This window comes from Streptomyces sp. CWNU-52B, assembly GCF_047444975.1.
In the GTDB taxonomy this organism is placed as follows: Bacteria; Actinomycetota; Actinomycetes; order Streptomycetales; family Streptomycetaceae; genus Streptomyces.
Genome location: NZ_JBLFJV010000002.1, coordinates 1 through 57671, shown reverse-complemented (window position 1 = coordinate 57671; position 57671 = coordinate 1). Strand labels below are relative to the sequence as shown.

42 protein-coding genes and 1 pseudogene (1 of these 43 running past the window's edge) are annotated in these 57671 nt (G+C 70.2%); 18 read left to right on the top strand and 25 right to left on the bottom strand.

Going from position 1 to position 57671, the window contains the following annotated elements; translation table 11 throughout:
• Positions 1–735 carry the 5' end (the start) of a protoporphyrinogen oxidase gene (hemG, locus tag ACLVWQ_RS01480; RefSeq protein WP_414106223.1) on the bottom strand. It extends 822 nt beyond the left edge of the window, so the window shows 735 of its 1557 coding nt (coding positions 1–735); it begins with the start codon at positions 733–735; its stop codon lies beyond the left edge, outside the window.
• A gap of 160 nt (positions 736–895) precedes the next feature.
• Here hemG and ACLVWQ_RS01475 point away from each other — a divergent pair, with 160 nt between their 5' ends.
• Together ACLVWQ_RS01475 and ACLVWQ_RS01470 are read left to right on the top strand one after the other, a co-directional pair.
• A complete protein-coding gene (locus ACLVWQ_RS01475; RefSeq protein WP_414106221.1) occupies positions 896–1837 on the top strand; it encodes a DUF4349 domain-containing protein in 942 nt (313 codons plus the stop codon).
• A 48-nt stretch (positions 1838–1885) separates the two neighbouring features.
• A complete protein-coding gene (locus ACLVWQ_RS01470) occupies positions 1886–3292 on the top strand; it encodes an FAD-dependent oxidoreductase (protein WP_414106220.1) in 1407 nt (468 codons plus the stop codon).
• 64 nt (positions 3293–3356) lie between these two features.
• Here the strand turns inward: ACLVWQ_RS01470 and ACLVWQ_RS01465 are convergent, their stop codons facing one another.
• Positions 3357–3770 (bottom strand): hypothetical protein, encoded by a 414-nt coding sequence (locus ACLVWQ_RS01465; protein WP_414106219.1) that lies wholly within the window; start codon positions 3768–3770, stop codon positions 3357–3359.
• Positions 3771–3871: 101 nt separating this feature from the next.
• On the opposite strand from ACLVWQ_RS01465, the gene ACLVWQ_RS01460 reads away from it, so the two are divergent.
• Complete coding sequence (locus tag ACLVWQ_RS01460; protein ID WP_414106218.1) at positions 3872–4690, top strand: rhomboid family intramembrane serine protease; 819 nt, start codon at positions 3872–3874, stop codon at positions 4688–4690.
• Between the two features lie 34 nt (positions 4691–4724).
• Here the strand turns inward: ACLVWQ_RS01460 and hemE are convergent, their stop codons facing one another.
• Positions 4725–5792: a uroporphyrinogen decarboxylase gene (gene hemE / locus ACLVWQ_RS01455; RefSeq protein ID WP_414106217.1), complete on the bottom strand. Its 1068-nt coding sequence runs from the start codon at positions 5790–5792 to the stop codon at positions 4725–4727.
• 194 nt (positions 5793–5986) lie between these two features.
• Here hemE and ACLVWQ_RS01450 point away from each other — a divergent pair, with 194 nt between their 5' ends.
• The 3 genes from ACLVWQ_RS01450 (at position 5987) to ACLVWQ_RS01440 (ending at position 9102) form a co-directional block, all read left to right on the top strand.
• On the top strand, positions 5987–6655 hold the full coding sequence (locus tag ACLVWQ_RS01450) for a DUF3000 domain-containing protein (RefSeq protein ID WP_414106216.1): 669 nt from the start codon (positions 5987–5989) through the stop codon (positions 6653–6655).
• A gap of 375 nt (positions 6656–7030) precedes the next feature.
• Positions 7031–7693 carry a LuxR C-terminal-related transcriptional regulator gene (locus ACLVWQ_RS01445; RefSeq protein WP_414106214.1) on the top strand — a complete coding sequence of 221 codons (663 nt, stop codon included), beginning with the start codon at positions 7031–7033 and terminating at the stop codon, positions 7691–7693.
• Between the two features lie 116 nt (positions 7694–7809).
• Positions 7810–9102, top strand: a complete 1293-nt coding sequence (locus ACLVWQ_RS01440; RefSeq protein ID WP_414106213.1) for an HRDC domain-containing protein — start codon at positions 7810–7812, stop codon at positions 9100–9102.
• Positions 9103–9464: 362 nt separating this feature from the next.
• Here ACLVWQ_RS01440 and ACLVWQ_RS01435 read toward each other — a convergent pair whose 3' ends face one another.
• Both ACLVWQ_RS01435 and ACLVWQ_RS01430 read right to left on the bottom strand, forming a co-directional pair.
• Complete coding sequence (locus ACLVWQ_RS01435) at positions 9465–10259, bottom strand: SDR family oxidoreductase (RefSeq protein ID WP_414106212.1); 795 nt, start codon at positions 10257–10259, stop codon at positions 9465–9467.
• 212 nt (positions 10260–10471) lie between these two features.
• Positions 10472–11368 (bottom strand): helix-turn-helix transcriptional regulator, encoded by an 897-nt coding sequence (locus ACLVWQ_RS01430; protein ID WP_414106211.1) that lies wholly within the window; start codon positions 11366–11368, stop codon positions 10472–10474.
• A gap of 198 nt (positions 11369–11566) precedes the next feature.
• Between ACLVWQ_RS01430 and ACLVWQ_RS01425 the strand changes: the two genes are divergently transcribed.
• Positions 11567–12793 carry a thiolase family protein gene (locus ACLVWQ_RS01425; protein WP_414106210.1) on the top strand — a complete coding sequence of 409 codons (1227 nt, stop codon included), beginning with the start codon at positions 11567–11569 and terminating at the stop codon, positions 12791–12793.
• Positions 12790–14916 carry a 3-hydroxyacyl-CoA dehydrogenase NAD-binding domain-containing protein gene (locus tag ACLVWQ_RS01420; protein WP_414106209.1) on the top strand — a complete coding sequence of 709 codons (2127 nt, stop codon included), beginning with the start codon at positions 12790–12792 and terminating at the stop codon, positions 14914–14916. The genes ACLVWQ_RS01425 and ACLVWQ_RS01420 overlap by 4 nt, the downstream gene beginning before the upstream one ends.
• 180 nt (positions 14917–15096) lie before the next feature.
• On the opposite strand, the gene ACLVWQ_RS01415 is transcribed toward ACLVWQ_RS01420, so the two are convergent.
• A complete protein-coding gene (locus ACLVWQ_RS01415; RefSeq protein ID WP_414106208.1) occupies positions 15097–16128 on the bottom strand; it encodes a hypothetical protein in 1032 nt (343 codons plus the stop codon).
• A gap of 57 nt (positions 16129–16185) precedes the next feature.
• On the opposite strand from ACLVWQ_RS01415, the gene ACLVWQ_RS01410 reads away from it, so the two are divergent.
• Positions 16186–16560, top strand: a complete 375-nt coding sequence (locus ACLVWQ_RS01410; protein ID WP_414106207.1) for an NTP pyrophosphohydrolase — start codon at positions 16186–16188, stop codon at positions 16558–16560.
• 25 nt (positions 16561–16585) lie between these two features.
• Here the strand turns inward: ACLVWQ_RS01410 and ACLVWQ_RS01405 are convergent, their stop codons facing one another.
• The 9 genes from ACLVWQ_RS01405 to ngcE form a co-directional block, all read right to left on the bottom strand.
• Positions 16586–18085, bottom strand: coding sequence for an amino acid permease (locus ACLVWQ_RS01405; protein ID WP_414106206.1), 1500 nt, complete (start codon positions 18083–18085; stop codon positions 16586–16588).
• A 146-nt stretch (positions 18086–18231) separates the two neighbouring features.
• A complete protein-coding gene (gene dxs, locus ACLVWQ_RS01400) occupies positions 18232–20151 on the bottom strand; it encodes a 1-deoxy-D-xylulose-5-phosphate synthase (RefSeq protein ID WP_414106407.1) in 1920 nt (639 codons plus the stop codon).
• A 398-nt stretch (positions 20152–20549) separates the two neighbouring features.
• Complete coding sequence (locus tag ACLVWQ_RS01395) at positions 20550–21845, bottom strand: sugar ABC transporter permease (protein ID WP_414106205.1); 1296 nt, start codon at positions 21843–21845, stop codon at positions 20550–20552.
• Positions 21842–22633, bottom strand: a complete 792-nt coding sequence (locus ACLVWQ_RS01390; RefSeq protein WP_414106204.1) for an ATP-binding cassette domain-containing protein — start codon at positions 22631–22633, stop codon at positions 21842–21844. Before ACLVWQ_RS01390 ends, ACLVWQ_RS01395 begins: the two co-directional genes overlap by 4 nt.
• Positions 22634–22852: 219 nt before the next feature.
• On the bottom strand, positions 22853–23959 hold the full coding sequence (locus ACLVWQ_RS01385) for a substrate-binding domain-containing protein (RefSeq protein ID WP_414106406.1): 1107 nt from the start codon (positions 23957–23959) through the stop codon (positions 22853–22855).
• Between the two features lie 133 nt (positions 23960–24092).
• Positions 24093–25292, bottom strand: coding sequence for an ROK family transcriptional regulator (locus ACLVWQ_RS01380; protein WP_414106203.1), 1200 nt, complete (start codon positions 25290–25292; stop codon positions 24093–24095).
• Positions 25293–25486: 194 nt separating this feature from the next.
• Positions 25487–26404 carry a carbohydrate ABC transporter permease gene (locus tag ACLVWQ_RS01375; protein WP_414106202.1) on the bottom strand — a complete coding sequence of 306 codons (918 nt, stop codon included), beginning with the start codon at positions 26402–26404 and terminating at the stop codon, positions 25487–25489.
• A 94-nt stretch (positions 26405–26498) separates the two neighbouring features.
• Positions 26499–27422, bottom strand: a complete 924-nt coding sequence (locus tag ACLVWQ_RS01370; RefSeq protein WP_414106201.1) for a carbohydrate ABC transporter permease — start codon at positions 27420–27422, stop codon at positions 26499–26501.
• A gap of 91 nt (positions 27423–27513) precedes the next feature.
• Positions 27514–28962, bottom strand: coding sequence for an N-acetylglucosamine/diacetylchitobiose ABC transporter substrate-binding protein (gene ngcE / locus ACLVWQ_RS01365; protein WP_414106200.1), 1449 nt, complete (start codon positions 28960–28962; stop codon positions 27514–27516).
• 718 nt (positions 28963–29680) lie between these two features.
• Here ngcE and ACLVWQ_RS01360 point away from each other — a divergent pair.
• Positions 29681–33421, top strand: coding sequence for a GH92 family glycosyl hydrolase (locus tag ACLVWQ_RS01360; RefSeq protein WP_414106405.1), 3741 nt, complete (start codon positions 29681–29683; stop codon positions 33419–33421).
• A 94-nt stretch (positions 33422–33515) separates the two neighbouring features.
• Here the strand turns inward: ACLVWQ_RS01360 and ACLVWQ_RS01355 are convergent, their stop codons facing one another.
• The 8 genes from ACLVWQ_RS01355 to ACLVWQ_RS01320 all read right to left on the bottom strand — a co-directional run bounded on the left by ACLVWQ_RS01355 (position 33516) and on the right by ACLVWQ_RS01320 (position 46961).
• Positions 33516–34865 (bottom strand): hypothetical protein, encoded by a 1350-nt coding sequence (locus ACLVWQ_RS01355; RefSeq protein ID WP_414106199.1) that lies wholly within the window; start codon positions 34863–34865, stop codon positions 33516–33518.
• Positions 34866–35296: 431 nt separating this feature from the next.
• Positions 35297–36406 (bottom strand): lytic polysaccharide monooxygenase, encoded by a 1110-nt coding sequence (locus ACLVWQ_RS01350; protein WP_414106198.1) that lies wholly within the window; start codon positions 36404–36406, stop codon positions 35297–35299.
• Positions 36407–37207: 801 nt separating this feature from the next.
• Entirely contained in the window at positions 37208–38854 is a 1647-nt protein-coding gene (locus tag ACLVWQ_RS01345; protein WP_414106197.1) for a sensor histidine kinase, read from the bottom strand.
• On the bottom strand, positions 38851–38973 hold the full coding sequence (locus ACLVWQ_RS01340; protein WP_414106196.1) for a hypothetical protein: 123 nt from the start codon (positions 38971–38973) through the stop codon (positions 38851–38853). Before ACLVWQ_RS01340 ends, ACLVWQ_RS01345 begins: the two co-directional genes overlap by 4 nt.
• 202 nt (positions 38974–39175) lie before the next feature.
• Complete coding sequence (gene acnA, locus ACLVWQ_RS01335; RefSeq protein WP_414106195.1) at positions 39176–41890, bottom strand: aconitate hydratase AcnA; 2715 nt, start codon at positions 41888–41890, stop codon at positions 39176–39178.
• Positions 41891–42153: 263 nt separating this feature from the next.
• Positions 42154–42543: a VOC family protein gene (locus tag ACLVWQ_RS01330; RefSeq protein WP_414106194.1), complete on the bottom strand. Its 390-nt coding sequence runs from the start codon at positions 42541–42543 to the stop codon at positions 42154–42156.
• A gap of 162 nt (positions 42544–42705) precedes the next feature.
• Entirely contained in the window at positions 42706–45462 is a 2757-nt protein-coding gene (locus ACLVWQ_RS01325; RefSeq protein ID WP_414106193.1) for a DUF6493 family protein, read from the bottom strand.
• Positions 45459–46961: an SWIM zinc finger family protein gene (locus ACLVWQ_RS01320; protein ID WP_414106404.1), complete on the bottom strand. Its 1503-nt coding sequence runs from the start codon at positions 46959–46961 to the stop codon at positions 45459–45461. Before ACLVWQ_RS01320 ends, ACLVWQ_RS01325 begins: the two co-directional genes overlap by 4 nt.
• Positions 46962–47258: 297 nt before the next feature.
• On the opposite strand from ACLVWQ_RS01320, the gene ACLVWQ_RS01315 reads away from it, so the two are divergent.
• From ACLVWQ_RS01315 to ACLVWQ_RS01290, 6 genes are all read left to right on the top strand, one after another.
• Positions 47259–47465, top strand: a complete 207-nt coding sequence (locus ACLVWQ_RS01315; protein WP_414106192.1) for a DUF4236 domain-containing protein — start codon at positions 47259–47261, stop codon at positions 47463–47465.
• Between the two features lie 63 nt (positions 47466–47528).
• Positions 47529–49058 (top strand): helix-turn-helix domain-containing protein, encoded by a 1530-nt coding sequence (locus ACLVWQ_RS01310; protein ID WP_414106191.1) that lies wholly within the window; start codon positions 47529–47531, stop codon positions 49056–49058.
• Between the two features lie 274 nt (positions 49059–49332).
• Positions 49333–49836 carry a DUF4365 domain-containing protein gene (locus ACLVWQ_RS01305; RefSeq protein ID WP_414106190.1) on the top strand — a complete coding sequence of 168 codons (504 nt, stop codon included), beginning with the start codon at positions 49333–49335 and terminating at the stop codon, positions 49834–49836.
• A gap of 8 nt (positions 49837–49844) precedes the next feature.
• A complete protein-coding gene (locus ACLVWQ_RS01300; RefSeq protein WP_414106189.1) occupies positions 49845–50930 on the top strand; it encodes a hypothetical protein in 1086 nt (361 codons plus the stop codon).
• A gap of 78 nt (positions 50931–51008) precedes the next feature.
• Positions 51009–51572: a hypothetical protein gene (locus ACLVWQ_RS01295; RefSeq protein WP_414106188.1), complete on the top strand. Its 564-nt coding sequence runs from the start codon at positions 51009–51011 to the stop codon at positions 51570–51572.
• Positions 51569–54685, top strand: a complete 3117-nt coding sequence (locus ACLVWQ_RS01290) for a helicase HerA domain-containing protein (RefSeq protein WP_414106187.1) — start codon at positions 51569–51571, stop codon at positions 54683–54685. The genes ACLVWQ_RS01295 and ACLVWQ_RS01290 overlap by 4 nt, the downstream gene beginning before the upstream one ends.
• A 187-nt stretch (positions 54686–54872) precedes the next feature.
• Here ACLVWQ_RS01290 and ACLVWQ_RS01285 read toward each other — a convergent pair whose 3' ends face one another.
• Complete coding sequence (locus ACLVWQ_RS01285; protein ID WP_414106186.1) at positions 54873–55829, bottom strand: M56 family metallopeptidase; 957 nt, start codon at positions 55827–55829, stop codon at positions 54873–54875.
• Positions 55826–56197 carry a BlaI/MecI/CopY family transcriptional regulator gene (locus tag ACLVWQ_RS01280; protein WP_414106185.1) on the bottom strand — a complete coding sequence of 124 codons (372 nt, stop codon included), beginning with the start codon at positions 56195–56197 and terminating at the stop codon, positions 55826–55828. The genes ACLVWQ_RS01285 and ACLVWQ_RS01280 overlap by 4 nt, the downstream gene beginning before the upstream one ends.
• Before the next feature lie 129 nt (positions 56198–56326).
• Here ACLVWQ_RS01280 and ACLVWQ_RS01275 point away from each other — a divergent pair, with 129 nt between their 5' ends.
• Positions 56327–57163, top strand: a complete 837-nt coding sequence (locus tag ACLVWQ_RS01275) for an undecaprenyl-diphosphate phosphatase (RefSeq protein WP_414106184.1) — start codon at positions 56327–56329, stop codon at positions 57161–57163.
• Between the two features lie 292 nt (positions 57164–57455).
• Positions 57456–57671, top strand: a pseudogene (locus ACLVWQ_RS01270) (DNA-directed RNA polymerase subunit alpha); the annotation flags it as partial.

The following is a 57671-nucleotide window of genomic DNA, read 5'->3' as shown; positions in this document are numbered from 1 at the left end:
TTGGCCGACGCCGCCCTCGATGCCCATGAAGACCGGGCCCGTGGGCTGGTCCGGCGGCTGTTCCTGCCGCCGTTCCCGCGGTCGTCCCTGCTGCTGGATCCGGGCAGCCTTCGCCTGGATCTCGCGGACCGCCTCGGTAAGCGAGGTGTGCGTACGGGCCGCCTCGAAGAGCTGGGGGACGGCCGAGCGCATCGAGATGCGGTACGCGTCGCCTGCGTAGACCCCGCCGAGCAGGGGCTCGACGATCCGGTCGACGACCTCGTGGCCGAGCCGCTCCGCGACGTACCCGCCCACCGCCACGTCGTCGCCCACCTCCGTGCGGGGCAGGTCGCGGTCGCGCTCGATCCGGCGCAGGCCCTCCTCGGAGAGGACCCCGGCGAGGGCCGCCGCGTCCCCGGGAACCCCCATGACGTGCCCCTTGGGCATGGGCCTGAGCACCCCGCGCGTCCAGATCGAGGCACCCACCGACGCCGGCGGCCTGAGCCGGTCGGCGAGGCCCGCCTCGTGGGCGAGCGCCACCGCCTCGGGCCGTCGCGCGAGCATCGACTCGGCGCCGAGATCGACCCGGGAACCCGCGATCTCACCGGGCAGCAGCTTGCCGCCGAGCCGGTCCGAGGCCTCCAGTACGGTCACGCGCGCGCCGCCGTTCAGGAGCCGGTGGGCGGCGGCCAGACCGGCGACGCCACCCCCGATGACGACGACGTGACCGGGCCCCGTACGTGTGTCTGCGTGCATGTCCCCACTGTCCCAGACCCCGCGCGGGCCCTGTCGGGCACCCGGTGGCCGCGGCGAGTCCGGACCGTGACCGGTTCGGAACCGGATCCGGCCAACGTCCTGCGCGGCTCCGGCGTCGAAGGAACGTCAGCCGTCACGACACCCTCGGGGGAACACCGCCATGTATCGAACCGCACGACCTGTACAGGTCCTCTCGGCACTGCTGCTCGCCGGCGCCCTCGCCCTCACGGGGTGCACCGCCGCGGACGGCGGCTCCGACTCGGCAGGCGACAAGGCCGCCGCCCCGGGAGCCCAGGAGGGGGGTGCGGGCGCCGCCCGCACCGGCGCGGGCGCCGCCGACGGGAACGCCGACGGGGATCAGGCCGCCGCGCCGACCCGGCCGACCACCCACATCGTCCGCACCGCGTCCCTGACCGTGCGGGTCAAGGACGTGCCGAAGTCCCTCGCCGAGGCCCGCACCGTGGTCGAGAACGCGGGCGGCCTGGTCGGCGACGAGACGACGGACCGTGACTCCGAGGGCCACGAGCGCTCCCGTGTCGTCCTGCGGGTGCCCGCGGACGCGTACGAGGACGTCCTCGACGAGCTGGCGGGCTCGGGCAGGCTCGTCGACCGCAGGGCGAAGGCGGAGGACGTCACCGAGGAGGTCGTCGACGTCGCGAGCCGCGTCACGACCCAGCGCGCCAGCGTGGCCCGGATCCGCGAGCTGATGGACCGTGCCGCCAAGCTGAGCGAAGTGGTCGCCCTGGAGGGTGAGCTGACCACGCGCCAGGCCGACCTGGAGTCGCTGCTGGCCCAGCAGGCCTCCCTCAAGGACCGTACGAGTCTGGCCACGATCACGCTGTCGCTGTCCGAGACGCCGGTGAAGAAGGCCGCGAAGGACGACGACCCCGGGTTCGCGGACGCGCTCGGGGGCGGCTGGGACGCGTTCGTCACCATGTTCCGCTGGATCGCGCTGGCGCTGGGCGCGGTGCTGCCGTTCCTGGTGGGCGCGGCGCTGCTGCTGTTCCTCTGGGTGCGTGTCCTGCGCGGCAGGATGCCGGTCCGCACGCAGCCCGGCAGCCAGGTCGGCGGGGACGGACCGGCCGGGAACGGCCAGAACTGAGCGTGCCCGGACGGGACCGAAACGCGCGGCGCCCGTAGCGTGTTCGTCATGAGCATGAGTGTGAGCGGCGAGAACCGTGCGAAAGAGCGTCTGGTGGTCGTCGGCGGGGACGCGGCAGGCATGTCCGCCGCGTCCCAGGCCCGCCGGCTGAAGGGCCCCGACGAGCTGGAGATCATCGCCTTCGAGCGGGGCCACTTCAGCTCCTTCTCGGCGTGCGGCATCCCGTACTGGGTGGGCGGTGAGGTCGCGGAGCGGGATCAGCTGATCGCGCGGTCGCCCGAGGAGCACCGGGAACGCGGCATCGACCTGCGGATGCGTACGGAGGTCACGGAACTCGACGTCTCCGGCGGCCGGGTGCGCTCACGCGACCTGGAGTCGGGAGCCGAGTCCTGGACGTCGTACGACAAGCTCGTGATCGCGACGGGTGCCCGTCCGGTGCGGCCGCCGCTGGCCGGGATCGACGCGCCCGGGGTGCACGGCGTGCAGACCCTCGACGACGGGCAGGCCCTCATCGACACGCTGAGCCGTACGGAGGGCAGGCGCGCGGTGGTGATCGGCGCGGGTTACATCGGCGTGGAGATGGCCGAGGCGCTGATCAACCGCGGGTACGAGGTGACGGTCGTCAACCGCGGCCGGGAGCCGATGTCGACGCTCGACCCCGACATGGGCCGTCTGGTGCACGAGGCGATGGAGGGGCTCGGCATCACGATGGTGAACGACGCCGAGGTCACCAAGATCCTCACCGGTCAGGACGGGCGGGTCCGCGCGGTCGCCACCCAGGACCGCGAGTACCCGGCGGACGTGGTGGTCCTCGGCATCGGCGTCCGGCCGGAGACCACGCTCGCCGAGGCCGCGGGGCTGCCGCTCGGCGACCACGAGGGGCTGCTGACGGACCTCGCCATGCGGGTGCGCGGCCACGACAACATCTGGGCGGGCGGCGACTGTGTGGAGGTCCTCGACCTGGTCTCGGGCCGCGAACGGCACATCGCGCTGGGCACCCACGCCAACAAGCACGGCCAGGTGATCGGCTCGAACGCCGGCGGCGGCTACGCCACGTTCCCCGGTGTCGTCGGCACGGCGGTGAGCAAGGTCTGCGACCTGGAGATCGCGCGTACCGGGCTGCGGGAGAAGGACGCGCGGCGGGCGGGCCTGCGGTTCGAGGCGGTCACCATCGAGTCGACGAGCCGGGCGGGGTACTACCCGAACGCCGGCCTCATGACGGTGAAGATGCTCGCCGAGCTGCGCACGGGCCGTCTCCTGGGCGTCCAGATCGTCGGCCGGGAGGGTGCCGGCAAGCGCGTGGACATCGCCGCGGTGGCGCTCACCGCGGGCATGACGGTGGAACAGATGACGGCCCTGGACCTCGGCTACGCCCCACCGTTCTCCCCGGTCTGGGACCCCGTCCTGGTGGCGGCCCGCAAGGCGGTGACAGCGATCAGAAAGCCCACCCCGTAGGCGCCCCCGTAAGGGGCGCGGGGAACTGCGCGCCCCCCACCGGCGGTCAGCCGAACACGAGGCCTCAAGCCCCCTGCACAGCCCCGCTCATCCCGTTCGCCCCGCTCACCCCGTTCCCGTTGATCTTCTCTATGGCCTGCCGGGCCTGCTCCCCCGGCGACCGCCCCAACGACGAGACACCGGACACCGAGGACACGGTCGGCGGCCCACCCACCGCGGGCGCGGACGGCGTGGGCGGCACGGCCGCCGGCATGGCCGAGGCGGCAGCCGACGACCGCGCGTGCGACCCGCCCTGCCTCCCCCGCAGCCGATGGCTCACGGCCTCGTCCAGCGTCACGGGGCGCTGCATGCTCGCGGCCAGCCGGCCGGCCTCCTGGCCGAGCGCGGCCACGTCCTCCCAGGACAGCCTGAGTACCACGGCGAGCTCCGCCTCGCCGTCCTGCGTGGCGATCAACGGCTGAGTGACTCGGTCGTTCATGACCTGTTCCTCACGTCTTGCTGGGATCACGGGCGTTGCCGAAACATACGCAGACGGCCGGGTCGCCGTTCAGACTCGCCGAACCGGGGCAGGATTTCCTCGTGGTCATACCCGTCCATGACGTGAACCCGGCCCGCCGTACGCCGTATGTGACGTACGTGCTGATCGCCGTCAACTTCGTGGTGTTCCTGGCCACTCCGGGGGTGGCAAGTTCACTCACCGGCGAGAGCGGTGCGGCGCAGCTGTGCCATCTGCAGGCGTTCCTTGACCACTGGGCGGCGGTGCCGCGGGAGCTGATCCACGGGCAGACCCCGACGGCCGTCCCCACCGGGGCCGTGGGGGTGGGCCCCGGCGGTCCCGGCTGTGTCGTCGGCCCGCCCGGCTACGACAAGTCGCCCCCGCTGTCGGTCCTGACGTCGATGTTCCTGCACGGCGGCTGGGTGCACCTGCTCGGCAACATGCTGTTCCTGATGATCTTCGGCAACAACATCGAGGACCGCCTGGGCCACGTCCGCTACGCGCTGTTCTACGTGGCCTGCGGCTACGCGGCGGCGTACGGCTTCGCCCTCGTCAACGCCGGCTCCGGGGACCCGCTGATCGGCGCGTCGGGCGCGATCGCCGGGGTGCTCGGCGCGTATCTGGTGCTCTATCCGAGGGCCAGGGTCTGGGTCCTGGTGCCGTTCCTGATCTTCCTGCCGCTGCGGCTGCCCGCCTGGATCGTGCTGGGCTTCTGGTTCGGCCTCCAGGCGGTGTACTCGTCCGGCACGGGCGTCTCGGCGGCCGGCACCGTCGCGTACGTCGCCCATGTGGTCGGCTTCCTGACCGGCATGCTGCTGGCCTGGCCGCTGCGCCGGGGCACCCCGCCCCCACCGGAGCCCCGCGGCCTCCTGTGGGGCAGACGCGCACGCCCTCGCTGGTAGGCGCCCGAAGCACCCGCCGGCCCTCAGTGGAGCGTCAGCGCGCCGTACGGGTGTGGACGAAGTCCACCAGCCGGGTCAGCGCGTCCGGGCTCATCGTCGGCAGCACCCCGTGCCCGAGGTTGAACACATGCCCTTCGAGTCCGGAGGCGGCGTCGAGGACTTCCTGCGTCTTCTCCTCCACGACCTCGGTCGGGGCGAAGAGGACAGCGGGGTCCAGGTTCCCCTGGAGCGCCCTTCCTGGCCCGACGCGCCGTGCGGCCTCGTCGAGCGGCACACGCCAGTCGACGCCGACGACATCCGCGCCGGCCTCGCCCATGAGGCCGAGCAGCTCACCGGTGCCGACCCCGAAGTGGATGCGCGGAACCCCGTACTCCTCGACGGCCCGGAAGACCTTCGCGGAGGCGGGCATCACCGAGCGCCGGTAGTCGGCCGGGGCCAGGGCGCCGACCCAGGAGTCGAAGAGCTGGACGGCGGAGGCGCCGGCCTCGATCTGCACCTTCAGGAAGGCGGCCGTGATGTCGGCGAGCCGGTCCAGCAGGTCGGCCCAGAGCTGCGGGTCGCCGTACATCAGGGACTTGGTGTGCTCGTGGTTGCGGGACGGCCCGCCCTCGACGAGGTAGCTCGCGAGGGTGAACGGCGCGCCCGCGAAGCCGATGAGCGGCGTCGGACCGAGCTCACGGGTGAGCAGGCCGATCGCCTCGGTGACGTACGAGACGTCGTCCGGCGTCAGATCACGCAGCTGGTCGAGGTCGGCACGGGTGCGGATCGGCTTCTCGACGACGGGGCCCACACCGGGCTTGATGTCCAGGTCGACACCGATGGCCTTCAGCGGTACGACGATGTCGCTGTAGTAGACCGCCGCGTCCACCTGGTGCCGGCGGACCGGCTGGAGGGTGATCTCGGCGACCAGCTCGGGCCGCGTGCAGGACTCCAGCATGGGGATGCCCTCGCGCACCTTCAGGTACTCGGGCAGCGAGCGCCCCGCCTGCCGCATGAACCACACGGGCGTGTGCGGCACGGGTTCACGCCTGCACGCCTTGAGGAAGGCGGAGTCGTAGGTCGCGGTCGGCTGCTGGCCCTTGGGGCGGTCGATGGCACTCACGGCAAAAGTCTCCCACGGTCCGCGGGCACCCGGAGCCCGGGGCCGAGACGAGGCCGTACCCCCCGGAGCCCGGCCCGTTAACTCCGCGAATCGGCCTTTTCAGGGGTGCTTCTCGGCAACGGGATCCGGACAGTGGTCCGGCGCACGGGTGTCTGTCCCTGCACGAAGGCTCCGTTCCCCTTAACCTTCCCCGCATGGCTGCGGCTCAAGGACGACTGTCGGACGGCGCTGGCGGAATGGACGACTCCAAGGAGGCGGAACGGGATGCGATGGAGGCGGCTCCGCTGCCTTTTCGAGCCGCCGTCGATGCGTTGAGGGCCGCGCGGCTGCGACCGCAGATCGAGATCGATCCGACGAAGGCCCCACGACGGCTCGCTCCGTTCGCGTACGCGCTGGAGGCCGCCGTCGTCGACGGTGACGAGGATCTGGCGGACGGCCGCCTCATCCTGCTGCACGACCCGGCCGGGCACGACGCCTGGCAGGGCTCGTTCCGCATGGTGACGCTGGTCCGCGCGGAGCTGGAGCCGGAGATGGCCGCGGACCCGCTGCTGCCCGAGGTCTGCTGGTCCTGGCTGACGGGCGCGCTCCAGTCCCGCGGCCTCTCGTACGGCGAGCCCAGCGGCACGGTCACCCGGGCCAGTTCGCACTACTTCGGCGGTCTCTCGCAGCGCCCCTCGGCGTCCCAGATCGAGATCCGCGCCTCCTGGACCCCGCGCGAAGGCCTGGGCGGTGTCCCCGACACCGCTTCCCATCTGGCTTCCTGGTGCGATCTCCTCGCCCAGCTCGCGGGCCTCCCTCCGGCGGCCCCCGGCGACGCGTCGGTCGTCACCCTCCCCCAGCGCCGAGGCCCACAGACCCGCTAGGCCCCGCCAGGGCCCCAGGTCCGCTCCGAAGCCGCGCCCCCTCGTGGGGCGCGGCTTTTCGTCGTGCAGAGCCCTTCGGCGCACCCCCGAACCGGTTCCGACCCGGTCCCGGACCGGTCGCGGCCTGCACGAAAACACGTTTGCCCTTTTATCGATACGACCACTTTCGGCCGCGTATCGAAGCGGAGCGAACTCGTTTCGATCTTCGGATGATCGATCGTGCGTCCGAATTTGACGCATTATTACTCACCACATCGTGATCATTCTCTAAAGGCGGACGGGTTTGCTGCCGAAGACCTCTGTGACCTTGAAAGCACGGTTCGTCCCGGCTTCATCCCCACAGCCGGTCCCCCGTCCCGCACCCCAGGAGGCCTGGTGTCCGTTCTCCTCGAGCAGCCCGCAAGCCTGGTCGCCTACCGCCCGAACAAGCCCACCGCGATGGTGGTCGTGGCCGACCCCCGCGTGCGCTCCACCGTCACCCGCCACCTGTGGGCGCTCGGTGTTCGCGACGTGATCGAGGCCTCGTCCGTCGCGGAGGCTCGTCCCCGCATCGGCACCCCCCGCGACATCTGTGTCGCAGACGTCCATCTCCCCGACGGCTCCGGCCTCACGCTCCTGTCCGAAACCCGAGCCGCGGGCTGGCCGAACGGCCTGGCCCTGTCCGCCGCCGACGACATCGGCGCCGTGCGCAACGCCCTCGCGGGCGGCGTCAAGGGCTACGTCGTCACCGGCACCCGTACGAACGTCGGGCTCCCCACCCGCCCGGGTGTCGCCCCCATCGGCTCGGCCGCCGCCCGTATGCACCGCCGTCCCCCGGGTTCCCCGAGCCACCCCGGCGGCTACCGCGAGCTGTCCGGCCGTGAGGTCGAGGTGCTCCGGCTGGTGGCGGAGGGCCAGTCGAACAAGGCCATCGGCGTCTCGATGGGCCTGTCCGCGCTGACCGTCAAGAGCCACCTCGCCCGGATCGCCCGCAAGCTCGGCACGGGCGACCGCGCCGGCATGGTGGCGGTGGCCCTGCGCACGGGAATCATCCACTGATCACCGACCCGCCCACCGACCGCGAACCACCGACCTGACTGGTTTACGCCCCCCGGACGCCCGTCGACGGAACGTTACGTCGACGGGCGTCTGCCATACACAGATACCCTTGACAGGTGACCGACGCCCAAGAGACCGCAGCAGACAGTTCACTGCGAACCACCGGAGGCGCTCCTCCGGCCGACGTCGAACCGGCGCCGATCCCTTTGTTGGAGCCCCGCGACGGAATTCCGCCGGTGATCACCGACGACGACGCGCTCGCCGAGATGATCGCCGCGTTCGCCGCCGGCAGCGGCCCCGTCGCCGTGGACGCCGAGCGGGCGTCCGGCTACCGCTACGGCCAGCGCGCGTATCTGGTGCAGCTGCGCCGCGAGGGCGCGGGCAGCGCGCTCGTCGACCCCGTCGCCTGTCCCGACCTGTCGGGCCTGGGCGAGGCGCTCTCCGGAGTGGAGTGGGTGCTGCACGCGGCCACCCAGGACCTGCCGTGTCTGCGCGAGATAGGTATGGTCCCCACCCGGCTGTTCGACACCGAGCTGGCCGGCCGGCTCGCCGGGTTCCCGCGGGTCGGCCTCGGCGCGATGGTCGAGGGCGTCCTGGGCTTCGTACTGGAGAAGGGGCACTCCGCCGTCGACTGGTCGACCCGTCCGCTGCCCGAGCCGTGGCTGCGCTACGCGGCGCTCGACGTGGAGCTGCTCGTCGACCTGCGGGACGCGCTGGAGAAGGAGCTCGACCGGCAGGGCAAGCTGGACTGGGCCCGCCAGGAGTTCGACGCCATCGCCTCGGCGCCCCCGCCCGAGCCCCGCAAGGACCCGTGGCGCCGTACCTCGGGCATGCACAAGGTGCGCCGCCGCCGGCAGATGGCCGTCGTACGGGAGCTGTGGGAGACCCGGGACCGGGTGGCGCAGCGCAGGGACATCTCGCCGGGCAAGGTCCTCGGTGACGGCGCGATCGTCGAGGCCGCGCTGGCCGTGCCGGCCAATGTGCACGCACTCGCCGCGCTGAACGGCTTCGGGCACCGGATGGGCCGGCGCCAGCTGGACCAGTGGCAGGCGGCCGTCGACCGGGCGAAGGAGCTGCCGGACGCCGAACTGCCGCAGCCGGGCCAGCCGGTGACGGGTCCGCCTCCGCCGCGCGCCTGGGCGGAGAAGGACCCGACGGCCGCGGCCCGGCTGTCCGCGGCGCGGGCCGCCGTCTCCGCGCTGGCGGAGACCCTCAACATGCCGCAGGAGAACCTGATCACTCCGGACACGGTCCGGCGGGTCTGCTGGGAGCCGCCGGGCGCGCGGGACGAGGCGTCCGTCGCGGCCGCGCTCACCGGGTACGGGGCTCGGGCCTGGCAGGTCGAGCAGGTCACGCCCGTGCTCGTCACCGCGCTGACCGCGCAGGCCAAGCCCAGGACCACGGACTGAGCCCCGCCCGCCGGAAATCCGGCGGGCGGGCGGGTCTTCGTCCGGGTCCTGCCGTCGAATTCAGGCCATAGGTCCGCGAGGCCGCAGGTCTACGAGCCCACGCGTCCGAAAGCCCGCGGGTGCTGCGGCCGGTGCGCACGGTGGAGGAGAAGGTCGGGCTCCAGCGGCTGGGCATGCCCGTGGTGGCCGTCGGGCATCCGTCGCTCACCGGCGGGCTCACGTCGGTGCGGACGGACGACGCCAATGCCGTCCGTCACCGAGGCGGTGCGGTATCGGGCCGCGCTCGGGCGCGGGGTCCGGAGCGTCGCCTGGAGACGGTTCGCCGGCGTCGGCGATGTCCTCGCCCAGGCGGCCTGGGCGGCCTACGCGGTGGTGGCGATGCCGCCGTCGACGGGGATCACGGCGCCCGTCAGATACGCGCCTGCCCGGCTGGCGAGGAACACGGCCACGCCCGCCATGTCGTCGTCGCGGCCGATCCGGCGCAGCGGGGCCGCCGCCGCGATCGCCTCGCCCAGCTCGTCGAGGGTCGCGGCCATCATCGCCGACGGGAACGGTCCCGGCGCCACGGCGTTCACGGTGACGTGCTGCGGTCCCAGTTCCCTGGCGAGCACTCTGGTGAGTTGATGCAGTGCGGCCTTGCTGCTGGAGTACGAGTAGTTGGGCCGCTGGGGGATGTGGATGGCGGCGATGCTGCCGATGTTGATGACCCGCGCGGGATCGTCGGCGGTGCCCGCCTTGCGAAGTGCGGGCAGCAACTCCTGGACCAGCCAGAACGGCGACTTCAGGTTGAGGTCGACGACCGTGTCCCAGGCCGCGTCCGGGAACGTCGCCAGCGGCTCGTCCCACATGGCGCCCGCGTTGTTGACGAGGATGTCGAGACGCTCCGAGTCGGCGGTGACGAGGTCGGACAGCCGCCGGCACTCGTCGTGGCGCGACAGGTCGGCGGGAACGGCCCGCACCTCACCGAACACGGACAGCTGTTCCTGCGCCTGAGCGCACGCTTCCGCGTTGCGCGAACTGATGACCACGCTGACGCCCGCCTGGAGAAGGCCGCGCGCGATCATCATTCCGATGCCTCTGGTGCCACCGGTGACGAGCGCGCGCTTTCCCCGTAGATCGAAGAGTTCTGCGTGCGTTGTGAATTGCTTGTCCACCACTTGCCGTCTTTCTCGTTCGCATGAGAGATGCCCCGGGGTACCGGTCGTCCGGTTCTCACTGAATTCGCGTTCGGCCGGGGGCCGGTACCGAGATTAGGCAGCCTTCCGGGACACCCGCGAGACCCTGGTGATACAGGTACTGGGAGAACCCCTCTCAGGCCCTGGCCGGGCGATCACGAATTCCCTCAAAGCGGCGGTGCAGGGGGACCGGGCTATCCGCCCGGTGCTGAAAGCTCGGTCGGCATGGAATTCTCGCCGGCCGCCCATGACGCCAACAGCGCCAGATTGTCGGCGGCCGGCCCCTCCGCGGGTGCGGTGTAGACATTCACATGCAGGCCAGGATCGGTGGGCAGATCCAGGGACTCGAAATCCAGGTCGAGCCGGCCCACCACCGGATGGTTCACTCGCTTGCTCCCGTATCCGTGCAGCCGCACGTCCTGAGACGCCCACTGCTGCCGGAACAGCTCACTGCCCGCCGACAGTTCGCCGACAAGGGCGACGAGTTCCTCGTCGTGCGGATCGCGGCCGATCTCCATGCGCAGCACCGCGGCCACGTTTCGCGTGACCTGGTCGTAGTCGACGAAGAACGCCTTGGCCGCGTCGGGACTCAGATAGACGAACCGCGCGGTGTTGGCGGGGCGTCTCGGGTCCGCCAGCACCGGTGCGTACAGGGCGCGGCCGAGTCGGTTCATGGCGAGCACGTCCTGGCGGCCGTTGCGGATCCACGCCGGCGCGTCGGTGATGGCGTCGAGCACCTGTCGCAGCGCCGGGCGCACCGTCGCAGCGGGCTCGCTGCGGCGTCGGCCGCCGGGCGCCCCGGCCTGGCGCGCGAGGTGGAACAGGTGGTCGCGCTCCGCGTCGTCGAGCTGGAGGACCGAGGCCAGCGCGTCGAGCACGCCCTCGGAGGTACCGCCCAGGTCACCGCGCTCGATCCGCACGTAGTAGTCGACCGACACTCCCGCGAGCAGCGCCACCTCCTCGCGGCGCAGACCCTTGACCCGGCGGTTGCCGCCGTAGGTGGGCAGGCCCGCCTTGTCGGGCGTGATGCGGGAGCGACGTGACCTCAGGAACTCCCGGATCTCGGTGCGCACATCGATCGGGCCGGGCATCGCCTCATCGTAGCCTGGCCCGCACACGGCTACGCCCGGCCTCGGGCGGTCCACGGCGGCGTGGAATGTCGTGTGACCTTCGCCGCTCCAGCCCGTGGGGGTGGGCATGGGGGTTACTCGTAAGTAGCATGGGAGGTGAGCGCGCGCTCAGGGCGTGTGTGTCGCGCAGTGCCATCCCGCATCTGGAGGAGAGCCATCGTGCCTCGTACCGTCAGGGACGTCGTCTTCGTCGACGGCGTCCGCACCCCGTTCGGCAAGGCGGGCCCGAAGGGCATCTACCACGAGACCCGTGCCGACGATCTCGTCGTGAAGGCGATCCGGGAGCTGCTGCGCCGCAACCCCGGTCTCGACCCGAAGAAGATCGACGAGGTCGCCATCGCCGCGACCACGCAGATCGGCGACCAGGGCCTGACGCTGGGCCGCACGGCCGGCATCCTCGCCGGGCTGCCGCAGTCCGTGCCGGGCTACTCGATCGACCGCATGTGCGCCGGCGCGCTGACCGCCGTGACGACCGCCGCCGGTTCCGTGGCCTTCGGCGCGTACGACGCCGTCATCGCGGGTGGTGTCGAGCACATGGGCCGCCACCCCATGGGCGAGGGCGTCGACCCGAACCCCCGCTTCGTGAGCGACAAGCTCGTCGACGAGTCGGCCCTGTTCATGGGCATGACCGCGGAGAACCTGCACGACCGCTACCCGACGATCACCAAGCAGCGCGCCGACGAGTACGCGGTGCGCTCGCAGGAGAAGGCCGCCAAGGCGTACGCCAACGGCAAGATCCAGCAGGACCTGGTGCCGATCTCGGTGCGCAACACCAACCCGGAGGTCGGCGAGACCGGCTGGGGCCTGGTCACCGCCGACGAGCCGATGCGCCCGGGAACCACCCTGGAGAACCTGGCCGGGCTCAAGACCCCGTTCCGTGTGCACGGCCGGGTCACCGCCGGCAACGCGGCCGGTCTGAACGACGGCGCCACCGCCTCGATCATCGCGTCCGAGGAGTTCGCCCGCGAGCACGACCTGCCGGTCCGGATGCGGCTCGTGTCGTACGCCTTCGCCGGCGTCGAGCCGGAGGTCATGGGCTACGGCCCGATCCCGGCCACCGAGAAGGCCCTCGCCAAGGCGGGCCTGTCGATCGAGGACATCAACCTCTTCGAGATCAACGAGGCCTTCGCCGTCCAGGTCCTCGCGTTCCTGGAGCACTACGGCATCGCCGACGACGACACGCGCGTCAACCAGTACGGCGGCGCCATCGCGTACGGCCACCCGCTGGCCTCCTCCGGGGTCCGGCTGATGACCCAGCTGGCCCGCCAGTTCGAGGAGCAGCCCGAGGTCCGTTACGGCCTCACCACCATGTGCGTCGGCTTCGGCATGGGCGCCACGGTGATCTGGGAGAACCCGCACCACAAGGACGCCGGAGGCGACAAGTGAGCACCACTGAACTCCTGAAGGGCGCAGCGGAGCTGTTCCCCGACGAGGTCGTGACGTCGGCGCACGTACGCCACCTCGACCTGCCGTTCGGCGCCGGGCGCTTCGCGCTCGTCACGCTCGACAACGGCTTCGACCACACCAAGCCCACCACCTTCGGCCCGGCCTCCCTCGCGAACCTCGCCGTCGCGATCGACCAGGTCGAGAAGGAGGCGGCGGCCGGCGAGATCGTCGGTGTCGGCGTCACCGGCAAGCCGTTCATCTTCGCCGTCGGCGCGGACCTCAAGGGCGTCGAGCTCCTGAAGGAGCACCCGGACGCGCTCGCCATCGGCAAGGGCGGCCACGAGGTCTTCAAGCGCCTCGCGGCACTGGCCGTGCCGACCTTCACGTACTACAACGGCGCGGCCATGGGCGGCGGTGTCGAGGTCGGTCTGCACTGCACCTACCGCACGGTCTCGGCGTCCCTGCCCGCCTTCTCGCTCCCCGAGGTCTTCCTCGGCCTGGTGCCCGGCTGGGGCGGCTGCACCCTGCTGCCGAACCTGATCGGCGCGGACAAGGCCGTCTCGGTGATCATCGAGAACTCGCTCAACCAGAACAAGCAGCTCAAGGGCGTGCAGGTCTACGAGCTGGGCATCGCCGACGCCCTGTTCGAGGGCGCGGACTTCCTGGAGCAGTCGCTGATCTGGACGGCGTCCGTCCTCAAGGGCGAGATCGTCGTCGACCGTCCGGCGATCGACCGCGGCGAGGCCTGGGACCAGGCCGTCGCCAAGGGCCGTTTCCTCGCGGACAGCAAGGTGCACGGGGCGGCTCCGGCCGCGTACCGCGCGCTGGACATCATCTCCGCCGCCAAGAACGGCGACCTGCAGCAGGGCTTCGACGCCGAGGACAAGGCGCTCGCCGACCTGATCATGGGCGGTGAACTGCGCGCCGGCATCTACGCGTTCAACCTGGTGCAGAAGCGCGGCAAGCGTCCCTTCGGCGCCCCGGACAAGTCCCTCGCCCGCCCGGTCACCAAGGTGGGCGTGGTCGGTGCCGGTCTGATGGCCTCGCAGCTCGCCCTGCTCTTCCTGCGCCGCCTTGAGGTGCCGGTCGTGCTGACCGACATCGACCAGGAGCGGGTCGACAAGGGTGTGGGCTACGTCCACGCCGAGATCGACAAGCTGCTCGGCAAGGGCCGCATCAACCAGGACAAGGCCAACCGCCTCAAGGCCCTGGTCACGGGTGTCCTGGACAAGGCCGAGGGCTTCGCGGACGCGGACTTCATCATCGAGGCCGTCTTCGAGGAGATCGGCGTCAAGCAGCAGGTGTTCGCGGAGGTCGAGGCGGTCGCCCCGGCGCACGCGATCCTCGCCACCAACACCTCCTCGCTGTCGGTGACGGAGATGGCGTCGAAGCTGAAGAACCCCGAGCGGGTCGTCGGCTTCCACTTCTTCAACCCGGTCGCGATCCTGCCGCTCCTGGAGATCGTGCGGGGCGAGACGACGGACGACGCGTCCCTCGCCACGGCCTTCGCCGTCGCCAAGAAGTTGAAGAAGACCGCGGTCCTGGTGAAGGACGCCCCGGCGTTCGTCGTGAACCGCATCCTCACCCGTTTCATGGGCGAGATCCAGAACGTCATCGACGAGGGCACGCCGGTCGAGGTCGCCGAGAAGGCGGTCGAGCCGCTGGGTCTGCCGATGTCGCCGCTGGTGCTGCTGGAGCTGGTCGGTCCCGCGATCGGTCTGCACGTCTCCGAGACGCTCAACCGGGCGTTCCCCGACCGCTTCACGGTCTCCCCGAACCTCGCGGCGGTCGTGCAGGCCGGCAAGCGCGGCTTCTACGTGTACGACTCCGGGAAGCCGGAGCTGGACCCCGAGGTCGCGGCGCTCCTGAAGCAGGGCGATGCCGTGCTGACCGAGGAGCAGGTGCGGGACCGGGTGCTGGACGCTGTCGCGCAGGAGATCGGGCTGATGCTCGACGAGGGTGTCGTCGCCGAGGCGCAGGACATCGACCTGTGCCTGATCACCGGCGCGGGCTGGCCGTTCCACCTGGGTGGGGTCACCCCGTACCTGGACCGTGAGGGTGTCTCCCAGCGGGTGAACGGCAAGCCGTTCCTGGCGCCGGGCGTCGCGAGCGTCCCCGCGTAGGCGCTTCCTCGCCCCCGCCGCCCCTTCCCGTCCCGTCCCTGGGGGCTGCGCCCCCAGACCCCCGCTAAGAGATTGCGCAGTTCCCCGCGCCCCCAGGTACCTGAGGGCGCGGGGAACTGCGCAACGGGGGTTCGGGGGCGGAGCCCCTGAGACTGGTCGGGAAGGGGCGGCGGGGGCGGATCAAATGCTTCGCCAGGCGTCGAGGGCCAGGCCAGGCTCCGGCTTCCGGCGGGTCAGGAGCAGGGTTCCCGTCGTCGGGGAGAGGCTCGCCGCCACCACCCGCCCCTCCGCATCCTCCGCCAGCGACACCACCGCGTCAGCGGCCAGCTGCGGACCCGAGTCGGTCCACCACGCCCCCGCCGACTCCTGCTCGGTGGGATACGCCGCGAAGGCCACCCGCCCGCTCGCGGACCGCTGCGCGAGCAGCGTGCAGTCGACGTCGTCGAGCGTGCAGCGGATCGTGGCCACCGCCCCGGGCCCGGCGCAGCCGAGCAGTTCCACCGGCTCCGAGCCGGCCCGCCAGGCGCACACGGTGTCCTTCTCGTCCGTGAAGAAGAGCGTCACGTGCTCGTCGGAGGTGACCTGCGCCCGCAGGGTCCCCGGCCGCACCGCCACCTTCAGCGGCTCGTCGTCGAGCGCGGGGATGTGGCCCGGACCGGCCTGGGTCCAGCGCAGGATGCCGGCCGGCGTGGCCGCGTACAGTTCGACGCGTCCGGACGCCCTGGTCACGGCGGCGAGTTCGCCGGTGACCTCACGGCCCTTGAGGTCGCGCCAGGGGCCCCAGCCGCCGCGCTCCTTCTGGCCGCGCATGCTGACCCCGCCGCCCTTGTTGCGTACGAAGACGTGCGCGCGGCCCTCGGCGTCCACGGCGACGGCCGGTACGCCGGTCTGCGGCCCCTTGGCGTTCGGGTGCCCGAGCCGGTTCCAGTCGAGCGCGGCGAGATGCGGCCGGAAGTGGGTGGAGTGGACCAGCCCCGCCTCGTCCACTCCGGTGGGGCGCCAGGAGACGAGGTGGGCGTAGGAGTCGGTCCCCTGGCCCACGGCGAGCACGGGGTTCACGCGCTGGTCGCCGCCGACCGCGCGGGGTGGTGTCCAGGGGCCGCCGGGATGCTGCTCGGCCCAGCACCGCACCGCTTCCTCCAGGGGAGCGTAGGCACTGAGTCTGCCGTCCCGGCCGCGTATGAGCCAGTTGCCGTTGAGTGTGCGCACCATTGACACTCCCCCACTCTAATCGGCTCGTGTGATCGCCCTCCGTGCGACCCTGGCCTCATGGACGCTCCCCCGCTTGTGATCGTCGACGCGGCCAATGTGGTCGGGTCGGTGCCCGACGGCTGGTGGCGCGACCGCCGGGGCGCCGCGGAACGCGTACGGGACCTGCTCGTCCCGTACGCCGCGGACGGGCTCCCCGGTCTGCCGGGTCCGCTGGAGCTGGTCCTCGTGGTCGAGGGCGGTGCCCGTGGGGTGACGTCCGTCCCCGGTGTACGGGTCGAGGCGGCGGCCGGCAGCGGCGACGACCGCATCGTGGAGCTGACCGCCGAACACCCCGGCCGCGCCCGCCTCGTGGTCACCGCGGACCGTGAACTGCGGCGCAGGGTCGTGGAGTTGGGCGCCGAGGTCACGGGCCCGCGGACCGTCCGCCCATGACGGCCGGGGGAGGCGGGTCCGTCGGCTAGGGCGTTTCGCCCGCGGCCGCCTTCTCGTCCCGGCCGAGGCGGCTGTGCGAGCGGCCGTACACGAAGTACACGAGGAAGCCGAGCGCCATCCAGATGCCGAACCGCAGCCAGGTCTCCGCGGGCAGGTTCAGCATCAGCCACAGCGAGGCGAGGACGGAGACGATCGGCAGGAGCGGCACCAGTGGGGTGCGGAAGGCGCGGGGCAGTTCCGGGCGGGTGCGGCGCAGGATGACCACGCCGATCGCGACGACGACGAACGCGAACAGCGTGCCGATGTTCACCAGCTCGGCCAGTTCGCTCAGGCTGGTGAAGCCCGCGAGGATCGCGATGATCACACCGAGCAGGATGGTCGGCCGGTGCGGGGTCCTGAAGCGCGGGTGGACGTGCGAGAAGAAGCGCGGCAGCAGTCCGTCGCGGCTCATCGCGAAGAAGACCCGGGTCTGGCCGAGGAGCAGGATCATGCAGACCGTGGTGAGGCCGACGGCGGCGCCGAAGCTGATGAACCCCGCGAACCAGGGGTGCCCGGTGGCCTTGAACGCGTCGGCGAGCGGGGCGTCCACGGAGAGCTCGCTGTAGTGCTGCATACCGGTCACCACGATGGCCACCGCGACGTACAGCGTGGTGCAGATGACCAGGGAGCCGAGGATGCCGCGGGGCATGTCCCGCTGGGGGTTCCTGGTCTCCTCGGCGGCCGTGGCCACCACGTCGAAGCCGATGAAGGCGAAGAAGACGACGGAGGCGGCGGTGAAGATGCCCATCACGCCGAAGTTGGAGGGTGCCCAGCCGAACATCAGCTGGACGAGCGGGGAGTGGATGCCGGCGCCCGCCTCCACGTCCTGCGCCTTCGGCACGAACGGGTCGTAGTTGGAGCCCTTGACGAAGAAGGCACCGGCGACGATCACGACCAGGACGACCACCACCTTGATGGCGACGACGACCGAGGTGACACGCGCGGAGAGCTTCATGCCCAGCACGAGGATGCCGGTGAGCACCAGCACCAGGGCGGCGGCGAGGATGTCGAAGCCGAAGCCGTCGGCCCCCTCCCGCCCGCTGAGCGCCGCCGGCAGGTGCCAGCCCGCGTTGTCGAGGAGTGAGGCGAGGTAGCCGGACCAGCCGACCGCGACCACCGCGGTGCCGAGCGCGAACTCCAGCACGAGGTCCCAGCCGATGATCCAGGCGGGCAGCTCCCCGAGGGAGGCGTACGAGAAGGTGTACGCGGAGCCGGCCACCGGGACGGTGGACGCGAACTCGGCGTAGCAGAGCGCGGCGAGCGCGCAGACGATCCCGGCCACGACGAAGGCCAGGGCGACGGCGGGCCCCGCGTTGTTCTTGGCGACGGTGCCGGTGAGGACGAAGATGCCGGTGCCGATGATGACCCCGACCCCGAAGACCGTCAGGTCCAGGGCGGACAGGGATTTCTTGAGCGCGTGCTCCGGTTCCTCCGTGTCCTGGATGGACTGCTCGATCTTCTTCGTCCTGAAGAGGGTGTTGCTCACGGGCGTACCTCCCACGCTTGTCGTCCTCGACATGATCGAGAGGGGAAGTAGTCCGTATGCCCCGGTCCGTGGGATTTCACGCGAATGGGCCGGTTCCACCACCGTAAAGGGTGCTGGAACCGGCCCACTCGGATGCGTCGGCCAGGTCAGTCGCGGGCGGGCTCCGCCGTGGCGTGGGCCTGCTCGAACCTGCCGTCGAGCTTGGAGACGAGGCCGGTGACCTGCCGGGCGATGTCCGGTGCGGTCAGTCCGATCTCGGCCATGACCTCCTTGCGGGAGGCGTGGTCGAGGAAGCGCGGCGGGATGCCGAAGTCGCGCAGGGGTACGTCCACGCCCGCGTCGCGCAGGGCCTGGGCGATGGTCGAACCGACGCCGCCGACGCGGGAGTTGTCCTCGACGGTGACGACCACGCGGTGGCGGTCGGCGAGCGGGGCCATGGCCTCGTCGACGGGTTTGACCCAGCGGGGGTCGACGACGGTGGTGGAGATGCCCTGCTGGTCGAGGAGTCCGGCGATCTCCAGGCACATGGGCGCGAGGGCGCCGACCGAGACGAGGAGCACATCCGGGGTGTCGGTGCCCGGCTCACGCAGGACGTCCATGCCTCCGACGCGGCCCACGGCGGGTACGGCGGGGCCGACCGCGCCCTTGGAGAAGCGGACCACGGTCGGCGCGTCGGTGACCTCCACGGCCTCGCGCAGCTGGGCGCGGACCTGGTCGGCGTCGCGCGGCGCGGCGAGCCTGAGGCCCGGCACGACCTGGAGGATCGACATGTCCCACATGCCGTTGTGGGAGGCGCCGTCGGTGCCCGTGACACCGGCCCGGTCGAGTACGAAGGTGACCCCGCACCTGTGCAGGGCCACGTCCATCAGGACCTGGTCGAAGGCGCGGTTGAGGAAGGTCGCGTAGACCGCGAAGACGGGGTGCAGGCCGCCGGTGGCGAGGCCCGCCGCGGAAACGGCCGCGTGCTGCTCGGCGATGCCGACGTCGTACACCCGGTCGGGGAAGGCCTTGGCGAACCTGTCGAGGCCCACCGGCTGCAGCATGGCGGCGGTGATGGCGACGACGTCCTGGCGCTCCTTGCCGAGCTTCACCATCTCCTCGCCGAAGACGGAGGTCCAGTCGGCGCCGGAGGAGGCGATCGGCAGGCCCGTGTCGGGGTGGATCTTCCCGACGGCGTGGAAGCGGTCGGCCTCGTCCTGGAGGGCCGGCTGGTAGCCACGGCCCTTCTCGGTGATGCAGTGCACGATGACGGGGCCGCCGAAGCGCTTGGCGCGGGCCAGCGCGGACTCCAGGGCCTCCATGTCGTGCCCGTCGATGGGCCCGACGTACTTCAGGCCCAGGTCCTCGAACATGCCCTGCGGGGCGATGAAGTCCTTGAGGCCCTTCTTGGCGCCGTGCAGCGTCTCGTAGAGCGGCCTGCCGACGACGGGAGTGCGCTCCAGGAGGTCCTTGCCGCGGGCCAGGAAGCGCTCGTAGCCGTCGGTGGTGCGCAGGGTCGCCAGGTGGTTGGCGAGGCCGCCGATGGTGGGCGCGTACGACCGCTCGTTGTCGTTGACGACGATGATCAGCGGGCGGTCCTTGGCGTCGGCGATGTTGTTCAGCGCCTCCCAGGCCATGCCGCCGGTGAGCGCCCCGTCGCCGATGACGGCGACCACGTGGTCGTCCTTGCGCAGGACCTCGTTGGCCTTGGCGAGGCCGTCGGCCCAGCCGAGGACCGTGGAGGCGTGCGAGTTCTCGATGACGTCGTGCTCGGACTCGGCCTGCGAGGGGTAGCCGGACAGGCCGCCCTTCATCTTCAGCTTCGAGAAGTCCTGGCGGCCGGTGAGCAGCTTGTGGACGTAGGACTGGTGGCCCGTGTCCCACAGGATCCGGTCCTTCGGGGACTCGAAGACGCGGTGCAGGGCGAGGGTGAGCTCGACGACGCCGAGGTTGGGGCCGAGGTGGCCGCCGGTCTTGGACACCGCGTCGACGAGGAAGGTCCTGATCTCCTCGGCGAGCTCTTCCAGCTGCTCCAGGCTGAGCCGGTCCAGATCGCGCGGTCCCTTGATGCGGGTCAGCAGCGGCACCCGTGCCTCCTTGCAGTAGAGCTGATCGAGATTGCCGGGCCTGTCGAGTCTAATGTTCCGCCTGTCGTACCGACGCCCGGGATGTGCGTCGTACATCATGCGATCGACCGTAAGACATCTCGCCAACCACCATCCCCACCAAACTCCCCCCGCAACACAAAAGTGCCCGGCACCACATTCGATGCCGAGCACTCATGCGCCCCGAGGGGCGCGGGAAACGGCGCGACCAGCCACGACGCACCGCCGACCACCCGCCCCCCAAGGGGCGCGGGGAACGGCGCGACCAGCCACGACGCGCCCCGCAGCCGCCCACCGACAGCAAGCCCCACGGTCCGGCCGCGCAGGCCGCGCGGCGGCGCGCAGCGGCGCTCTCCGCGCCCCCGCGCAACCGCGAAGCGTTATGCGCGACCGGCCGTCTTCTGCGTCTTCCGCGTGATCGAGTCGATCACCACGGTCGCCAGCAGCACCCCACCAGTGATCATGTACAGCACCGGCGTGGCGGTGCCCTCAAGGGCGAGCCCGTACTGGATCGAGGTGATGACCATGACACCGAGCAGCGCGTTCCACGTGCGGCCACGGCCGCCGAAGAGGCTGGTGCCACCGATGACGGCCGCCGCGATGACGTTCATCAGGAGGTCGCCGGCGCCCGCGCTCTGGTTGGCCGCGGCGATCTTCGAGGCCCAGAACAGACCACCGACGGCGGCGAAGAAGCCCGCCAGGGCGAAGACCGAGACCCGGATCGCCGTGACGTTGATACCGGCACGGCGGGACGCCTCGACGCTGCCGCCGAGCGCGAAGATCTTGCGGCCGTAGCCCGTACGGCGCAGTACGAAGTCGCTCGCGACCAGGACCACCAGGAAGAGCAGCAGCGCCAGCGGGAGGCCCTTGTACTGGTTGAACATGATCGCCGCGGCGAACGCGACGATCGCGAGCAGCACCGTGCGCACCACGAGGTCGATCAGCGGCCGGGACGGGATGCCCGCGGCCTCGCGGCGGCGGCTGTCCAGGAAGCTGGTGACGAAGAAGAGCACCACGGCGACGATCGCGAGCCCGTAGGCGGCGGCGACGTCCGAGAAGTAGTACGTGGTCAGCTTGCCGACCACACCCTCGCCGTCGATGTTGATCGTGCCGTTCTCGCCCAGGATCTGGAGCATGAAGCCGAGCCAGAACAGCAGGCCGGCCAGGGTGACCGCGAACGCGGGCGCCCCGATCCTGGCGAAGAAGAAGCCGTGGATGGCGCCGATGGCCGCGCCGCTGACGAGCGCGATCAGGACGGCCAGCCACTCGTTCACCCCGTGGGTGACGCTGAGCACGGCGGTGATGGCACCCGCCACACCGCTGACCGAGCCGACCGACAGGTCGATCTCGCCGAGCAGCAGCACGAAGATGATGCCGACGGACATCATGCCGGTGGCGACCATCGCGACGGCGATATTGTTGAGGTTCTCGGCGGAGAGGAAGGCCGAGTTCAGGCTCTGGAACACGATGCAGATGACGATCAGGCCGAGGATGACCGGGACGGAGCCCAGGTCACCGCCCTTCATCTTGCGCTTGAACTCGCCGATGTAGCCGGCCAGGCCCTGCTCGCGCACGAGCAGCCTGGGGTCGACCACGGTCACCGCGGCGGCGGCCGCCTCGGGGTTCGCGACGACGCCGTCGTCGTCCTTGATGGTGGAGGTCTTGTCGATGCTCACTTCTGAGCCTCCCCGTTGCCGCGCGCCGCACGACGGGTCACGGCGTTGTCCGTGGCACCGGTGATGGCGGAGATGATCTCTTCCTGCGAGGTGGCCTTGACCTCGAAGACGCCGTTGTTGCGACCGAGTCTGAGCACGGCCACCTTGTCGGCGACGGCCTTCACGTCGGCCATGTTGTGGCTGATGAGGAGGACGGCGTGGCCGCGCTCGCGCAGCCGCTCGACCAGGTCGAGCACCTGGGCGGTCTGCTCGACACCGAGGGCCGCGGTGGGCTCGTCGAGGATGACCAGCTTGGGCTCGCCGAGCATGGAGCGGGCGATGGCCACGGTCTGGCGCTGACCGCCGGAGAGCGAGGCGATCGGGATGCGCACGCTGGGGATGCGGATCGACAGCGTCTGGAGCAGCTCGCGTGAGCGGCGCTCCATCTCGACCTCGTCCAGGACACCGCGGCGCTTCAGCTCACGGCCCAGGTAGAGGTTGCCGACGACATCGATGTTGTCGCACAGCGCGAGGTCCTGGTAGACGGTCGCGACGCCCAGGTGCTGGGCGTCGTGCGGCTTGTTGATCTGGACGGTCTTGCCGTCCCATTCGATGACGCCCTCATCGATGGGGTGCACGCCGGCGATCGTTTTCACCAGCGTGGACTTTCCGGCGCCGTTGTCGCCGACCAGGGCGACCACCTCGCCGGCGTGGACCTCGAGCTCTACGTCGGTGAGCGCCTGAACGGCACCGAACCGCTTCGAGACCCCGCGCAACGCCAGAACAGGCGTAGCGGACACTTTAACCATCTCCTTCGCCGCCTGACCCGGCGGGAGGTTGTGCAGAAGAGTTCGGGGGGAGTGAAGTGTTCCGTCCGGCGCCCCGCCCTAGCTTTGCGGGGCTGATGGATGCGGGGCGCCGGATGGGCTTCGAGTACGACCGTCCCTGGTGGCCGCCTTCTGCGGGGCAGGCCCGTACGGGAATTCGACTGCGTGAATTCCCGTACCCGGTAAGGGACTTGCCGTCACCTACTTCAGGCCGACCTTGGCGCAGTCGGCCTTGAACTTGGCGGTGCAGATCTCGTCCACCGTGTAGATGGCTTCCTTGATGACCGTCTCGTTGATGTTGTCCTTGGTCAGCGAGACGACCGGGACGAGCACCGACGGGACACCCTTGGTGGTGGGGCTGTCGACCGAGTCCTTGGCGATGGAGTCGAGCTTCTCGCCCTTGGCGAGCGCGACGGCCATCTGGGCCGCGATGTCCGCCTCCTGCGGGTAGGACTTGTAGACGCTCATGAACTGCTCGCCCTTGATGATCCGCTGCACGCCCGCGAGCTCGGCGTCCTGGCCGGTCACCGGCGGGAGCGGGGAGACACCGGCGGCCTTGAGGGCCGTGATGATGCCGCCCGCCATGCCGTCGTTGGCGGAGTAGACGCCGACGATCTTGTCCTTGCCGACCGCCGAGATCGCGCCTTCCATGTTGGCGTTGGCGTTCTCCGGCTTCCACTCCTTGGTGTCGTACGACTTGGCGATGTCCACCTTGCCGTCGAGCTCGGAGAGCGCGCCCTTCTTGAAGAGGGCGGCGTTCGGGTCGGTGACCGCGCCGTTCATCATGACGATCTTCGCGGAGGGCTTGGCCTTGTCGCCCAGGGCCTCCAGGAGCGCCTTGCCCTGGACCCGGCCGACCTCTTCGTTGTCGAAGGAGACGTAGGAGTCGATCGGGCCCTCGGCGAGGCGGTCGTACGCGACGACGGGGATGCCGGCTTCCTTGGCCTTCTTCACGCCGCTGGCGATGGCCTTGGAGTCCACCGCGTCCACGATCAGCACGTCCACCTTGTTGGTGACCATCGTGTCGACCTGCTGGGACTGCGTGGTGGCGTCCTGCTTGGCGTTGGCGTAGACGATCTCGCCCTTGTTGTTCGTGAGCTCCTTGACCTTCTTCTCGATCAGGGGCTTGTCGAACTTCTCGTACCGGGCGGTCTGGTTCTCCGGAAGGAGGAGCCCGACCTTGATGTCGTCGCCCTTGGCGGCGGACTTGCTGGAGTCGCTCTTGTCGCCGGACTCCTCGGCGCTGCCACAGGCAGCCAGCGAGACGGCCATCGCACCTGCGGCAACAGCAACGGCGGCGCGACGCATACGCGTATTCACTTCAGAAACCTCCCTGACGAGGCCGCGACGTTGCGGCCGAGGTGGCTGGAAGTCAACTCGGCCGCACGTGCGACGTCAAGAAGTAAATCCTTAACGAGATGGCAACGATGCCATCCGTTCTCTAAGTGAAGGCGGGTGTTACAGCAGTGAGCGAACCGTCCAAAAGGGCTGAATCGCCCATCTCGCCGAGTGCCAGCGCGAGCGCCCCGAGGACCTCCGCCCGACCGCCAAGTGCCCCTGGCAGAACGGATAGTTGACGTGCCGCACTGGGGATCGCATAGCGGCCGACGGACTCCCTTATGGGTCCTAGAACGAGCTCTCCGGCCTCGGCGAGATCACCGCCGAGCACCACCCGGCTCGGGTTGAGCAGATTGCACAGATTGGCCACTCCACTGCCGATGTGTCGGCCGACGTCGGCGATCACCCGACGGCAGCCAGGGTCTCCGTCCCGCGCCAGCCGTACGACACCTTCCATGGACAGGTCCGTGCCGTGGCTGGACTGGAGGAGCGGCAGCACGTAGCGCGCCGCCGTGAAGGTCTCCAGGCAGCCGCGGTTGCCGCAGCGACAGACGGGGCCGGACTCATCAAGAGTAATATGCCCGATTTCTCCCGCTGTGCCACCCGGGCCGCGGTAGATCTTGCTGTCGATCACGAGTCCGGCGCCGACACCGCTGGCGACCTTGATGTACGCCAGGTCCCGCACGCCCCTGCCGCTGCCCCAGACGAGCTCGCCCAGGGCTCCGAGGTTGGCGTCGTTGTCCACGTGGACCGGGACCCCCAGGCGCCCCTGCAGCTCCTCCGCGGGCTTGGTGCCGGTCCAGCCCGGCAGGATCGCGGTGGAGCCGAGCGTGCCGGACTCCACGTCGATCGGCCCGGGAACCCCCAGACCCACCCCCGCGACCTTGGCACGGTCCACGCCGGTGGCCACGATCAGGCGGTTGACCAGCTGTTCCGCCCGGTCGAAGCCCTGTGCGGCGGAGGCGTCCACGTCGAGCGGCTCGGACTCCTCGGCGAGCACCTGGTGCGCCAGGTTCCCGACCGCGACCCGCAGATGCGTATGCCCGAAGTCGACGCCGATGACGATGCCGGCGTCCCCGCTGAGGCTGACGCTGCGGGCCCTTCTGCCACCCGACGAGGTGGGGGTGACCTCGACCGTCCCGCCGTCCTTCAGCTCCCGGACGATGTTGGAGACCGTGGCCGCCGACAGGCCCGTCGACCTCGCGATCTCCGCTTGCGTGAGCGACCCGGCCAGGCGCACCGCACGTACGACCCGTTCGAGATTGGCTCGGTGCAGCGACGACTGCGACCCCGGAGTCTCCACGACGACCTCCTGCGTACGGGGTCGCCTCGGTGAGACCCCGTCTATGTCCAACTAGTGAACCCTAAGCTGAGCCGTTTGGGGCGCCTTCCGTCAAGAGGTTGAACAGAGAGGGGCGTGTGCGGGCCCCTTCACACAAGGGTGGGCCCGGCGCCATTCCGGGACCACCCTCGCAAACCGGCCGCTCGTCGCGCCCGCTACTTGAGCGCTCCGGCCGTCAGGCCCTGTACGACCTGACGCTGGAAGACGATGTACGCGGCGAGCACCGGCAGCATCGCCATCACGAGCCCCGCGAAGAGGCCGGACCAGTCACCCTTGTAGCCCTGGCTCACGGCCAGCTGGACCAGCCCCTGGGTGAGCACCTTCTTGTCCGGTTCGGTGTTGAGCACCGTCGGCAGCATGTACTGGTTCCACTGCCCCAGGAAGTTGAAGATGGTGATGCTGATCAGGCCGGGCTTGGCCATCGGCAGCATCACCTGGAAGAACGTCCTGGTGTGCGAGGCGCCGTCCACGAAGGCCGCCTCGGCCACCGAGGTCGGCAGCGTGCGGAAGAAGGACGTCATGAAGAACACGGTGAACGGCAGCGAGTAGGCGATGTAGACCAGGACGAGGCCGGGCAGCGTGTTCAGCAGCGAGAGGTTCTGCATGACGTAGAACAGCGGGACCAGCGCCAGGATGATCGGGAAGCTCATCCCTCCGATGAAGAGGAAGTAGATGAAGCGGTTCCCGGGGAACTCGAAGCGCGCCAGGACGTACGCCGCCATGGAGCCCAGCAGCATGGTCCCCAGGAGCGAGAGCCCCACCACGATGATCGTGTTGAGGAAGTAGTCGCTCATGTTCGCCGAGGTCCAGGCGCGCGACCAGTTGTCGAAGTGCAGCTTGTCGGGCAGCGCCCAGGGCGAGCTGAAGATGTCCTTGTCCGTCTTGAACGAGGTCATCACCGCCCAGAGCAGCGGCATCACGACCATGAACGCCCAGAGGACGAGGAAGCCGTGCGAGAAGATGTTGAGGGTCCGGCCGGTGGCCTTCTCCTGCGGCACGGGACCGGGCGCCGTCTTCTCGACGGGCGGCCTCTCCCCTGCGGTGTCGGCGGGAGGCGTGTCGGTCGTCTTCACTCGTGGCCTCCTCGCGGATCGGCGTTCAGCCCGGCCTGATCGGCCGGCTGCGTGGGTTCGGTCGGCTGCGTGCGTTCGGTCGGCTCGGTCGGCATCAGTACTCCAGCCGCTCGCGCCGGCCCAGCCGCATCACGACGCCCACGAACAGCAGCGTCACGACGAGCAGGGCGACACCGATCGTCGTCGCGTAGGCGGCCTGACCGTCGCGGAACGCCTTCTGGTAGACGTACAGCGGCAGGACGGTCGTCGCGTAGTCGGGGCCGCCGGGGCCCACGGACATGATCTGCACGACCGCGAAGGACTCGGCGCCGAGCGCCAGGATGCCCATGTAGGCCCAGCCGGACTGCACGGTGTCCCAGAGCAGCGGCAGGGTGATCTTGAAGAAGGTCGTGATGCGGTTCGCGCCGTCCAGCAGCGCGGCCTCGTAGTAGTCCTTGGGAATGGAGGCCATTCCCGCGGAGAAGAGCACCACGAAGAAGCCGACGGTGGACCAGACGAGGACCGCGAAGATGCACCACAGGGCCAGGTCGGGGTCACCCAGCCAGTCGGGCTGGACGCTGTCCAGGCCCACCGCCTGCAGAGCGGAGTTGATCGCTCCGCTGTTCGGGTTGTAGGCGAACTGGAAAAGCAGCGCGACGATCGCGATCGACAGCACCTGCGGGAAGAAATAGACCACCTTGTAGAACGAGGATCCGTGGACTCCCGCGATCGCCGCGTTCTTCCGGCGTCGTCCGCCGACATTGAGCATGAAGGCGAAGAACAGCGCCAGGGTGAGCGTCACCAACGGCAGCAGCAGGACGAATGTCACGCTGTGCTGCAACGACTTCCAGAAGACGTCGTCGTCGAACAGCCTGGTGTAGTTCTTGAAGCCCACCATCTTGAACTCGGGGCTCAGACCGCTCCAGTCCGTGAACGAATAATAGATGGACTGGAAGAAGGGCCAGATCACGAACAGGCCGTAAATGGCCAGGGGGGCCGCCAAGAACCCCACGATGAAACGGTATTTGCCGTGTTGCATTCCTACCGACCCGATCTTCCCGCGGGGGCTGCCGTCGACGCCGCACACCGAGAGCCGGGGCCCCGGACACCGCCCGGGGCCCCGGCCGCGCTCACTGGTGCTTGTAGTGCTGGATGTTGTCGTCCTTGGCCGCCTCGTCGGCGTAGCCCTGGATCTTCTTGATGGCCTCGACCGGGGTGAGCCGGCCGGCCATCATCTCGCCGAGACCGCCGGTGCCGATCTTCTCCTTCTGGAGCGCCACGTACCAGTCCTGCAGCCGCGGGTTGACCACGTTTTCGCCGGCCTTGTCCAGCGCCGCGACACCGGACTTCAGACCCGGCGTCAGCTCGATGCCGTCGGTGCCGCCGTTGAAGGCGGACAGCGACTTGACGGACGAGGTGAAGTTCTTCGACGAGGCCTCGCTGAGCATGATGCGCAGCTGCTCCATGCCGCCCTCGGTGTTCTTGGCCTTGGCGGGGACGATGAAGGGCTCGCCGCCGGACGCCCAGATGGTCCCGAAGGGCATCTTGTCCGAGCTGTCGATGCCGCTGGGCGCGGACACCGCGAGGTCGAAGTCCTTCGGCATGGTCTTCGCCGCCTCGTTCTCCACCCAGGAGCCGTTCGGGATGAAGAGCGCCTTGCCCTCGGTCCAGGCCGTCTGGGACTGGATGTGGTCGAGGCCCGGGGTGCCCTTGAGGATGTAGCCCTTCTTGAAGAGCTCGTAGTACGCCTCGAAACAGGTCTTGACCGCGGGGTGCTTCCAGGCGTTCGGCTCCAGGTTGTCGATGGCGTCGAGCACCTCGCGGCCGCCGACCTTGGCGATCATCGGGTAGAGCGAGAAGGGGAGGTAGTACGGGTACTTGCCCGCGTACGTCCAGCCCGCCATGCCCTTCTTCTTCGCCTTCGCGCAGACCGCGAGCATGTCGTCCCAGGTCTCCGGGTACGTCGCGTCGAGGGAGTCCAGCGCCTTCTGGGAGTACCACACGCCGTAGATCGTGTACGCGTAGTACATGATCCAGACCGGGTCGCCGTCGAACTGGCCCATCTCGACGATGCCGGGCCGCAGGGTGTCGCGGACCTTCTTGGCCGGGTCGTCGAAGGACGGCGCGTCCAGCAGCGGGGTGAGGTCCGCGAGCTGCTTCTTGCTGACCAGGACGCCCATGTCCATCTGCTCGGCGCCCGAGTTGTCGATCAGGTCCGGCGGGGTGCCCTGGTTGAAGCGCGGCTGCAGGACCGACTGGATCTTCTGGGTCGAGGAGAACTTGACCTTCGCCTTGGGGAAGTTCTTCTCGTAGACCGCCTTCGCGTCCTCGGCGTACTTCGTGCCGAAGCCGCCGTCGAAGATGACGGTCTCCAGCGGCGCGCTCTCATTGACCGCGAGCGGGTTCTCCTTGGTCTTCTTGCCCTTGTCGACCTTTTCGTCGCTGCCGCTGTCACCGCTGGCACACGCGGACAGAAAGCCCATCGCGGGTACGGAGATCAGACCGAGAGCGGCGGACCGCTTGATCAGGTCGCGCCTGCCGACACCCTCGCGGTCGTTGTGGGCGGAAGTGGATCCCATGCTCAAGTCCTCGCCTTCATCAGGACTCAGGCGGTGAACCGGACCCTCCCCGGCACCGCGGTTGGTACTGCATTACCCGGGGACGACCCCCGGTCCCCCGGCAGGAAAAACAGGTCGGACGAGTTGCCCGGCACATGAGCGAGGGGACATCAGTAGAGCTGGAACAAGCCTGGAATACCGGGAGCCGCTGGAATGCCCGGCAAGTCGCTGATCGCCGTGCCCCCTTGTCCCCGGCCGCTGCCTGCCCGCGACCGGTCGAACGACAGGGGCGGACGCCGACAGGTATAGTCCACTTCCCGTCAGCGGAGCAAGATCGAATGCACAGTTGGCCGACACTCTTTCCCGAAGTGAGACCTCGCGGAAATATGAGCTGCCCGCAGGGCTTGCCCTGCGCGGGCTGATCAGGGAACCATCAGGGTTCGATCAGCCACCTCACAGGAAGCCGACAGGTGGGCCCGTTCGGGGGCCATCGGGTCGGCTGTCGGTATTGCCCCCACATTGCCCCCGTACGCCACGTCCAACACCCTTGACATCACTGGCCACTTCACTCCCTACTGGACCTTGCGCAGCTAGGTTGACAACGTTGTCCAAGCGCACGTGACAGGGAGGGTGCTGGCGCATGCACCACAGATCTCGGCAAGGGTCTCTGCACAGACCTCGGCTCGGAGTACGGCACGGGTGGGGTTCCACGGCGGTCCTCGGAGCGGCCGCATTCGCACTGGTGGTGGCCTCGCAGGGCGCCGCCGTGGCCCGTCCCGGTGAAGCGGCGGCCAAGGAGCGGGAGTTCGGCTCCTCCTTCGAGTCGGGCGAACCGGCACCCGACTGGCTCAACACGGTCGACACCGCGGCCGACGGGACCAAGCGTGCCTCGGGCGTCGACGGCGGCTACAGCACCGGTATCCCCGGCAATGTGACCGACCACGTCACGGACGTCCGCGCGAGCGAGGAGAACACCGGCGGCGGCGAGGTGAAGGAGAACCTCGTCGATGTCGAGCCCGCCACCAAATGGCTGACCTTCAAGCCGACCGGCTGGGTGGAGTTCGACCTGGACGCGCCCGTCAAGCTGGTGACGTACGCGCTGACGTCGGCCGGCGACCACGCCGAGCGCGACCCGGTCGACTGGACCTTCCAGGGCTCCACGGACGGCAAGGACTGGAAGACCCTCGACAACCGCGCCGGCCAGTCCTTCGCGGAGCGCTTCCAGACGAAGTCGTACGACCTGGCGGAGCCCGCGGAGTACCAGCACTTCCGGCTCGACATCACCAAGAACAACGGCGCCTCGGACGCCACCCAGCTCGCCGACGTCCAGTTCTCCACGGGTGGCGACGAGAACCCCATCCCCGAGGACATGCTCTCCCTCGTGGACCGCGGCCCCAGCGGCTCCCCGACGGCCAAGTCGGGCGCGGGCTTCACCGGCAAGCGGGCCCTGCGCTACGCGGGCACCCACAAGGCGGACGGCCGCGCCTACTCGTACAACAAGGTCTTCGACGTGAACGTGGCCGTGGGCCGCGACACCGAGCTGGGGTACCGGATCTATCCGTCGATGGCGGACGGCGACCTGGACTACGACGCCACGAACGTGTCGGTGGACCTGGCCTTCACGGACGGCACCTACCTCAGCGACCTGCGCGCCCAGGACCAGCACGGCTTCGCGCTGACGCCGCAGGGGCAGGGCGCCTCGAAGGTGCTCTACGTCAACCAGTGGAACAACGTCACCTCGCGGATCGGCTCGGTCGCGGCCGGCCGCACCGTGGACCGGATCCTGCTCGCGTACGACTCCGCGAAGGGTCCCGCGAAGTTCCGCGGCTGGCTGGACGACGTCAGCCTGAGCGTGCAGAAGCCCGAGAAGCCCAAGGCGCACCTCTCGGACTACGTGTCGACCACGCGCGGCACGAACTCCAGCGGCGGCTTCTCCCGCGGCAACAACTTCCCGGCGACGGCCGTGCCGCACGGTTTCAACTTCTGGACCCCGGTGACGAACGCGGGGTCGCTGGACTGGCTGTACAACTACGCCCGCGCCAACAACGACGACAACCTGCCCACCGTGCAGGCGTTCAGCGCGAGCCACGAGCCCAGCCCCTGGATGGGTGACCGGCAGACCTTCCAGGTGATGCCGTCGGCCGCCGGCGGCACCCCGGACACCGACCGCGGCGCCCGCGCGCTGCCCTTCAAGCACGAGAACGAGACGGCGCGCCCGTACTACTACGGGGTGCGGTTCGAGAACGGGCTGAAGACGGAGATGGCGCCGACGGACCACGCGGCGGCCATGCGCTTCACCTTCCCCGGTGACGACGCGAACGTCCTCTTCGACAACGTCACGGACCAGGCGGGCCTGACCCTCGACAAGGAGAACGGGACCTTCACCGGCTACTCCGACGTGAAGTCCGGCCTGTCGGCCGGAGCGACCCGGCTCTTCGTGTACGGCACCTTCGACGCGCCGGTGAAGGAAGGAAGCTCCGCCGGGGTCAAGGGCTACCTGAAGTTCGACGCCGGCTCCGACCGCACCGTCACGCTGCGCATCGCCACGTCCCTGATCAGCATCGACCAGGCCAAGGACAACCTCCGTCAGGAGATCCCGGACGGCACGTCCTTCGACAAGGTCAAGTCGAGCGCCCAGAAGGCGTGGGACAAGATCCTCGGCAAGATCGAGGTCGAGGGCGCGACGACCGACCAGCGCACGACGCTCTACTCCAGCCTCTACCGGCTGTACCTGTACCCGAACTCCGGCTTCGAGAAGGTCGGTTCGAAGTACCAGTACGCCTCGCCGTTCTCGCCGATGCCCGGCCCGGACACCCCGACGCACACCGGCGCGAAGATCGTCGACGGCAAGGTGTACGTCAACAACGGCTTCTGGGACACCTATCGGACGACCTGGCCCGCCTACTCCTTCCTGACACCCGGTCAGGCCGGGGAGATGGTCGACGGGTTCGTGCAGCAGTACAAGGACGGCGGCTGGACCTCGCGCTGGTCCTCGCCCGGCTACGCGGACCTGATGACCGGCACGTCCTCCGACGTGGCGTTCGCGGACGCGTACGTCAAGGGCGTCGACTTCGACGCGGAGTCGGCGTACGACGCGGCCGTGAAGAACGCGACCGTCGTGCCCCCGTCCTCGGGTGTGGGCCGCAAGGGCATGAGCACCTCCCCCTTCATCGGCTACACCAGCTCCGACACCCACGAGGGTCTGTCGTGGGCGCTGGAGGGCTATCTCAACGACTACGGCATCTCGAAGATGGGCGAGGCCCTCTACAAGAAGACCGGCAAGAAGAAGTACAAGGAGGAAGCCGCCTACTTCCTCAACCGCGCCCAGGACTACGTCAACCTCTTCGACTCGAAGGCCGGCTTCTTCCAGGGCCGGGACGCCAAGGGCGACTGGCGGGTGGACTCCGAGAAGTACGACCCGCGCGTGTGGGGCTACGACTACACGGAGACCAACGGCTACGGGTACGCGTTCACCGCGCCGCAGGACTCACGCGGGCTCGCCAACCTGTACGGCGGCCGGTCGGGACTCGCCGACAAGCTCGACACGTACTTCAGCACCCCGGAGACCGCCTCGCCGGAGCTCAAGGGCTCCTACTCCGGTGTCATCCACGAGATGATCGAGGCCCGCGACGTCCGCATGGGCATGTACGGGCACTCCAACCAGGTGGCCCACCACGTGAACTACATGTACGACGCGGCCGGCCAGCCCTGGAAGACCCAGAAGAACGTGCGTGAGGTGCTCTCCCGCCTCTACACGGGCAGCGAGATCGGCCAGGGCTACCACGGCGACGAGGACAACGGCGAGCAGTCGGCCTGGTACCTCTTCTCCTCGCTCGGGTTCTACCCGCTGGTGATGGGCAGCGGCGAATACGCCGTCGGCTCACCGCTGTTCACCAAGGCGACCGTCCACCTGGAGAACGGCCGCGACCTCGTCGTGAAGGCCCCGAAGAACAGCACGAAGAACGTCTACGTGCAGGGGCTGAAGGTCAACGGCAAGGCGTGGAAGTCGACTTCCCTCCCCCACTCCCTCATCTCCCGTGGCGGGGTGCTGGAGTTCGACATGGGGTCGAAGCCGTCCTCGTGGGGCACCGGGAAGAACGCGGCGCCCGTGTCGATCACGCAGGACGACAAGGTGCCGTCGCCCCGGACCGACGCCGTCAAGGGCGAGGGCGCGCTGTTCGACAACACGTCGGCCACGAACGCCACCGTCACGTCCACGGATCTGCCGACCGCCGACCCGGTCAAGGCCGTCCAGTACACGCTGACGTCGGCCGACGGCGCCAAGGCTCCGAAGGGCTGGGTCCTGCAGGGCTCGTCCGACGGGACCACGTGGAAGGACCTCGACAAGCGGTCGGGGCAGTCCTTCGCCTGGGACAAGCAGACGCGGGCCTTCTCGGTCGCGGCACCGGGCACGTACGCGAAGTACCGCCTGGTCCTCGACGGTGAGGCGACGCTGGCGGAGGTGGAACTGCTGGGCTGACCCACGGCCCGGCCGCGCGGCCCGACAGGAGCGCGCAACGCGCACAGCACACACGGCACCGGTCACCGGCGGAACGGTGACCGGTGCCGTCCTGTCACGGCAGGACGGTGACCGGCGCCGTGTCGTTGGCGCGGTCGGGGTCCCGACGGGCGGTCTCGGCGTCGGTCGTCACCGCCACGCTGCCCTCGTCCGGTCCGCCGAGCCGGAGGGTGAAGTCGAAGGTGCGCGTCTTCCCCGGCGCTAGCCCGCCCTGCACCTGGCAGGAGTACGTGCCCTTGTCCAGTTCGCAGTAGGGCTCGTACACGTCCTCGTCGATGGCCTCCTCGGGCTGCTCCACCACCGTGGCGCCGGCCGGCGGGGTGAACAGCAGTGTCGTGGTGCCGGGGTCGGCGGGCCCGTTGTTGCGGACCTTCAGGTGCACGGTGCGCTCGGTGCCGCGTGCGCCGGCCACCTCGACCGGGAAGACCTCCAGGTCCGCGTGGGTGTCCACCCGTACCCTGCTCCACACGTCGCCGCCGGCGAACGTCCCTCTCAGATCGGGCCCCTTCGCGGTCCCGGTCGTCAGGCGCGGACCCTCGCCGGTGTCGCCGCCCTCGGGTACGACGCTGTTCTCCCCGGGGCCCATGTCCAGAGCCCAGGCCTCCTGGCGGAAGGAGGTGTACAACTGCGTGCCGGCGACGCCCAGCATCAGGTTCGGCCGCAGGACGGCCGCCTCCCCCGGCGGTATGCGCAGGCCGGGGAACTCGCACACCACGAGGTGGTCCTTCTGGGGCTCCGGATAGCGGCAGTTGCCGTAGCGGTGCTCGAAGCTCAGGGCGCTGCCGATGGCGATCTGCAGGCCGACGCCTCGTACCGGCACCTCCCCGGTGTTGCGGACCACGACGGGTGTGCTGAGGACGGAGTCGGGTCCGACGTCCTCGAACACCTTCGTCGTGCGCACCTTCACGACGGGCTCCCCGACGACGACCCGGGTACGGGCGGTGAGGGTCTTCCCCTTACGGGTGGTGAACCGGAAACGGACCGTCGCGCTGTCACCCGGCTCGCCGCCCGGGGCGGCGAACGGATAGACCCGGTCCAGGTCGGCCCAGCTGTTGTAGGTGCCGCTCACCCGGCAGACGACCCGGGTGGCGGTTCCGGAGCACCTCGGATTCTTGCGGATCTCCGAGATCTTGAGCCGTACGGCCCGCCCGGAACCGGTGACGTCCACCGTGAGCCGGTGGTCCTGCGTCCCGACGCCGCCCCTGGCCGTCACGTCCTCGGCCTGGACGTGGAAAGGCACCTTGTCCGTCGGGCCGGCCCTGTCCCCGTGGGGCCGCAGATAGAACAGGTCCGGCACCGTGATCCACGACTTCTCCCCCTGGTCGCACCCGGCGAGTCCGCCCAGCAGCATCACCAGTGCCAGACAGACGGCCGCGGGCCGCCGTGGTGTGCCTCGCTCGTGCATGGGCCCCTCCCCCGGGGAGACCGTCGACGAAGACGGCCGGAGACCGCCGGCGACCACCGGAGACCGCTCGGAACGACCCGGAGACGGTCCGTTGACGGTCCGATGACGGTGTGGACGGTCCGCAGACGGTTCAGGGTTCGTCGACGGTCAGGAGTTCGTCGGAGTCGCACACGCTACCGGCTCGGACCCGTGACGCATAAACCTCAGAAGTGGCTCAAGATTTGAACTCCGTGGACTGCGCCGCCTGTTGACGGAGTAGAGTCGAATCCAGACCACTGGACAACGTTGTCGCGTCCTTGGTCCGTACGAACCACACCCCCTCCGGCCAGGCACTCCCCCGACCTGCCCGGCTCGCGGACCCGGTGGATTACGGCCACCGGGTCCGCCCAGAGCGACCCGAGTCACGGGGCCTGGTTCCGGCCTGGGGCGGCTCAGCCCGGCCGGCACGCGAGGGCGGTCGTCGGATCACCTCCGGAGCCCTTGACGACGTAGCCGAACGTGGCGCTCTCGCCCGGATCGAGCGACCCGTTCCAGTCGGCGTTGTGGACCATCACGTCCTGCCCGCTGTAGGTGGCGTTGCCGCTCCAGAGGCTGTCGACGGACTGCCCGCCCGGCAGCGACCAGTCGACCATCCAGCCCAGCAGCGGCACCTCTCCGCTGTTGGTGACGGTCACCTCGGACTGGTAGCCGTCGGACCAACTGCCCGTCGTGCGGCGGGTGGCGGAGCAGGCGCCGGGCAGGGGATCGGTCGGGTTGCCCGGGTCGTGGATGCCCGTCACCTCTCCGTTGCCGCCGTCGAAGACGACGTCGGAGCAGGAGTAGAAGGTCTCCGCGCTGTCCGAGCGCTGCCAGACCATGTAGACGAGGTGGCGTCCCGACTTGCCGGCCGGAAGCTGTCCGGACCAGGAGTAGTTGGCCTCGACCGTGCCCGGTGACCCGTTGAGCGGCGGGTGGTCGACGCTCAGGAACGGCTGCTCCTCCATGTCGTTCCAGGTGAGCGCCTTGGTCGGATCGAACCCGTCCTTGGTGAGGTAGACGTAGAACCAGCCCGGGTGCGCGGCCCAGGCGTTGTAGGAGAAGTCGACGGTCGCACCCGAGGTCAGATGGGTGAGCGGCCAGTCGGCGCTCGGCGTGTTGAAGCCGGTGAAGTTGGTGTTGCCGCCGCTGCACAGTTCGCCGTCGGGCACGAAGCCACGGGTGCGGCCCGCCCCGTCGGAACGGAGCACCGAGAACCAGTTGTAGAACGGCGTCGTCCCGCTGACCTGCTGGGCCGCCTTGCAGGCCGGGTTGACCGGCTTGATCTCACCGGTGTCGGTGAGCCCGTCCTGCCAGCACAGGAAGGTACGGCTGGCGGGCTTCATGGGGGTGCCGTGGGCTTCCGCCTCACCGCCCGCCGAGACGACCAGGCCGAGCGCCGGGACCGTGACGACCAGGGCCAGCAGGATGAGGAGGAAGGCTCTGCCCCGGGCGGGAAGCGGTAATCGCCGTGGGGGGCGGGAGGAAGGTGGTGGTGGTGATGATGGTGTTGTTGTCAGGGTCATGACAGAGTCGTCCGTCCCTTCGTTCGCAGGCCGTGTGGGGTTCGGGTGCGGGTGCGCGGGGCGCGGGTGCGGATACGTGAGGTGGGAGCGGCCTCCCCGGGCGGGTTCCGGTCCACCTGAGATGGGAGCGCTCCCACCTCACGTGGTGTTGAAGCTAGCGCGGACCGGTGCGCCTGTAAACGGCTGACGCGCGAGGGCCACACCCGGGCGGGTGCGGCCCTGGCGATGACAGGGGTGACGGGGTTGCCCGGCAGACCAAGTAGCTTGCTGCTCAGCGATGGTGAGGGAACGTCAGGCGGGTCTCTCACAGGATCTCCGTGCCCCGGTCGTCGCCGCCCGGAGCACGGATGACGGAATGCACGTGCACCACCACCTCTTGGGGACGCGGGGAACGACACAACCCTTCGCCACGGCCGCGGGGGAACGGCCTTTTGGGGGCGCGGGGAACAGCGCAACCTTTCGCCTCGGCCGCCGGGAACCGCCCCTTGGGGGCACGGGAAGCGACGCAACCTTTCACTTCGACCGCGGAGGAACGGCCTCTTGGGGGCGCGGGGAACGGCGCAATCTTTTAGGGGCGCGGGGAACTGCGCGACAAGCCCCCACCGGCCCGCACCCGACGAACCGGGCCGCCGCCACCCCTGCGAGGCTCCGTACACGCCGGCGAGCGGACCGGGTGCCGGCAGTTCCACCACGGCCACGCGGGACGACTGCGGGACCCGAGGCCCAGGGCGGCGCGCGAGACCGTACGCGGGGCGCCCGCGACCACCTTTGGCACCACTTCCGACGGAGTCACTCGCGGCGTCACTTCCGGCTCACCCTCGACGGCGTTCCCGACGGCATTCCCGACGCCGCTTCCGAAGTCGCCCCAGGAGGACCGCCCGAGGACACATCGGAGGGTGGCGCGCCCTCCGGCACCTCCGCGGGCGGCGGGGCGGGCGGCAAGGCGGACGCCAGGGCAGGCGCCAGGGCAGGCGCCAGCGTGAGCGTGAACTCCGTACGCCCCGGCTCGCTCTCGACCTCGACGCGGCCCCCGTGTGCGTCCGTGACGGCCGCGACGACGGCCAGTCCGAGCCCGGAGCCACCCTCGTCGGGCCCGCTCCGGGAACGGGAGACGTCCCCTCGCGTGAAGCGCTCGAAGACCGACGGCAGCAGGTGCGCCGGGATGCCGGGCCCGTCGTCGCGGACGCGCACGCGGACGACGCGGTGTGCCCCCGTGGCCTCCACCGAGGCGGCGACGGTCGTGCCCTCAGGTGTGTGCACCCGCGCGTTGGCCAGCAGGTTGGCCACCACCTGGTGCAGACGGGCCTCGTCGCCGACGACGAGCGCGGGGGCGTCGAGGGGCAACGCCAGTTGCCATTCGTGGCCGCCGCCCGCCGCTCGCGCGTCCCACACCGCCTCGGCGACCAGCGCCGCGAGGTCGACCTCGGTGGCCCTGAGCGGACGCCCCTCGTCGAGTCTGGCGAGCAGCAGCAGGTCCTCCACCAGCCGCGTCATACGCGCCGACTCGGCGAGGACGCGCCGCCAGGCCAGGGCCGGCTCGATCCGCTGGGTGCCGCGGTTCATGAGTTCCGCGTATCCGGCGATGGACGCGAGCGGGGTACGGAGTTCATGGCTGGCGTCCGCCAGGAAGCGGCGCATACGTTCCTCGCCGCGTTGACGCTCGGCGCGCGAGGACTCGACGTGGTCGATCATGCGGTTGAGCGCCGCACCGACCTGCCCTGCCTCGCTCCCGGGGCGGGTGTCGCGTTCGCGTACCCGGGTGAGGCCGGTGACCGCGCCCCGGCCCAGCGGAACTCGGGAGACCTCGACGGCGGTGGCGGCGACCCGGCCGAGCGGCCGCAGCTGACGGCGTATCACCACGGCGCAGAGGCAGCCCGCGGCAGTGACACCGAGGCCCGCCGCCACGGCCTCGACCAGGACGAGGCCGCGAATCATGTCCTGTACGTCGTCCATCGGGAGCCCGGTGAGAACGGGGGCGCCGTCGCCGTCGCCGTCGCCACCGCCGTCGACGGAGACGGCGGTCACGCGGTAGGTGCCGAGGCCGGGAACCGTACGGGTGCGCGGGGAGCCGTCGGTGGCGACGCCGGCCAGGGCGGCGCGCTGGGCGGCGGTGAGGGGCCGGCGCGTGCCGCCGTCGGTGACGACCTCGGCCGCGGTGACGTCCCTGGCGCCGGAGCCGTCGGCGAGGCGGGCGGCGAGTGTGCCGACGGCCTGTCCGCGTTCGTCCAGGAAGCCGAGGTCGGTGCCGTCGCCCGTACGGCGCCGCAGTGCGTCCTGACTGCGCTCGGCGGCGTCGGTGACGCGCTGGTCCAGGTTGCCCAGGAGACAGGCGCGTTGGGCGAGGACGGCGGTGAGGGCCATCGCGGCGCAGACGACGACCAGGGTGGCGCCGACGAGGAGCGGCAGGCGGGTGCGCAGGGACCGCCGCTGCGGCAGCCGGGGTTTCATCTGCCGTCCTGAGGCGGCCTGATGACGTCGTCGGCACCGGTGGCCAGGGCGTCGATGCGGTGTTCCAGCGCGTCGCGCGCGGTGAGCATGAGGACGGGCTCGCTTCGAAGGCCAGGCATAAGGGGATGATGTCTCTCACACCTGGCAGAGCCCTGTGTTCCGCCTGGGTGGGACCCATGTCCTGAAATGAACGGCACGGAGAGCCCGGAGGGGGAACGGCGAGGGGCCGCACCCCCACGTCGGGAATGCGGCCCCTCACCTGCCTCTTGACTGCCTATCGGGCTGCCTGTCGGCTGCCTGTCAACGGCCTTGCTCAGCCGCTTACTTGGCGATCAGGCTGCGCAGCACGTACTGCAGGATGCCGCCGTTGCGGTAGTAGTCGGCCTCGCCCGGGGTGTCGATGCGGACGACCGCGTCGAACTCCACACCGGTGTCGGTGGTGACCTTGACCGTACGGGGGGTGGTGCCGTCGTTCAGCTCGGTGATGCCGGTGAAGGAGAAGGCCTCCTCGCCGGTCAGACCGAGCGTCTCGGCGGTCTGGCCCGCCGGGTACTGCAGCGGGATGACGCCCATGCCGATGAGGTTCGAGCGGTGGATGCGCTCGTACGACTCGGCGATGACGGCCTTGACGCCGAGGAGCGCGGTGCCCTTGGCGGCCCAGTCGCGGGACGAGCCCGAGCCGTACTCCTTGCCGGCCAGGATGGCCAGCGGGGTGCCCTGCTCGATGTAGTTGCGCGAGGCGTCGTAGATGAACGACACCGGCGCGTCGGGCTGCGTGAAGTCGCGGGTGTAGCCGCCCTCGGTGCCCGGCGCGATCTGGTTGCGCAGGCGGATGTTGGCGAACGTGCCGCGGATCATGACCTCGTGGTTGCCGCGGCGCGAGCCGTAGCTGTTGAAGTCACGACGCTCCACACCGTGCTCGGTGAGGTACTTGCCGGCCGGGGTGTCGGCCTTGATGGCGCCGGCCGGGGAGATGTGGTCGGTGGTGACCGAGTCGCCCAGCTTGGCGAGCACGCGCGCGCCGGTGATGTCGGAGACCGGGCTGGTCTCGATCGACATGCCCTCGAAGTACGGGGGCTTGCGCACGTAGGTGGACTGCGCGTCCCACTCGAAGGTGTCGCCGGTGGGGATCGACAGCGCCTGCCACTGGGCGTCGCCCGCGAAGACGTCCTGGTAGGACTTGTTGAACATGTCCTCGCCGATGGTGTTCGCCACGACGTCGTTGACCTCGGCCTCGGTCGGCCAGATGTCTTCCAGGTAGACGGCGTTGCCGTCCTGGTCGACGCCGAGCGCGTCCTTGGTGATGTCCACCTTCATGGAGCCCGCGATGGCGTACGCGACGACCAGTGGCGGGGAGGCCAGGTAGTTCATCTTGACGTCGGGGTTGATGCGGCCCTCGAAGTTCCGGTTGCCGGAGAGGACCGAGGTGACCGCGAGGTCGTGCTCGTTGACGGCCTTGGAGACCTCGTCCGGCAGCGGGCCGGAGTTGCCGATGCAGGTGGTGCAGCCGTAGCCGACGAGGTTGAAGCCGATCTTGTCGAGGTAGGGGGTGAGCCCCGCCTTGTCGAAGTAGTCGGTGACGACCTTGGAGCCGGGCGCCAGGGTGGTCTTGACCCAGGGCTTGCGGGTCAGGCCCTTCTCCACGGCCTTCTTCGCGACGAGCGCGGCGGCGACCATGACGTACGGGTTCGAGGTGTTGGTGCAGGAGGTGATCGCGGCGACGGTGACGGCGCCGTGGTCGATCTCGTACGTCGAACCGTCGGGGGCCGTGACCGTGGTCGGGCGGGTCGGTACGCCGTTGGTGGCGGCCGGGGCGTCGGAGGCCGGGAAGGACTCCTTGCCCGCCTCGTCGTCGTCCTCGACGTAGTTGCGCACGTCCTGCGCGAACTGCTGCGAGGCGTTGGCGAGCACGATCCGGTCCTGCGGGCGCTTCGGTCCGGCGATCGACGGAACGACCGTCGCGAGGTCCAGCTCCAGCTTCTCGGAGAAGTCGGGCTCGGCGGCCGGGTCGAGCCAGAGGCCCTGCTCCTTGGCGTACGCCTCGACGAGCGCGACCTGCTGCTCGTCGCGGCCGGTCAGGCGCAGGTACTTCAGGGTCTCGTCGTCTACGGGGAAGATCGCGGCGGTGGAGCCGAACTCCGGCGACATGTTGCCGATGGTGGCGCGGTTGGCGAGGCTCGTGGCCGCCACGCCCTCGCCGTAGAACTCGACGAACTTGCCGACGACGCCGTGCTTGCGGAGCATCTCGGTGATGGTCAGCACGAGGTCGGTGGCGGTGGTGCCGGGGGTGAGCTCACCGGTCAGCTTGAAGCCGACGACCCGCGGGATGAGCATGGAGACCGGCTGGCCGAGCATCGCGGCCTCGGCCTCGATGCCGCCGACGCCCCAGCCGAGCACACCGAGGCCGTTGACCATGGTGGTGTGGGAGTCGGTGCCGACGAGGGTGTCGGGGTAGGCCTGGCCGCCCCGGACCATGACCGTACGGGCCAGGTGCTCGATGTTGACCTGGTGGACGATGCCGGTGCCCGGCGGGACGACCTTGAACTCGTCGAACGCGGTCTGGCCCCAGCGCAGGAACTGGTAGCGCTCCCGGTTGCGGCCGTACTCCAGCTCGACGTTCTGCGCGAACGCCTCGTGGGTGCCGAACTTGTCGGCGATGACGGAGTGGTCGATGACCAGCTCGGCCGGGGCCAGCGGGTTGATCTTCGCCGGGTCGCCGCCGAGCTCCTTCACGGCCTCGCGCATGGTGGCGAGGTCCACGACGCAGGGCACGCCGGTGAAGTCCTGCATGATCACGCGGGCCGGCGTGAACTGGATCTCCTCGCTGGGCTGGGCCTGCGAGTCCCACCCGCCGAGAGCACGGATGTGGTCGGCGGTGATGTTCGCGCCGTCCTCGGTACGGAGCAGGTTCTCCAGCAGGACCTTGAGGCTGTACGGAAGGCGGGCCGAGCCTTCCACCTTGTCCAGCCGGAAGATCTCGTACGACTCGTCGCCCACACTGAGCGTGCTACGGGCGTCGAAGCTGTTCGCCGACACGACAGTCTCCTTCATTCATGTACGCGTACCACCGCATCCTGCCGCCATACCCTCTTGGCCGATCCGCTAAGGTCAGGCTAAGTTAGGTAACCCTTACCGGTCCGGGCGGCTGCGGCACGCCTCGGCAGATATCTCGATGTCGAGATAACTCTAGTACATGACCGCTGGCCGGTCATGTCCGGAGGGTCTTGACCGTTGCCGTCCGCCGGGGTACTCGACGGCGGAACCGGCCGTTCGGTCCGAGTGACCGGCCTCGCGGCCGGTCAGTCGAGGTAGTGCGCGCGCCCCTCGTCGTCGAGTTCGAAGGCGCCCTCAGGGATGACGCAGAACTCGTTGCCCTCCGGGTCCCCCATCACCAGGAACCCCCCGTCGTCGTACCGCTCCAGCCTGCGCCCGCCGAGCGACTCCACCCGCCGCTGCTCGGCTGCGGGGTCGGACGAGGTGATGTCGAAGTGCACGCGGTTCTTGCCCGACCTGGGTTCGTCGGTCTGCTGGAATCCCAGGCCGAGACCGTTCTCTCGCCGTAGCCACACGTACGGCCCCGTGCGGCCCACGACCGGCCGGCCGAGCAGCTCGGACCAGAACAGAGCGAGCCGCTCGGCATCGGCAGCATCGACGATGAGGGCGTTGACTTGCAGGGCAGAGTCCGTCATGCCCGCGATCCTCTCAAGGGGGCGATCCCCGCCGGAATGCCCGCCGGGCCGGCAGGCTCGGCCGACCCGCCGGGCCGGTCGGGCTCGGCGGACCAGTCGGGGTCGGCGGATCGGTCGGGGTCGGCGGATCGGTCGGGGTCGAGGTCTCGCGGGACCAGGGGCTCAGCCCAGTACGTCGCGCAGCAGTCGTGCGTTCTTCGCCGCCTGGCTCGATCCCGGGCGGGCCGCGAGTTTCGTGACCTCCGGGATCTCGCTCTTCGGCGCGCAGTGCGAGGCGCAGTCGACTCCGAGGGCCAGCAGCGCGCCGGCGCCCCGGTGCACGGGGTGGTCGCGCAGCAGGTGGGGCAGGGCGGATTCGAGTACGGCCCAGATCGTGGCGTACGCGCCGGTCTCGGCCGCCGTGCGCAGGGAGGCCGTCACCCGGTTCGCCTCGACCGTCGCGTCGCGCAGCAGCTCGGCCAGCTGTCGTCCGAGGAGGCCGGTGTCGAGCTGCCCCCGCGCGGCGAGCACCAGGAGCGCGTCCACCGTCGCCTCGCGTTCGGTCTGCCGGTCGTACGCGAGGGTGCGCGCCAGGGCCAGGTGCAGCGCGAACCCCGCCGGGCCACCGGACTCCGCGGCGAACGGCAGGGCGTGGGCCCAGCCCCGGTCGGAGCCGTGACGCCGCCGGAAGTAGTCGCGGGCCAGCACGACATCGCGGTGATGGGGCAACTGGGCGAGCCAGAAGGGCGCCATCGGGTCGGTGATGCCTCGGCAGTCGTCGTAGGGCCCGACCAGGGCCGCGGCGGCCGGAAGGAGCGGGGGGCCGGTGGCCGGTTCCGGGCCCAGGTGGTTCACCCAGTACGTCGGATGCTTGTCCGGGTGGTCGTCCGGGTGGACGTCGGCCCAGTCCGCCGGCACCGGGTCCGGGTGGGGCAGGCCGCCCTCGCACAGCCACTGTGCCAGTCGCCGCCCGGCGTCGGACCCGAGCTCCCCGGCCGCGCGCAGCACCTCCGCGTCCGTGGTCGGGGTGGCGCGCAGCAGCGCCTGGGCCAGGTCGACCGGCGCCGGTGCGACGCCGAGCCCGTCGAGCGCCGAGATCCGCCGTACGAGTTCGGCGGCGTCCAGCGCACCGGTCGCGTCGGTCGGCACGGCCAGCAGGAACGGCTGCACGCCTGCCTCGATGATCCCGGCCGCCTCGGCGAGGCGTGCGCCCAGCAGCGTCCCGGCCGGCGAGAACGAGGAGTACTCGGAGCCGAGACGGGCGATGATGTCGTACTCCCTCGGCTCGTCGCCCCGCAGCGCCGCCGCCACGTCGTACACGTCGGACTGGGTGCAGTCGGAGGTGTCGCGGGGGCGCTTGCGCATCACCGGCCGCAGCGCCCGCGCCAGCGCGGCACGGTCGAGGTGGGCGTGCCGCACCAGCCCGTCCAGGACGCGTTCGAACGTCACCACGTCCTTGTTGTTCGCGACGACCGCCGCGAGCTCCTCGGCGACCTCCGCGGCCGTCCCGACGGGGCCCGGCACCGGGCGGGGCTCGGGCACGGCGGGCAGCACCTCCGCGTAGGGGGCGGCGAGTCGGTCGGGTGCGCTGCCTAGCCGTGTGGCGTCGATCCGTACCGTGCCGAGCAGGTCGGCGGCCCGTGGCGCGAGGCCGGGGCTGATCCGTTCGGCGGCCGTGCGCAGCTCCGGGAGTACGGAGTCACCCGCGGCCCCGATGTGCCGCGCGACCACGTCGAGGGCGCGCTCCTGCACGTCGATGTCCCGGTGGTCGAAGGCCGTCGCCGCGTCGAGCACGGCACGGGCCGCGCGTGCGGGATCCCGGCGGGCCGCCCGGTCGAGCCGGGTGAGCTGGGCGCGGACCAGTTTCTTCTCCGGGCGGAGCAGAAGGCGTTCGCATGCCTCGGTGAGCAGGTCGGGCTCCAGCAGCCCGGCCTCGTCCAGGCCGTTCACGACCCCCTGGGCGTAGTCGGCCACCGGCGGCGACAGGTCGAGCAGCGCCACGTGGTCCCGGACGAAGGGCGCGTTCTCGGCCGGGGTGAGGGCGAGCGCGCGCAGGTAGGCGAGGGTCGGCGCGGTCTCCCTGCGGGTGCCGTCCTGGAGCAGCCGTGCGCGCAGGGACTCGGCGAGCGCGGCGCGTTCGCCGGCCACCGAGGCGAGTTCCTCCGGGGTGAGGTCGAACGCCGTCATCATGACCGCGACGTCCGGCGGCTCCTCGTTGATGTCCAGCCCGGCGAAGACGTGCCGGATCAGCGCGGCACGGTCGACCCGGCCCTCGGCGCTCAGGCTGATGAACGCGCCCAGCCTGCTGTGCTCCATCATCTGCGAGGGGCCGTACTCGGTCATGTCGTTGTGGAACCAGTTCGGGCCGAGGGAGATCTCCGGCCGCTCCACGGCCAGCGGGAGGAGCTTCGGTGACAGATCGTCCTGGCGCAGCTGCGCCAGGAGGGTGGCACCGGGCTGTGGCCCGCCGCGCAGGTGCACGGGGTGCCATGGCCAGATGCGGCTGTGCAGCCAGCCCGCGACGAATCCGGTGGAGGTCGGGACGGGGCAGCCCGTTTCGCGGACGAGGTGTTCGACGAGCCGGGCAGGGGGCCTCGGCCGCTCGGCGAGCCGCGCGGCGAGTTCGGCGCGCCAGGCGACGGGGTGGAGGTTCACGGCTTCGACCACCCAGGCGCCTTCGAGGGGCACGTTGGTGGCCTCCTGCTGGCAGTTCTTCGCAATCCAGTCGGCCGCGGCCTCGGGGTCGGTCCGGCAGCCGAGTTCGGCGGCGAGCTGGGCGGCCCGCTCCTCCTCGGACATATAGGGCCAGTTGGGCTGAGCCGTCGCGCGCCGGGCCGCCAGGGCCTCGGTCTGTGCCGCGCGCTCGACCGGGGTGAGGGCGCCGAGTTCCCTGAGCACTCCGGCGACGTCGCCGGCTTCGGCGAGTTGGACCAGTTTCATCGTGCCGTCTCCGATCGTGCCGTGTCCGCCGCCCCGCCCGTACGCGCGCCGGTGGCGTCCGCATCCGCGGGCAGATCCCCGTCCGCGCCCGCCATGTCACGCACCGTGTCGCGGCCCGTGTCGCGGGCCATGCCCACCGCGAGGACGTGCTTGCAGGGGCCCCGTCCGCCCCGGTACTTCGCCCACCAGAAGCACGTGCAGCTCAGCCGGCCCGAGGCGTCGTCGGTGCGGACCACATGGGTGTCGTCGCCCGTTCCGACCCGGGCCAGCGGGCCGTCGAGCCGCACCGCCCCGTCCGCGACGAGCTTCCGCGCCCCGCGCAGCCGGGGGTTACGGATCTCCGCGGCACCCGCGCGGTACGGGAGATGGCGATGAAAGTACGCCTCCTCGGCGAGGTCGTAGCCGATCTGGCCGGACGTCCCCAGCACGGTCAGCGCTGCGCGCACTCGTTCCACGGGCAGAGCGGCCTGCGCGGCCAGCTCGGCGACGTCGACCCTCGGTTCCCAGGCCAGCAGTTCGGCGACCTGTTCCGCGTCGGCCGCGGCCTGCCCGCCGGCGAGGTCGTGAAGGACTCCGCCCTCGCCGGAGAAGCCCCGCGAGGCGCTCTGGGAGAGCATCAACGTCAGCCGCATGCCCGCCAGTTCGACCTCCCAGGCGACGGCGGCCGCCCCGTCCTCGGCGACCGGGGCGTCGGAACTTGCGGGAGTGGTGGGAGCGGTGGGGGCGGCGTACACGCGTACGGTCGTCGCGTGCCGCAGTACCGTCTGCAGCGTCAGCAGCCGCTCGGGCCCTGGCAGGCACACGGCGCCCGGGGCCGGCCGGGTCGTGGGTCGCAGGGTGCGGCCCGTGGGCACCACCCAGCGGGTCGTACGGGTATCGGACCGGCGAGTGGGCCGGGGCAGGGCCCGCAGCAGCGCGGCCGCCTCCGCGGCGGGCACCTCGGCCCGAAGGGTGAAGCCCGCGGCGAGCACCTGGGCCTCGGCGAAGCCGCGCAGCCAGCGCTCGGGCAGCGGGACCTTCTTCTCCACGAACTCACCGTCGAAGGTACTGACCGCCAACTCATCGGGCCCGACGGCCAGATGGAGCGGGTCGAGCCCGCCGAGCCCGGCCAGCGCGCGCCGCAGCGGCGGGTTGACATCCACGTTCGTGGTGCCGTGGCCGACGTCGTCCCCGTCGAGGCCGGGTGGGAGGACGTCGAGCCGGGCGTACACACCGCAGCAGCCGGAGAAGGACTCCAGCCGCAACCGGTCGCCGTCGGCCGTCACCACCGGGTCGAGCGAGGCACCGCCGCTCTGCCGGTAGTAGCGGGCGGCGGCCACGTCGGCGACCGCGAGGAGTGCCGTCGCCGCGGCGGCCGGCGCGGTCAGGAAGCCACTGAAGAACCGGGGGTTGGCCACCTCCCCCGCCGGGGTGGCACCACCGGAGGTCTCCAACGCGAGCAGCCGCCCAGCGGTGGAATCGTGCACGGCCGAGGGCCGTAAGTAGGAGTAGGACTGCATGAGTTGAGTCACGCGCACACGCTACGACCGAGGACTGACACCGGGCGCCGGGGGCACGGTGCCCACCAGGCCCACCACATCCACCACGCCCGTCGTGTCCGCCGCGCCGCGAATCTGGGACAGGGCTCCCCTGAGGCGGCGACGAGGAGGGTCGGCACGCCGAGCAACGCAGCGGCGCACTCCAGGTCGGCGAGGGTCTGCGAACATCCGCCGGCCCGGACACAGCGAACCCTTCGGCAGGCCGCGCGGTATCCGACCCCATGCGGGGTACCTGACGTCGAACGAAAGGAGGCTTTCATGCCCCTCACATTCCGTAAGAGCTTTCGGATCCTGCCCGGGGTGCGGCTGAACATCAACAAGAAGTCGTGGTCCGTCACCACGGGCGGCCGGAAGGGACCCAAGCACACGCACAGCAGTACGGGACGGCGTACCACCTCGATGGACCTGCCCGGCCCGTTCGGCTGGCGTCGCACCACCAGCAGCAAGCGTGCCAAGCGCGACTGAGACACCATCACTCCGATGGGTCCCCCAAGATGCCACATCTCATATGTGAGATAGCCTGTCGTTATGGCAGACGACTACCTCGTACGCATCGGCAAGCTCATCCGTGACGCCCGGCAGCATCGTGGCTGGACACAGACGCAGCTGGCCGAGGCGCTCGGCACCAGCCAGAGCGCGGTGAACCGCATCGAGCGCGGCAATCAAAACATCAGCCTTGAGATGATCGCTCGAATCGGTGAGGCGCTGGACAGTGAGATCGTCTCGCTCGGCTACGCGGGCCCGATGCATCTGCGTGTGGTCGGCGGACGTCGCCTCTCCGGCGCGATCGACGTGAAGACCAGCAAGAACGCGTGCGTGGCGCTGCTCTGTGCGACGCTCCTGAACAAGGGCCGCACGGTGCTGCGCCGCGTCGCGCGCATCGAGGAGGTGTACCGCCTTCTGGAGGTACTCGGCTCCATCGGCGTACGCACCCGGTGGATCAACGGTGGCGTGGACCTGGAGATCGTGCCGCCGACCGAGCTGGACATGGAGTCCATCGACGAGGCGGCGGCCCGCCGCACCCGCTCGATCATCATGTTCCTCGGCCCGCTGCTGCACCGCATGGACAGCTTCAAGCTGCCGTACGCGGGCGGCTGCGACCTGGGGACGCGGACCATCGAGCCGCACATGATCGCGCTGCGGCGGTTCGGTCTCGACATCGCGGCCACCGAGGGCCTCTACCACGCACGGGTCGACCGCAAGGTGACCCCGGGCCGCCCCATCGTGCTGACCGAGCGCGGCGACACGGTGACCGAGAACGCGCTGCTGGCCGCCGCCCGCCACGACGGCACGACCGTCATCCGCAACGCCTCCTCGAACTACATGGTCCAGGACCTGTGCTTCTTCCTGGAGACGCTGGGGGTACGGGTGGAGGGCATCGGCACCACGACGCTCACCGTGCACGGCGTGCCGAACATCGATGTGGACGTGGACTACTCGCCGTCGGAGGACCCGGTCGAGGCGATGAGCCTGCTGGCCGCCGCGGTCGTCACCGAGTCCGAGCTGACCGTGCGCCGGGTGCCGATCGAGTTCCTGGAGATCGAGCTGGCGGTCCTGGAGGAGATGGGCCTCGATCACGACCGTACGCCAGAGTACTTCGCCGACAACGGCCGTACGCGCCTGGTGGACCTCACGGTCCGGCCCTCCAAGCTGGAGGCGCCGATCGACAAGATCCACCCGATGCCGTTCCCGGGCCTGAACATCGACAACGTCCCGTTCTTCGCGGCCATCGCGGCCTCCGCGCAGGGCCAGACCCTGATCCACGACTGGGTCTACGACAACCGCGCGATCTACCTCACGGACCTGAACCGCCTCGGCGGACGCCTCCAGCTCCTCGACCCGCACCGCGTCCTGGTCGAGGGCCCGACCCGCTGGCGCGCCGCCGAGATGATGTGCCCGCCCGCCCTGCGCCCCGCGGTCGTCGTCCTGCTGGCGATGATGGCGGCCGAGGGCACGTCCGTCCTGCGGAACGTGTACGTCATCAACCGCGGCTACGAGGACCTGGCGGAGCGGCTCAACTCGGTGGGGGCGCAGATCGAGATCTTCCGGGACATCTGACCGGCGGGATGCTGTGCCCCTTGAAGGCAAGGGGCACAACACCGCAGCATGACATCCGACCTGCGCATACTCGCCCCCCACGGCCCTTCGCCGATCACTGTTGCCTTTCAGTACCTTCCTGGGGTCCGACCGCGCAGCAAAGTCCTCCGGCTGACCACTTCGCCGCGCAGGAGAGGACCCGCACCACAGCGCCCAGGGGCCCTGACAGTCGTTGGCACGTCCCGTAGGATTCCCCCTACCGTGTGCCACAGCAGGGGGACATTGGGGGGCTTCCGTGCTCGATGCGAAGCAGCATCAGGGCAAGTTCGGCGAAGACTACGTCCGTGTGCTGGCCTCTGCGGCAGGGCTGATCGTCATGCGAGGCGATATCGACGTGGACGGGGTCGACCTCGGGTTCCGCGCCACCGGCCGCTACGGACGGACGCTGTCACCCACTGTCGAGGCTCAGATCAAGACATGGTCGAAGCCGTCCGTGTCGTCTGGCCACCTGAACTTCCGCGGGCTCAACGAGTGGCAGTTCAACAAACTCGCCGGTCCCGACTTCACCGTGCCCCGGTTTCTGTTCGTCATCTGCGTCCCCGCCGACAACCAGGCGTACGCGGCCATGAGCACCGACGGTGTGATGCTCCGCCACCTCGGCTACTTCGTCTCGCTTCGCGCCGAGGAGCCGATCAAGGACCCCGACCGTTGCCGAAGGCGTCCGGTCAGAGTTCCGACAGCGAACGTGCTCACCGCCGCCTCACTGCGCCGGCTCACCGAGACACAGTCCGACTGGTAGGGGAAGCGATGACGATTCCGCTGAAGGTCGACGACATCGCCAGCTATCTGGCGGACACGGGCTGGGAGCGGGATCCGCACGGCTGGCGCGGAGCGAGCGTCTGGCAATACCCGGGCGATTATGAGGTGTTGGTACCCGCTCGCGACGGCTTGGGCGACAACGACCGCCGAGTACGGGAGATCCTGCGCTGTCTGTGCGCGCTGGAGGACCGGCCGGCGGGCGACATCGCCCTGGAGATCGCAAGACCGCAGCTGGACAAGCAGTCCTTCCACACGTTTCCCACCGGCCACGACCCCGGCTACACCTCGCTGCTCCTGGGCACGCAGACGGTGCTGGGTGTCCGCAACGTCCTGACGGCGGCGGCGCGCACCGTCGTGCAGGGTCCGCACTTCGCCTTCGCCGGCCGGCAACCGGGCGTGGTGGGCGACCTCCTGCGCGCGGCCGAACTCGGCCCCTCCCGCGCCGGGAGCTACGTCGTCGAGATCCGGGTGGCGGCGGACGCGACGGCCCGGACCCCGAGCGGGGAGCAGGTCACCGGTCGGGGCGTGCTGGTCCAGATGCTCGAGGCGGTGAGCGCGGCCCAGGCAGCCGTGGCGGCGGACACGCCCGTGGCCTTCGACGAGACCGTCACGGCCGGCGTCTCCGCGGATCTGTGCAAGGCGCTCAGTGAGCTCTCCGGTTTCGACCGGAGCGAGCCCTTCGAGATCGGCTTCCGGTGGGCGCGCTCGCAGCCACTCGATGTGCCGTCACGCGTCGTCGCGTTCCCGGCGGTCTCGGGCTCGCTTCTGCACGCTGCGTCCCTGCGGCTTCGCGACCTCAACGCCACCGGTGCCGCGACGGTCTCCGGTGTGGTCGAGGGGCTGCACGACGACCCCTCCGGCAACGACCGGTGGCGGATCAAGGTCCGCGGTGAGTTGCGCACCGAGCACGCCGACTTGGTCCGGCGGGCCGTCTGGGTGCGGCTCCCGGACCAGGCCTCGTACGACCGTGCGATCACCGCGCATCGAGAACGGCAGGTGATCACCGTCATGGGCGAGTTGTCCAGCGTGACCGGCCGGGTGGAACTGGTGCCCGGGCGGGGGTTCGACATCTGACCGGATTTCGGCTCATCGAGGAGGGGCACTGTGCCGACGGAGTTGACTTTACGGGATCATGCATCGCTGTTCGCCCTGATGGTGGTCGCACGACCGGTGACCAACCGTGAACTGCGCGAACTCGCCGGCCTGGAGATCACCGCGGTGGTGCGGCGGCGAGTGAACCAGGATGCCGAGCGGATCGTGACCAGGAAGCCCGGTGCGGTCAACACGCACCAGCTCACGTCCGCGGGCCGGACCTGGTGCGAGTCCGCTCTGGTGGCCGGACGCCCGGACGGAGCGAAGTTTCCGGCCGGGGTGCTCTACGCGGTGCTGGACAACGTCGGACAGTACCTGGCCCGCTCCGGCACCAAGTTCGGCGAGTTCTTCCAGCCCGACGTCGAGGACTGGATCCGCGCGGTCTACACGGAACTCACCGCCCGCCGGAAACCGGGCAGCTGGGTCAGGCTGTCGGCGCTGCGCCCATGGCTCGAGGGTCTGCCGCGAGGGGCCGTCGACGCCGAACTCGACCGGATGATCGAGCAGCCCGACGTACAGCTGATGGGCGAGCTCAACCGGCGCACGCTCAGCGACGAGGACCGCAGAGCCGCCGTCGACATCGGCGGCGAACCCCGCCACCTGCTGCGGATCGGACCGGCGTGAACGGGGAACTCGCCGCTCTGGAGACGCTGTACATCAACACCGCGCTGACCCAGGAGGAGATCTGGACGCCGGTGACCTCCTACCACGTCGACGGCCTTCATCCTGAGGTGTTCCGGCGGCTGGGGAGGGCGATGAGTGCCGTCGAGCGCGCCCACTCGCCGGTTGCGACCGTGGTGCGTGGCGAGAGCGGCTCGGGCAAGACGCATCTGCTCGGCTGGACCCGCCACGAGATCCAGCAACGCGGCGGCTCCTTCTTCTACATCAAGCTCGTCACCGGCCGGAACTTCTGGGAGAGCGCCGCCGACAGCCTCGTCGACAGTCTCTACCGGGAGGACGAGGGCGGCCAGGAACAACTGATCCGCCTGCTCGACGAGCTTTCGCGCCTGGCTCGCCTCGACACGGACACCCATACCGCCGTCACCGGCCGGCGAGAGTTGACGCGCGCCCATGTCGACGCGTTCGTTCGGGGGATCCGGACCATCGACCGACAGGTGGGCAACGAGGCCGCGGACACGGCCCGCGCGCTGGCGCTCATAGCCTCCACCGGCGATCCCGTGGAGATCGGCAGGGCCTACTTCGCGCTCAACGACGACGACGGGGACAAGCGCGCCGCCTGGGGGATGTCGCCGGGCAGGCGACCGGCTCAACGCGTCCTCCGCGATCTGACGCGCCTGTTCGCCCTGGTCGGACCGCTGGTGTTCGCCTTCGACCAGCTCGACACCCTGGTGTCCGCCGCGGAGACGTCGTCGCTGACGTCGCCCGCTTCCGGTGAGGGCCGGGCCGCGAAGCGGCTGAGCGGTGAGATCGCTTCCGGCCTGATGGAGCTGCGGGAGGAAGCCCGCCGGACCCTGATGGTCGTGGCGTGCCATGAGGACACCTGGGAGCAGATTTCCCGGGAGGCGGTCCGGTCCGCCCTGGACCGGTTCGAGGTGCTGCCGACGCTCGGCGCGATTCCCGACGAGGCCACCGCCGCCGCCATCGTCAGCAGCCGCTTTCGGCCCTACTACGAGTCGGTGGGGTTCACTCCGCGGTATCCCACCTGGCCGGTCACCTCGGCGGCACTGGCCGAGGCCCCGCACCGTTACACCGCACGGCGGCTGCTCATCCGGGTCCAGAAGCACATCGAGGCGTGTCTGCAGACCGGCACGGTGGCCGAACTGAAGTCCCTGGCAGGCGCGGAGCCCACGGCAGCCGCACCACCCGCACCTGCGAGGGCCGTCAACCTGAGCACCCTGACGGAGTCCTTCGACAAGCTGCGTGCCGAGGCGGACGACCTCGGGCCGCTCGGACACCCGACCGAGGACAGGTCGATGCCCGCTCTGCTGGGCGCCGGGCTGCGGAGTCTGGTCAGGGAACTGGGCGCCGACGAGACGCGGTTCTCCATCGAGACCGACTTCGGCCGCAAGGCGGCGTTGCACGCCCGGTTGCGCTATGTCGTGGACGAGGCCAGCGAGAACGAATTCCACTGGTCCTTCCGGGCGATCGCCGCGAACAACGCCATCGCCGCCCAGAACCGGATCCGTAACGCGGCCGTGGAGGCCGGCCTGACCGCCGACCTGGCGAGCCGCCGGCTGATCCTGCTGCGGAACATGCCGTACCCGAGCGGCCCCAGGACCAAGGACATCAAGGACGACTTCGAGGCGCGGGGCGGGGTGTCGTTACCGATCGGCGCCGCCGACCTCCGGACCCTGGCCGCCCTCCGGGCCATGCTCGACGACCGTACGTCAGGCCTGGACGAATGGCTGCGACAGGAGCACCCCGCTTCCCGCATCGAGGTCTTCGCGCCGGTGCTGGGCGACTTACGGCAGCTTCTCGGCATCGCGACCACGGAGGTCGGCTCCGGGGTGGCGGTGGATGCGGCGGGCACACCGGAGGACGCCGAGCCCGCCCGTACCGAAATCGTCGTCGGAACCACGATCCGGGGCGGCCGTTCGTTCGCGGTACCCATGGAACGGCTCCGGATGCACACCGCGGTGGTGGGCGCGGCGGGATCGGGCAAGACGGTCCTGATCAAGCGACTTGTGGAGCAGTGCGCTCTGCGCGGCGTCTCGGCGATCGTGCTGGATCCGAACGACGACCTCGCACGGCTCGGCGACCCCTGGTCGCGCCCGCCGAAGGGCTGGACGGACGACCACGAGCGCGAGGCCCGACGCTATTTCGCGGATGTCGAAGTGGTGGTGTGGACACCGGGTCTGAACCGGGGACGTCCGATCTCCTTCTACCCGCTTCCCGACTTCGGTCCCGTCCTTGACGACGAGGACGACTTCCCCCGTCTGGTCAGGTCGACCGTGACCTCACTCGCGCCACATGCCGGTGTACGCGGCAGCAGTGCTCGCGCGACCCAGCAGCTGGGGGTCCTCAAACGTGCCCTCGAACGGTACGCGCGCGACGGCGGCAAGACCCTGGCCGGCTTCGTCGAGCTGCTCGCCGAGCCCCCGAACGACATCGTGAACAGCAGGACCAGTCGCTTCGCGGTTCAGATGGCGGACACGCTGGAAGCCGCGATGGAGACCGACCCGCTGTTCGGGGAGTCCGGCGCACCCGCCGATCCCGGCATGCTCCTGATCCCGTCGCCGGGAAAGGCCGCCCGTATCTCGGTGATCAGCTTCATCGGCCTGTCCGGCGACGGACCGGCCCAGTTCGTCAGCCGCCTCCAGGCGACCTTGTTCTCATGGTTCAGGGCACACCCGGTCGGCGACCGTGCCCTGGGCGGGCTGCTGGTGATGGACGAGGCGCAGAACTTCGTGCCCTCCGGTGCGTCGAACCCGAGTACGGACAGCACGGTCGAACTCATCCGCCAGATACGCAAGTACGGACTCGGGATAGTCCTCGCCTCACAGTTGCCCAAGGGGATCCACAACCAGGCGCTGGGCAACACCGTGAGCCAGTTCATCGGCCGACTCACCCAACCCGTGCACATCGAGGCGGCCAGGACCATGGCTCAGGCGCGGAACGCGGTCCTCGACAACCTCGCCGGTCTCAAGACCGGCATGTTCAACGCCGCGAGCGAGGGGACCGGATTCAGCAAGATCGAGGTGCCGATCTGCCTCAGTCACCACGACGTGCCGCTCACGGAGGACGAGATCGTCGAGCGGGCCCACCGGGGTGCATGAGGCAGTTCGAGTGCGGCAGGACAGGAACCCAACAGGGCTCCTGGACCTGTACGCGTCGGTGATGATCGACGGCGGGCGGACGTGCACGCGCTCGCGGACCGCCTCGGACACGCGGGAGCCGGTTCCAAGGTCCGCATCGTGGTCCGGAGCGCCTGCGCCAGGGCCGCCGGGGCCGGTGCCGGGCCGGTCACCGGTTCTCCTCGCCCTGGGCGACCTCGACCGCGTGGTGGAAGTCGACGACGCCTGCCGTTCCCGCGGCGAAGGACAGGGCCGTGCACGCGACGAGGAGGAACACGGTCCAGCGTGCGGCGCGTGAGCGCGCCCCGGCGGGTTCGAGGAGGGCCCGGACGCGTCGGGGAACCGGGCCCGTCGTCGCCGCGGGCGCGAAATCCGGGCGGGTCACCTGTCCGGAGTCGCCCGCCAGGGCGGCTCGGGCGAGTGCGGCGCGGGCGATGGCCGTCGCCATCAGGTGCCGGTCGCCGACGGCGGTGGCGGCGCTCTCGTCGGCCGCCCGCTCGACGGCGAGACGGATGCTGTCGCGCACCGCGTGCAGGGCGGGGTGGCAGTGGGCGGCGAGTTCGGCGGCGGCCAGACAGTAGTGATGTCCGGCTCGGTTGTGGGCACGCTCGTGGGCGAACAGGGCTTCGCGCTCGGCGGGTCCCAGGCTGCGCAGCATCGCGGTGGTGACGACGATGCGGTGGGGCCGTCCGGGCAGGGCGTACGCGTCCGGGTGCGGCGAGTCGACGACGCACAGGTCACCGGCGGCGGGGCGGCTGTCCGCCTGCCTGCGGGCGGTACGGAAGTCGCGGGCCTGCCGAAGGCCCGAACGCACCGTCCTCCAGGCGCTGAGAGCGAGCACACCGGTGGCCGCCGCGGCCGCCGGAAGGACGAGCGGGCCCGGGGAGCCGCGCAAGGGACGGACCAGTTCCCCCAGGCCGGCGAAGACGGGCAGCGTGAGCAGTCCGAGCAGGACCAGGCACCCCAGAGCGGCGACGCAGGCACCCGCCAGCACCAGGGCCGAGGCGGTGAGCACCCGCAGCGCGGTGGCCGGCACGAGCCGGTCCAGGACCGCGCGGGCCGGCGCCGGGGCGAGGAAGGGCACCACCAGCGGCACCAGCAACGGCACGAGCAGCAGGACCGTCATCGCTCACCGCCCTCCAGAAGCCGGCGCAGATACTGTTCGTCGCCCGGGTCGAGCTGGGCGACGAAGCGAGCCAGCACCGTCTCCCGGTCGGCGTCCCGGTCGAGCTCGCCGTGCATGCGCCGCGCGGTCAGGCCCGGCGCGTCCTGCACGGGCCGGTAGGCGAAGCCGCGGCCCTGCCGCTCACGGCTGACGACGCCCTTCTCGTGCAACCGGGTCAACGTCGTCGTCACGGTCGTCCGCGCCAGCCCCGAACCAAGGTCCCTCAGCACCCCGCCAGGGGTGAGCGGGACCCCGGCGGCCCACAGCACGGCCATCACCGCCGCCTCCAGCTCACCGGCCGGACGCCTCTCGTCCCTCACCTCGGTCACGTCCCTCACCTCGGTCGCGGGACCGTTCCTCGCCCCGTCCCGTCATTCGTCTACAGTGCAATAGACCGTCTACAGGATTGTAGTCGACCGCTGCTCCATCCACGCACCCTCGAACGTAAGGAAGCGCCCGTGAGCGCCATCAGCATCGGCCAGGCCGTGATCCTCGGCGTGGTGGAAGGAGTGACGGAGTTCCTGCCCGTCTCCTCCACCGGGCATCTGAAGATCGTCGAGGGGCTGATGAACATCCCGGTGGACGACACGTCCGTCGTCGCGTTCACCGCCGTGATCCAGGTCGGCGCCATCGCCGCGGTCCTGCTCTACTTCTTCAAGGACATCGTCCGCATCCTGGGCGCCTGGGGCCGGGGACTGCGCCACCGTGACCAGCGCCATCACCACGACTACAAGTTCGCGTGGTGGGTCGTCTACGCGACCCTCCCTGTCGTCGCCGTCGGACTGGCCGCGAAACCCCTGATCGAAGGCCCCCTGGCATCGCTGTGGGTCGTGGCCGCCTCGCTCGTCGTCGGCAGCGCCCTCATGTGGGCGGCCGACCAGATGGGACGGCACAAACGCGGCGAGGACGACACGACGCTCAAGGACGCCCTGCTGGTCGGCTCCTCCCAGATCCTGGCCCTCCTCTTCCCCGGCTTCTCACGGTCCGGCGCCACGATGTCCACCGGGCTCATCCTCGACCTGGACCGCGTCGCCGCCACCCGGCTCTCCTTCTTCCTCGGCATCCCCGCGCTCACCGGCGCCGGGGTGTACGAGCTCAAGGACGCCGTCGGCGCCGGCGCGGACGCCACCCCGCTGATCGTGGGAACCGCGGTCTCCTTCGTCGTCGCGTACGCGTCCATCGCCTGGCTCCTGAAGTTCATCGCCCGGCACAGCTTCAACGCGTTCGTCGTCTACCGGGTCGTCGTCGGCGTACTCCTGTTCGCCCTCCTGGGCTCCGGAAGCCTCACCACCTGACCTTCTTCTGACCTTCTTCTGACCTTCTTCTGGCCCTCTTCTGGCCCTCTTCTGGCCCTCTTCTGGCCCTCTTCTGGCCTTCTTCCTGACCTCCTCCCGGCCCTCTTCCCAGCCCTCTTCCCAGGCGGATACGGCCCGGCGTTCGGGCCGGAGGCGGAGCGCGAAACGGGCCGGCATGACGAGTGTCATGACGTGACGGGCGGTTCGGCGTCTGCCGAGGCCGGATCGCCACGTACCCTTCGTGGTGTCTACGGCGTCAAATAGCGGGCGCCGAAAATGGAGGCCATACCCCGTGCTCATCGCTCAGCGTCCGTCCCTCACCGAAGAAGTCGTCGACGAGTTCCGCTCCCGGTTCATCATCGAGCCGCTGGAGCCCGGCTTCGGCTACACCCTCGGCAACTCCCTCCGCCGGACCCTCCTGTCCTCGATCCCGGGGACGGCCGTCACGTCCATCCGGATCGACGGCGTGCTGCACGAGTTCACCACCGTGCCGGGCGTCAAGGAGGAC

Bases quoted from the DNA above. Each gene is read 5' to 3' on its own strand.
- ACLVWQ_RS01475 (WP_414106221.1), top strand. From the start codon at position 896: ATGTATCGAACCGCACGACCTGTACAGGTCCTCTCGGCACTGCTGCTC.
- ACLVWQ_RS01470 (WP_414106220.1), top strand. From the start codon at position 1,886: ATGAGCATGAGTGTGAGCGGCGAGAACCGTGCGAAAGAGCGTCTGGTG.
- ACLVWQ_RS01465 (WP_414106219.1), bottom strand. From the start codon at position 3,770: ATGAACGACCGAGTCACTCAGCCGTTGATCGCCACGCAGGACGGCGAG.
- ACLVWQ_RS01450 (WP_414106216.1), top strand. From the start codon at position 5,987: ATGGCTGCGGCTCAAGGACGACTGTCGGACGGCGCTGGCGGAATGGAC.
- ACLVWQ_RS01430 (WP_414106211.1), bottom strand. From the start codon at position 11,368: ATGCCCGGCCCGATCGATGTGCGCACCGAGATCCGGGAGTTCCTGAGG.
- ACLVWQ_RS01415 (WP_414106208.1), bottom strand. From the start codon at position 16,128: ATGGTGCGCACACTCAACGGCAACTGGCTCATACGCGGCCGGGACGGC.
- ACLVWQ_RS01410 (WP_414106207.1), top strand. From the start codon at position 16,186: ATGGACGCTCCCCCGCTTGTGATCGTCGACGCGGCCAATGTGGTCGGG.
- ACLVWQ_RS01390 (WP_414106204.1), bottom strand. From the start codon at position 22,633: ATGGTTAAAGTGTCCGCTACGCCTGTTCTGGCGTTGCGCGGGGTCTCG.
- ACLVWQ_RS01385 (WP_414106406.1), bottom strand. From the start codon at position 23,959: ATGCGTCGCGCCGCCGTTGCTGTTGCCGCAGGTGCGATGGCCGTCTCG.
- ACLVWQ_RS01370 (WP_414106201.1), bottom strand. From the start codon at position 27,422: ATGCAACACGGCAAATACCGTTTCATCGTGGGGTTCTTGGCGGCCCCC.
- ngcE (WP_414106200.1), bottom strand. From the start codon at position 28,962: ATGGGATCCACTTCCGCCCACAACGACCGCGAGGGTGTCGGCAGGCGC.
- ACLVWQ_RS01355 (WP_414106199.1), bottom strand. From the start codon at position 34,865: ATGCACGAGCGAGGCACACCACGGCGGCCCGCGGCCGTCTGTCTGGCA.
- ACLVWQ_RS01350 (WP_414106198.1), bottom strand. From the start codon at position 36,406: ATGACCCTGACAACAACACCATCATCACCACCACCACCTTCCTCCCGC.
- ACLVWQ_RS01345 (WP_414106197.1), bottom strand. From the start codon at position 38,854: ATGAAACCCCGGCTGCCGCAGCGGCGGTCCCTGCGCACCCGCCTGCCG.
- ACLVWQ_RS01340 (WP_414106196.1), bottom strand. From the start codon at position 38,973: ATGCCTGGCCTTCGAAGCGAGCCCGTCCTCATGCTCACCGCGCGCGAC.
- ACLVWQ_RS01330 (WP_414106194.1), bottom strand. From the start codon at position 42,543: ATGACGGACTCTGCCCTGCAAGTCAACGCCCTCATCGTCGATGCTGCC.
- ACLVWQ_RS01325 (WP_414106193.1), bottom strand. From the start codon at position 45,462: ATGAAACTGGTCCAACTCGCCGAAGCCGGCGACGTCGCCGGAGTGCTC.
- ACLVWQ_RS01320 (WP_414106404.1), bottom strand. From the start codon at position 46,961: ATGCAGTCCTACTCCTACTTACGGCCCTCGGCCGTGCACGATTCCACC.
- ACLVWQ_RS01315 (WP_414106192.1), top strand. From the start codon at position 47,259: ATGCCCCTCACATTCCGTAAGAGCTTTCGGATCCTGCCCGGGGTGCGG.
- ACLVWQ_RS01310 (WP_414106191.1), top strand. From the start codon at position 47,529: ATGGCAGACGACTACCTCGTACGCATCGGCAAGCTCATCCGTGACGCC.
- ACLVWQ_RS01300 (WP_414106189.1), top strand. From the start codon at position 49,845: ATGACGATTCCGCTGAAGGTCGACGACATCGCCAGCTATCTGGCGGAC.
- ACLVWQ_RS01295 (WP_414106188.1), top strand. From the start codon at position 51,009: ATGGTGGTCGCACGACCGGTGACCAACCGTGAACTGCGCGAACTCGCC.
- ACLVWQ_RS01285 (WP_414106186.1), bottom strand. From the start codon at position 55,829: ATGACGGTCCTGCTGCTCGTGCCGTTGCTGGTGCCGCTGGTGGTGCCC.